Consider the following 57,671-nt stretch of genomic DNA (forward strand, 5'->3'; position numbering starts at 1 on the left):
TCACCGAGCAGGTCGAGCGCTACCGCACCCCGTACGGCTCGACGGTGAAGCTGGTCAACCGGATGACCGGCGAGGAACGCCACGTCGCCGTGCTCGCGGTCGGCCGGATGGAGCCGCTGGAGATCCCCGAGCGGCACGAGCCCTGGCTGCATTTCCACGAGCGGCTGCCGTGGCCGATGGAGCTGTCCACCCGGGTCGACATCCTCGGCCCCAACGACTCCTTCCGGAACCTCGAACACCGGCTCCGGATGATCCGCTCCCAGCAGCTCGACTACGCCGAGCACGGCATCGACGCCCCGCCGGAGCTGGAACGCCTGGCCAAGCGGGCGCTGGTGATCGGTGACGAGATGACCACCGGCCTGCCCGTGGACTCGGCCCGGGCACACGGCTGGCATCGGATCGCGGTCGGCGGCCGTACCCGGGAGGAGTGCCTGGAACGGGCCCGGCGGCTCATCCAGCTCTACTCCCGCGAGCTGCGGATCTCGCTCCAGCACCCGAAGAACCAGGACTGGCTGGCCCGCGAATTCATCCCCGGCGAGCCGATCGCCAACACCGGCTACGTCCGGCGGATGCCCGTCAACCTGCTCGCCGCCGCGCTCCCGCAGGCCGCGTCCACAGTCGGCGACCGGCGCGGCGACCTGATCGGGCGCACCGCCGGCACCTGCCGCCGGCCGGTCTTCCTCGACCTGCACTTCCCGATGGAGGTACGCGAGCGCTCCGGCCTCGCCGTCTTCGTCGCCGAACCGGGCGGTGGCAAGTCCACGCTGCTCGGCGCGCTCGGCTACCTGGCCGCGCGCCGCGGCGTGCAGGTGACGCTGCTCGACCCGTCCGGCCCGCTGGCCCGGCTCTGCGCCATGCCCGAACTGGCGCCGTACTCGCGGGTGCTCAACCTGACCGGCTCGGAGCAGGGCACGCTCGCGCCGTACGCGCTGATCCCGACGCCGCTGCGCAGCGAGTTCGGCGCCGGCCCGGCGGGCGACCGCGAGTTCGAGATCGCCGTGTCGAACGCCCGGGCCGAACGCCGGATGCTGGTGCAGGACATCTGCATGATGCTGGTGCCGCCGCAGGTGGCCCGGGAGGCGTCCACCGCCACGCTGTTCCGGCACGCCGTACGCCAGGTGCCCGCCGAGGAGACCTCCACGCTCGACGACGTGGTGACCTGCCTCCAGGGGCTCGACGACGACGCCGGGCGCGAACTGGCGCACCTGCTGCTCGACACCGCCGAGATGCCGCTGGCCATGCTCTTCTTCGGCCGGCCGCCGGAGGGGCTGCTCGGCGCCGACGCCGCGCTCACCGTCATCACCATGGCCGGCCTGCGGCTCCCCGACCTCAAGATCGAGCGGGAGTACTGGTCGGCCGAGGAGGCGCTCGCGCTGCCGATGCTGCACACCGCGCACCGGCTCGCCGTACGCCGCTGCTACGGCGGCTCGATGTCCTCCCGGAAGCTGGTCGGCCTCGACGAGGCGCACTTCATGGAGGGCTGGCGGTCCGGGCGCTCGTTCCTGGTCCGGCTCGCCCGCGACTCCCGCAAGTGGAACCTCGCCGCGCTCGTCGCCTCGCAGAACCCGAAGGACATCCTCGGCCTCGACGTGCAGAACCTCGTCTCCACCGTCTTCGTCGGCCGGATCGCCGAGGACAGCGAGATCGCCTCCGAGGCGCTGCGCCTGCTGCGGGTGCCTGTCGACGACGGTTACGAAGCGACACTCGCCTCGCTCTCCCAGGCGGACAGCGGATCGGCCAACCGGCTCGGTTTCCGTGAGTTCGTCATGCGCGACGTCGACGGGCGCGTGCAGAAGGTCCGGGTCGACGTGTCGTACGTCGATGGGCTGCTGGAGCACCTGGACACCACCCCCGCCGCGGTCGCCCAGGCCGCCGGGATACTGCCGACCGTCCTGGCTGATCTGGAGGCGTGACATGGCGAGGGCCCGGGCACGGATCGCGGCGCTCCTCCTCGCGCTCGGCGTACTCGCCGGGGCCACGATCTCCTGGCCGGTGATCGGGGCGGCCACACCCGCGTACGCCGCCGCGCCGGTCAGCCAGGCGCGCGCCGAGCTGTGCAGCACCAAGGAGTGGCAGGCCGACTTCCGGTCCTGCGTCGACAAGCTCAAGGCGGTCAGCGAGGACCAGGTCGAGTGCCGCAACGCGCCGGTGCCCGCCGCGCCGGACTCGGGCCTGGCCGGCTGGTTCGCGTCCCGGCCCGACTCGGCGAAGGAGCCCGGCCCGAAGGGCCTCTACAGCGACTACGGGTACGCCGGGTACAGCTACAACACGTACGACGTGGACGGCGGCTGCGCCTCCTCGGTGCTGCATCCGGACTACCGCTTCACCACGATGGTCGCCAACGGCGAGTTCATGTTCGCCAACGCGGTGATCGGTGCCTCGAACGCGCTGCGCGAGCGCGCCTGGGATCCACGCACGATGTGGAGCTGGGCCGATCCGCTGGTGGAGCAGGCCACGAAGGCCGTCTACCAGAAGGTGTTCAGCGTCTTCGGCATCATCACCGTCTGCGTGGTCGGCCTCTACCTGCTCTGGCGGTCCCGCCAGTCGGACATGAGCAACGCGATGACCACCGCGGGCTGGGCCCTGCTGGTGATGGTGGCGGTGACCGCGCTGGCCGCGTGGCCGGTCAAGTCCGCGAACATCGCCGACAACACGCTGATCAGCACGCTGGGCGTGGTGCACGACGCGGTCGGCCCATCCACCAAGGACACGCCGCCGGGCCAGTGTGACGACCCGAATCCGCAGGCGTGCAAGGATCACCGTCCTCCCGCCGTACGTGCCAGTGACACGGCGACCGAAACGATGCTCTACCGGAACTGGCTGCGCGGTGTGCTCGGCTCGGCGGACAGCGAGACCGCGAAGAAGTACGGCCAAGCGCTCTACGACGCGAAGTCGCTCACCTGGGACGAGGCGGCGTCGATCCGGTCCAACCCGGCCACCCGCGACGTGGTCATCAAGGCCAAGCAGCAGCAGTGGGCCAAGGTCGCCGAGCAGATCAAGACCGAGGACCCGGAGGCGTACGAGTACCTCCAGGGCACGCGAGACATGGACCGGATCGGTGCCGGGTTCATCGCCGTGCTGGCCTCGGTGCTGTTCGCCATGTTCGACCTCACCGCGTCGCTGCTGGTGCTGCTCGGCTTCCTGATCTTCCGCTGGGCGGTGATCGCCGCGCCGATCCTCGGCACCGTCGGCCTGATGCGCCCGGCCAGCGCCGGGCTCCGGCGGCTGGCGAACGCGGTGGTCGCCGCCGTCTTCAACATCGCCATCTTCGGCACCGGCGCGGCCATCTACCTCTTCGCCGTCGACCTGATCATGAACACTGCCACGCTGCCCGGCTGGCTCCAGGTGGTCCTGGTCTGGCTCTGCGGGGTCGTCGGCTGGTTGCTGCTGCGGCCGTACCGCCGGATCACCCAGCTCGGCGGCAAGGACAGCAGCGAGGCGGTCAGCTCGGCCGGCTCCTGGCACCGCCGGTTCTTCCGGGACATGCGGATCGCCGCGCGGCTGGACGTGGCCGAGCCCGGCGGCACCAACGAGCCGGCGATCGGCAAGCGCCGCACCGTCACGGCCGACCAGCGCAGTCTCCGGCCGGAGGCCCGGCACGAGGATCCGGCGCACAGCGCCACACCCGCCGAGCGGGAACGGCCGGACGGGCGGGAACGGCCGGAGGAGGTGCCCGCGAGCGGACGACCGGGTGAGCGTCCCGGCGGCACTCCCCGCCCCCGGCGCGCACCGTCGACCTGGACCGAGCCGGACGTGCCGGAGGAAACGCCCTCCTACGCCGTCTACCGGCCGGACTCGGCGGGCCGCGGCACCGCACCGGCCCGGCCGGCGCCGCGCATCCGCTCCGAGGCCCGGTGAGTCCGGTGCGGCGCGCGCTGGAGTTCCTCTTCACCCGGGTCCTCCGGTCCCGGATCGGTGTCGCCCTGATGATCGCCGTGCTGGTCTTCGGGGTGATCGGCGCGGCCCGCCTCGTCGCCGGCCCCGGCGATCCGGGTCTCGGCCTGACCAGCCGCCCCACCCAGCCGATCAGCACCGCGGATCCGGAGGCCGGTGACGACGGCGTGCTCGCCAGCCCGCCGACCGCCGTGGCCCCGAAGACCCGGCCGGGCGAGGACACGCCGGAGCAGGTCGCCGGGCGGTTCACCACCGCGTGGCTGAGCGGCCCGGGCAGCAGCGGCGACACGTGGCAGGCCCGCCTGCGGCCGCTCTCCACCCCGGCGCTGGCCGAGAAGATGACTGATGCCGACCCGGAGACCGTGCCCGCGCGGAGGACCACTGGCGCCCCGACACTCCGGCCCCGTACCGAGTCCTTCGTGGAGGCGGTGGTTCCGCTGGACAACGGCACGCTCCGGCTCGAACTCGTCGCACCGGACGGACGCTGGCTGGTGGACGCGATCGACTGGGAGCGGTCGTGACCGCCGGCCCGGCCGTCGCCGGACAGGTCCGCCGGAAGCTGCGCCTCGGCGTGGTCGCCACCGCCGTCACGAGCGTGCTCGCCCTGCTCTGCTGCGTCGGCGGCGCCGGCGCCTTCCTCCTCACCGAACTCGGGGGCGACGAGGACGACCCGAAGCTCGCGGCCCTGAACTGCGACCCCACCTACCAGGTGAACCTGACCGGCGACATGCCGCGCTTCGCCGAGTACGGCGAGCGCCAGCTGCGCAACGCCGCGGTCATCATCAAGGTCGGCCAGGACATGAAGCTCCCCGCGCGCGGCTGGGTGATCGCACTGGCCACCGCGATGCAGGAATCAGCGCTGCGCAACCTCGCCAACAGCACGGTGCCGACGTCGCTGGCGCTGCCGCACGAGGGGGTCGGCGCCGACCACGACTCGCTGGGCCTGTTCCAGCAGCGGCCCGGGTGGGGCAGCGTCGAGCAGCGGATGACGCCCTCGTACGCGGCCCGCAAGTTCTACCAGAAGATGGAGAAGGTGCCGAACTGGCAGCAGCGCCCGCTCACTGTGGTCGCCCAGAAAGTCCAGGTCAGCGCCTACCCCGACGCCTACGCCAAGCACGAGGAACTGGCCGGAGCCATCGTCGACGCGCTGGCCGGCGGCGCCGCCCGGACCGTGGAGATCGCCGGCAAGGCGGTGTGCGACGCCGCGGCCGGAGACCGGATCGCCGCCTCCGGCTGGACCGCGCCGCTGCCCGGCGGTGTGGTCTCCGGTTTCCGCACCACGGCCCGCCCCAGCCACCACGGCGTGGATCTGGCCGCCTCGAAGGGCACGCCGATCCACGCCGCCTCGGCGGGCCGGGTGCTGGTGGCCCGCTGCGACCCCGACCGCTCCGGGCGGCGGGACTGCGACCGGGACGGCTGGCCGGACAAGGGCGGCTGCGGATGGTTCGTGGACATCCTGCACGCCGGCGGATTCATCACCCGCTACTGCCACATGGTCGAGCGACCCCGCGTGGTGCCGGGTCAGGCAGTCGAGGCGGGCGAGGTCATCGGGATCTCCGGCAGCAGCGGCAACTCGTCCGGCCCGCACCTGCACTTCGAGGTGCACAAGAACGGCGACCGGTCCAGCAACGGGGCGGAGAACCCGGTGCCCTTCATGCGCAAGCGGGGCGCGCCCCTCGGCGAGACCGGGTGAGGCCGGGCGGATGAGCAACCCCCTGCCCGACCCGTTCGCCGACCGGCCCGACTGGGCGCCGCTGCCGCCCCGGCCGGTGGAGACCGTGCCCGCCACCGGCGGCACCGAGCTGCGCGGCCGCCGCGTCCTGGTCGGCTTGCCCGGCCTCGGCTGGCGTGGCGACCTGCGGGCCGACGAGCGGGTGGTGCAGGGCAGCCGCACCTACGTACCGGTGATCCCGGAACACGAGTGGTACCGGGCCGAGGCCGAGCAGGTGGAGGTGTTCGCCCCGCTGGTGCCTGTGGAACGGGTCTGGGTGGAGACCATCGGTGAGCGGCGGCCGGTGGCCGGGGCGAGCGCCCCGGGTCTCCGGCTGGTCTCGCTGGACGTGCCGGAACGCCGGCCACCCACCCCGGTGTTCGAGGCCGACGCGGTGACCGGGCGGCGCGTGGTGCACGTGGACAACGGCGTGGAACGACGCGACCTGCGTGCCGTCACCGAGACCTACTCCGGCGCGGACGGCGACATCTGCGTGCGGGTGGCCCCGGAACTGGAGTGGTACCGGTGGGCCTGGCGCGGCCAGGCGCCGACCACGTTGGAGGTGCCGGTACACCTGCTCTGGCTCGAGTAGGCCTCAGCCGACCTTACTCGCACCGCAGACGCGCCAGCCGTCCTTGTTGTCCGTCAAGTCGAATCGCCACGTTTCCCGACGGCTGCTTACCGATTGGCCATCCTTTGAGCTGGAGATGGCAAGTGTCGTGGTAACCGATTCGCCCGATCCACTATCGGCCTGAAGCAACGGGCCCCAGCTCACTTTGATCGAGACGCCGAAGTTGGCCTCGCGCTGCTCAAGCTCGGTCCTGAGATCACGCATGCCACCGATCCCGTCACTGTCATTACAAGTGAATTCCTGGGCCTTCGTGTCGTTCCGGTCGATAAGGTAGGCCCGGATGTAGTTGGCTACAACGACGTCGGGGGCGCTTCGGTCCGGGGCGGTCGCGCGGTCGTACAACACGAACCCGACCACTCCGCCGACAGTGCACAGCACCGCCAGCACCCCCGCGACGACAGCGAGCACTGTGCGCACCGGGCGCTTGGGGCGTACCGGAGCGGGAGCGGGCGCTGGGGGCGCCAACTGCTCCGGCGGGGTTCGCTGCGCCGGTACTCGGGACACCTGGGAACCGGCGGGGGGCTGCACTGATTCCACCTCCTGAGGCTATCGGCTGCGCCTCGCGTACCCAATGCCTGGAACCGGCGGATCGTGGCGAACCGCCGGGCGGACGCCGACCGGCGGCGGGGTGAGGCTGCTCACCGCCGACCAGCTCACCGCGCCGACCGACATCCCGGTGGACGGCCGCCGCCTGGGTTACCGTCACACCTCGGGGAGGACATGTCGGCCTCGGAAAGAGAGGTGGACGCGGTGGCGACTCCGAAGGCGCGCGCCGGCCGGGCCGCCGCGCTGCACCGCCGGGCCGAGGCCGCCGCGACGGCGGCGGCGGGCATCCTCGACGAGATCCGGCCCGCGCCTGCCGACCACCACCGGCAGTACGAGCTGGCCGAGCGCCTCCGCGCGGCGGCCGATCTGGCGGCGCCCGGTTGGGCCGGCGGGCCGCTGGAGACCCTGACCGCGGCGACGCCTCCCGGTGACGGCCTGCCACCGCTGGTCCGGGTCGGTACCGCGTCGCCGCTCGACGACGCCCGCTTCCCCGCGCTGGTGCCGTTGCTCGGCAGCGGCCATGTGAGCCTCGACGCCGACGCCTCGGACGCCCGGGTGGCCGGGCTGCTCCGCGCGCTGCTGCTGCGCGTCTTCGCTGCCACGCCGGCGGGAGCGCTGCTGGCCCGCGCGGTGGACGGCGGTTCCGGTGACACATTCGCCGGTTACGCGCCGCTCGCCGACGCCGGCCTGCTGCCCCCGCCCGCCACCGACCTCGCCGGGATGCGCGCGGTGCTGGCCGAGGCGGAGCAGTGGGTGGCCGCCGGGACGGCCCGGCAGCGCGGGCACGACCGGACGCTGCTGCTCGTGGTCGCCGCGCTGCCCGAGGGTACGACCACCGCCGACCTGGACCGGCTCGCCGGGCTGGCCGAGGGTGGGCCGCGCGCCGGGCTGCATCTGGTGCTGGCCGGCTGGCCGGACGGCAGCCCGCTGCCACGCGCGACAGCGGTCACTGTTCGCACCGCGTACGCGCTGGTCGGTGACCCGCCCGGCGCCGGCCTCAGCAGTCCGGGCGCCGAGCCGCCGGGCGGCTTGAACTCGCCCGTGTTCCTCGACGAGGATCCGCCCGCCGACCTGGTCGCCGCTGTCTGCGCGCGGTTGGCCCGGCAGATCGAGGACGGCTCCCGCCTCTCCCTGCGTGACCTGCTGCCTGCCGACGGGTTCTGGACGGCCGGCTCGGCCGACGGACTGAGCACCACTGTGGGTGACGCCGCCGGGCGCCCGGTCAGTCTGGGCTTCACCGAGCTGACGCCGCACTGGCTGGTCAGCGGCCGAGGTCAGGCGGGCCGGTCGGCGTTCCTGACCGACGCGTTGTTCGGCCTCGCCACCCGGTACGGCCCGGACGAGCTGGCGCTCTACCTGGCCGACCTGGCCGACGGTGAGTCGTTCGTGGAGTTCCTCCAGACCGAGCGGGACCGCTCCTGGGTGCCGCAGGTGCGTGCCGCCGGGATGGCCGCCGACCGGGAGTACGTGGCCGACCTGTTCGGCGAACTGGAGGCGGAGCTGCGCCGGCGCGAGGAGGCGTCCCGGCGGGCCGGTGGGCAGCGCTACGCCGAGCTGCGGCAGCACCAGCCGCTGCCCCGGATCGTCTGCGTGGTCGACAACTTCCCGCTGGCGCTGCGCGAGCGGGACCGGCTCGCCGCCGACCTGCTGGCCCGGCTGGACGCGCTCGCCCGCGCCGGCCGGTCGTACGGGATCCACCTGGTGCTGGCCGGCGAGGGTGACCTGGGCATCGGCGGTCCGCGTGACCCGCTGCTCGGCCAGTTCCCGGTGCGGGTGGCGCTGCCCGGCGGTTCGGCGGTGCTGGAACCGGCGAACGACTCGGCGGCCGGGCTGCCGGTGGGCAGCGCGGTGGTGAACACGGCGGGTGGCCTGGGCGGTCCGCGGGGCGCGACCCGGGGGCATGAGCGGATGATCCGTTTCCCGGATCCGTACGAGGATCCCGAGGTACTGACCGGCCTGCGGCGACGGCTGTGGGAGGCGCGGGGCGAGTCGGTGACGCCTCCGGTGGTCTTCGCCGGGTACGCCCGCCCGTTGCTCGCCAACGACCCGCGGCACCGGGCCGCGCTGGCCGGGCGGGCCCACGCGCCCGCCGCGTTGCTGGGCCGGGCGGTGGACGTGCGGCGGTCCACGGTGACGGTGCCGCTGGGGCCGGGCGCGGGGCGGAACCTGGCCGTCCTGGGGCGGGACGAGGAGGCCGAGCGCCTGCTGGTGACTGCGGTACGCAGCGCGGCTGCGGCGCATCCGGGCGCGGCCCGGTTCGTGCTGGCGCCGCTGGCGAACGGGTCGGCCGAGCCGGCCGGGGTGCTCGCCGCCGAGCTGGCCGGACGGCACCGGGTGGAGACCGTCGACGCGGCCGGGCTGCGGACCGCCATGGAGTCGGACGAGCCGGGCTACCTCGTGGTGTTCGGGCTGGACGTGCCGGACGCCGGCGAGCTGCCGCCGGACCTGCTGCGGACGCTGCTGCTGGAGGGCCCGCCGGCCGGGCGGCACCTGCTCGGCTGGTGGCGGACACCGGCTCCGCTGGCCGGGCTGCTCGGTCCGGAGGGCGAGGTGGACAAGCTCACCGCCGTGGCGGTCACCGACGTGCCGGGCGGCCGGCTGGAGCAGCTCTTCGACCGTCCGGTCTGGTGGCGGCCCCGGCCCTGTCGCGCGGTGCTCTGGGACGGCCCGGACGAGCAGGGCACCGTCTTCGTGCCGTTCGGCACGGCCGAGGTGGCGACCGCGCGGGTCGAGCCGGTCCCGCAGGTGACGGACCGCGCCGGGGAGGGGGCGGCATGAGTGAGACCGGCACGGCCGTACCGGGGCCCCGCTCGGGTGGGCCGACCACAGTGGCGGACCCCGCCGAGTCGGCCTGGGCGGAGTACGTCGCGGCCGCGCGGGCGCTCGACGGCGTACGCCGGGCGGCGGCCACCGCGGCCGGGGAGCAGGCGCGGTCGGTGGCCGCGGCCCGCGAGGAGCTGACCGCGGTACGCGAACGGCTGGCGCCGCAGCAGTCCCGGCTGCGTGATCTGGGCGTACCGGCGATGTCGCTGGTCCCGACGCCGCCGGAGGTGACCGAGGCGGCCCGGTCGATGGCGGGCGGACCGTCGGCGGTGCTGGCGGCGCTGCGCGCGGCCGGGGACTGGGCGGACGCCGCGGACGACACGCTGAGCGCTCGCGGCCTGCCGCGGCTGGCCCGGTGGCCGTCCCGGCCCCGCAACCTGCTGGTGTACGGACCACTGGCGCTCGTGGTGCCGCTGCTCCAGTTGCTGCTGTACGCGGTCGCCGGTCCGGGACCGGTGACAGTGCTGGCGCTCCTCGTGGGGCTGCCGCTGCCGGCTGTCGCGTTCATGCTGGGCTGGCTCGCGGTGGGGCGCGTCTTCCGCCCGCGGCCCACCGACCGGGTGGACCGGACACCCCGCTTCGGCGCCCTGGTCTGCCTGGTCCCGGCGGTGCTCACCGCCGCCGGACTGCTGCTCGCCATGCTGCCCGACTGACGACGGCCGCGCCTCCCGGGCGGGAGTACGCGGCCGTCGGTGCCGGTCGAGGGTCAGCGGGCCATGATCAGTGCCATCGCCTCGGCCCGCGACTTCGCGTCGTTCTGCAGGCCGCCGCGCACGGCGGACGTGATGGTCTTCGCGCCGGACTTCTGGATACCGCGCATCGCCATGCACATGTGCTCGCACTCCAGCACCACGATCACGCCGCGCGGGGCGAGGCTGGACATCAGCAGGTCGGCGATCTGCGAGGTGAGCCGCTCCTGCACCTGCGGCCGGCGGGCGAACACCTCGACCAGCCGGGCCAGCTTCGACAGGCCGGTGATCCGGCCGTCCGGGCCGGGGATGTAGCCGATGTGCGCGCTGCCCCGGAACGGCAGCAGGTGGTGCTCGCAGAGGCTCATCACGTCGATGTCCCGGACGAGCACCAGTTCCTCGTGGTTGGCCTCGAACGTGGTGCGGAGCACCTGGGCCGGATCGACGCGCAGGCCGGCGAAGAGTTCGGCGTACGCGCGGGCCACCCGGGCCGGCGTCTGCTGAAGGCCGTCGCGGTCCGGGTCCTCGCCGACAGCGATGAGGATCTCGCGGACCGCCTTCTCGATCCGGGCGAGGTCGACGCTGTCCTCCACCGGGCCACCGGTGAGCTTGCCGCTGATCAGGCGTGCGGCCACGTAGTCGAGCGCGTCGTCCCCGTCGGGCTCGGTCGCGGAGACGGCCGACTCCCTGTGGTGGGAGCCGGCCGTCGTCGGATCGCTGTTCAGTGCGTACCGTCCGAGTTGTTGCTGGAACCACCGATCGAGGCGGCGGCGTCGGCGCGGGCCTGCGCGGCCAGCGCCTCCTTCTCGGCTGGCGTGAGCACCGGCGGCTCGGTGGAGGGCTGACGCTTGCCGAAGCCGTGGTACGGCGCCATCGGCGGGCGCTTGACCACGCGCGCGCAGATCCGGGCCATGTCGGCGGTGGAGAGCGTCTCCTTCTCCATCAGCTCCAGGACCATGTTGTCCAGGACGTCCCGGTATTCCACCAGGATCTCCCAGGCCTCGTCGTGGGCCAGCTCGATCAGCGCACGCATCTCGCCGTCGATCTCGGCGGCCACCGCGTCGGAGTAGTCCCGCTCGTGGCCCATGTTGCGGCCGAGGAACGGCTCGTCGCCGCTGGTGCCGTACTTGATCGCACCGAGCTTGGAGCTCATGCCGTACTGCGTGATCATCGCGCGGGCCAGCTGCGTGGCCTTCTCGATGTCGTTGCCGGCGCCGGTGGTCGGCTCGTGGAAGACCAGTTCCTCGGCCGCCCGGCCACCCAGCGCGTACGCCAGGGTGTCGATCATCTCGGCCCGGGTCTGGGTGTACTTGTCCTCCGTGGGGAGCACGAGCGTGTGACCCAGCGAGCGACCCCGGGACAGGATGGTCACCTTGTGCACCGGCGCGGCGTGCGGCAGCGCCCAGGCGACCAGCGCGTGCCCACCCTCGTGGTACGCGGTGATCTTCTTCTCCTGGTCGCTCATCACCCGGGTCCGGCGCTGCGGGCCGGCGATCACCCGGTCGATCGACTCCTCCAGGGAGTCGTTGGTGATCGCCCGCTGCTCCTTACGAGCGGTGAGCAGCGCGGCCTCGTTGATCACGTTGGCCAGGTCGGCGCCGCTGAAGCCCGGGGTACGCCGGGCGACCGCGTCGAGGTCGACGTCGGGCGTGAACGGCTTGCCCTTGGCGTGCACCCGCAGGATGGCCTTGCGGCCCTCCATGTCGGGGGCGTCGACCGGGATCTGCCGATCGAACCGGCCCGGGCGCAGCAGCGCCGGGTCGAGGATGTCCGGCCGGTTGGTGGCGGCGATCAGGATGACCCCGCCCTTGGTGTCGAAGCCGTCCATCTCGACAAGCAGCTGGTTGAGCGTCTGCTCCCGCTCGTCGTGACCGCCGCCCATGCCGGCGCCACGGTGGCGGCCGACAGCGTCGATCTCGTCGACGAAGACGATCGCCGGGGCGTTCGACTTGGCCTGCTCGAACAGGTCGCGGACGCGGCTGGCGCCGACACCGACGAACATCTCGACGAAGTCGGAGCCGGAGATGGAGTAAAAGGGCACCCCGGCCTCGCCGGCGACCGCGCGGGCCAGCAGCGTCTTACCGGTACCGGGCGGGCCGAACAGCAGCACGCCCTTCGGGATCTTGGCGCCCAGGGCTTGGTATTTCGCCGGGTTCTGCAGGAAGTCCTTGATCTCGTGCAGTTCCTCGACGGCCTCGTCCGCACCCGCGACATCAGCGAAGGTGGTCTTCGGCGTGTCCTTGGTGATCATCTTCGCCTTGGACTTGCCGAAGTTGAGCACCCGGGAGCCGCCGCCCTGCATCTGCGACATGAAGAACAGCAGCAGGAGCACGAGCAGCGCGATGGGAAGCAGGTTGACCAGCAGGCTGACCCAGATGCTGTCCGACGACACCTTGGTGTCGACCGGGCCGGTGATGCGGTCCGCCGCCTCGGCCTCGCGTACCTGGTTCCAGACCTGGCCGCCGACCTCGTACGGGAACTGCGCCTCGATCTTGTCAGTGGTGGTGTCGCCGTCGAACTTGGCCTTGTCCTTCAGGTCGAGCTGGAGCGTCTGCTCCTTGTCCTGGAAGACGACCTTCTCGATGCCACCCTTGTTGAGCTGGTCGAGCGCGACGGACGTGTCCACCCGGTGGTAGCTGGGACCAGCGGTGAACAGTTGACTGAGCACAACGGCGCCGAGGATGACCAGGATGATCCAGACCACCGGTCGGCGGAAGAAACGCGTACGTTCCATGCTGTAGTCGGGTGCCGAGGCGCCCGCATCCTCCTGATCGACGTCCTGACCGTCTGAATGGTGTCGCCGCCTTGAGCGGCGGCCGGGGCCGCCGTGCGGGCCGGCCCGACCCCCGGGGCACGCAAACTGCCGCACCACGGTCATTCGACGGTACACCGTGCGCGCGAGGAGTGAGCTTGCGAGCCCCGCAGTCGCGCACATTCGGAACCTCGGCGCGCGCGACAAGTGAGCTTGCGAGCCCGGCACTTACGCGTAGGGCGAACCCGGGTTTGAGCCGGCGTGGCGGGGAGCTCCCACCCGGCCCGCCCACACCGCACGGTCACGCGGTTCGAGGGGCCGGGCGTGGAGGGTGCCTCCACGTCACCGGCTCCTACCGTAGACCGGAAGACTGAGAGCCCGCTGAATGTCAGCTGACGAAGGGCTCGGCAAAGCCTCAGGCCCGGGCGTACACCTCGGGCTTGAGCACCCCGACGTAGGGCACCTCGCGGTACCGCTCGCCGAAGTCGAGCCCGTAGCCCACGACGAACTCGGTGGGGATGTCGAACCCGACGTACTTGACCGGGACCTGCACCTTGACCGCGTCCGGCTTGCGGAACAGCGCGACCACCTCGACGCTCGCCGCGGAGCGCGACTCCAGGTAGCGCAGCAGCCAGGACAGCGTCAGACCGGAGTCGACGATGTCCTCGACGACCACCACGTGGCGGCCGGCGATGTCCCGGTCCAGATCCTTGAGGATGCGAACCACGCCGGACGAGGTGGTGCCCTGGCCGTAGGACGAGACGGCCATGAACTCCAGCTCGGCGGGCGGGCCCTGGCGGCCCAGCGCGCGGGCGAAGTCGGCCATGAACATGACCGCTCCCTTGAGCACACACACGAGCAGCAGGCCGTCCTCGACGTGGGCGTAGTCCGCCGAGACCTGCTTGGCCAGCTCCGCGGTCTTGTCGCGGATCTGCGCCTCCGAGATGATCACGTGGTCGATGTCGGCGTCGTACCAGGAGCCGTCAGCCATGCTCCTAGCCTGCCGTACGCCCCCGCGCCGCCGTCGGCGGGGCCGCCCCTTTTGGCGCGGTCCCGCCGGGGATTTTCGGCGCGAACTGAATAAATCACCTCAGCAGGTACGGGAGCGCCAGCGCTGCCCGTCGTCGCTCGGCTTCCAGTCGGCCGAGTCGCGGGTGTCGGCGGTGAACCCGAGGGCGCTGGCGCCGACGAGGAGGAGCAGGAAGAGCAGGAGCAGCAGAACGGTCATGGCGGCGCTCGCTTTCGCATGGTTGAGACTGTTTTCGCCGCCGGTGCGCACCGGACACCATTGATTCTGCGGGCCACCGACCGATCCGGACAGTGGCAGGAATGTCATCAGGCATCGATTTCCTGCCACCTGTCGGGTTACCCTCGTCACATGCTCCGCTCGGTCGCCGTCATCGCCATGGACCAGGTCGCCGCGTTCGAACTCGGCGTGCTCGCCGAGGTCTTCGGCACCGACCGCACCGCCGACGACTTCCCCGGATACCGGTTCGACGTCTGCACCGCCGACGGCGGCCCTGTCCGTAGCCGCTCCGGGTTCCTGCTCACCCCCACCGCCGACCTGGGCGCGGTCGAGGACGCCGACCTGGTGGCGGTGCCCGCGCACGCCGACGGCACCCCGGTACCCGAACCGGTGCTCACCGCGCTGCGCCGCGCCGCCGACCGGGGCGCCTGGCTGCTCAGCGTCTGCGCCGGCGCGTTCGTCCTCGGCGAGGCGGGCGTACTCGACGGGCGCGACTGCACCACCCACTGGCGGTACACCGACGAACTCCAGCGGCGCTTCCCGGCCGCCCGGGTCCAGTGCGACTCGCTCTACGTGCAGGACGACCGGCTGCTCACCAGCGCCGGCACCGCCGCCGGCATCGACGCCTGCCTGCATCTGGTACGCCAGGAGCACGGCTCGGCGGTGGCGACCCGGCTGGCCCGCCGGATGGTGGTGCCGCCGCACCGCGACGGCGGCCAGTCGCAGTACGTCGAGGCACCGATCCCCAAGGCACCGGAGGCGCCCACGCTGGAACCGGTGCTGGAGTGGCTGATGGGACACCTGCGCCGGCAGGTGACAGTGGACGAGCTTGCGGCACGCGCTGGGATGGCGCCCCGGACTTTCGCTCGCCGGTTCCGCGCCGAGACCGGCACCACCCCGCACGACTGGGTGACCAACCAGCGGGTGCTGCTGGCTCGGCACCTGCTGGAGGACACCTCGCTGAGCGTGGAGGGCGTGGCCGAGCAGGCCGGCTTCGGCGACGCGGCGGCGCTGCGGCACCACTTCACCCGCCGCGTGGGCACCACCCCGCTGGCCTACCGCACCACCTTCCGAGACCGCCAGACCACCTGACCCACCCCACGTCGCCACCCCCGCTTCGTCGATCATGAAGTTGACCGCGCTTTCCGCCCCCGTTTTCTCCCCGTCAACTTCATGATCGACGCCCCTGGCCGACCCCCGGAAGCGGTGATCAAGGAGTTTGCGGGCTGGGGAGGGCCGGAACGTGACCAAAAGTCCTTGATCAACCGGGCCGGGGGCGGGCAAGGGCGGGGCGGCCGCGCTGTCAGGGCAGGAGGTGGCCTGCCTGGCGGCGTACCTGGTGGTTGCCGGGTAGGTGCACCGGGCCCTGTCCGTGCCAGGCCGTGACCAGGGCGTCCAGCGCCACCACGTGACTGTGTGACAGGGCGGCCGGTGTCGCGCCCAGCTCGCGGGCCCAGGCGTGCAGCACCCGGGTACGGACGGCGGCCGGCAACCCGGCGAGCCCGGCGACGGACAGCCCACCGTCAGCGGTCCGGACGTCTGCGAGCGCGGTGTCGGCGAGCGCGTCGAGCGCGGCGTTGTCGGCGGCGAGCAGCCCGGCGGTACGGGCCAGGTTCGCCACCACCCCCGGCCCCAGCGCGTCGACGAGTGCGGGCAGCGCGTCGGACCGGACCCGGGCCCGGGCGTACGCGGGGTCGGCGTTGTGCGGGTCCGCCCACGGGTCGAGCCCGAGCGCGGCGCAGGCGGCCCGGGTGTCGGTGCGCGAAACGTCGAGCAGCGGGCGCAACAGGGGTACCCCGTCGACGTCGCGCCGCTCCGGCATGCCGGACAGCCCGCGCGGTCCGGCGCCCCGGGCCAGCGCCAGCAGGACGGTCTCGGCCTGGTCGTCGCGCGTGTGCCCGAGCAGCACCCCGGCCGCGTCGTAGCGGCGGGCGGCGGCGATCAGTGCCTCGTACCGGGCCTCGCGGGCAGCCGCCTCGGGTCCGCCGGGCCGGCCGTCCACGCGTACCGGAAGCACGTCGACCGGGTCGAGCCCGGCGGCGCGGGCCCAGCCGGCGACCGCCTCGGCCCGTTCCGCGGACCCGGCTTGCAGGCCGTGGTCGACTGTCACCAGGCCGGCCTGCCGTCCGAGCCGGGGGGCCACGAACGCGGTGGCGGCGGCGAGCGCGAGCGAGTCGGCGCCGCCGGAGCAGGCCACCAGCACCGGGCCGGTGCCGGGCAGACCGGTCAGCATCCGGCGGACGGCGAGCCGCACGGCGGCGACGACGGGAGCGGGCGACGGCGAGCGACGCGACCGAGCGCCGGAATCAGTCCACCCCGCGGAAGAAGCCGGACCGACCGGATCGGCCGGACCAGCCGAACCGGCCGGATCAGACGACGGGCGGGGTGGCACCGGCGGGACCGTGTACGCGGGACACCCAGGCGTCCGGGTCGCCCAGCTCGTCGAGGCGGGGCAGCGTCAGCGGGGACGAGAAGATCTTGTTGAAGCCCTGCATCCCCACCCGGTCGACGACGCCGTGCACGAACTTGCGGCCCTCGGCGTACTGGCGCATCTTGACCTCGATACCGAGCAGCCGCCGGATCGCCTTCTCCAGCGGGTTGCCGGACTCGCGGCGCCGGTTGAACGCCGCCCGGATCGACTCGACGCTGGGGATGACCTGCGGACCGACGCCGTCCATCACGAACTCGGCGTGGCCCTCCAGCAGCGTCATCAGCGCGGTCAGCCGGTCCAGTACGGCGCGCTGCGCCGGGGTCTGCACGATGTCCAGCACGCTGGCCCGGCTCTCCGGGTCCTTGACCGCGTCGGAGAGCGTCGCCACGCCGCGACGGAGCCGTTCCAGCAGGTGCTCGCCGCCCTGGGAGGCGTCCACGAACGCCTGCACCTCGCCGAGGAAGTACGCGCGCATCCACGGCACGGCGGTGAACTGGGTGCGGTGGGTGACCTCGTGCAGGCACACCCAGAGCCGGAAGTCGCGCGAGTCGGCGCCGAGCTTCCGCTCGACCTCGAGGATGTTCGGCGCCACCAGCAGCAGTTGGCCGGGGTCGCCGGCGAAGACCTCGTACTGGCCGAGCACGCGGCCGGAGAGGTACGCCAGCACGGTGCCGGCCTGCACACCTGTCACCCGGGAGCCGATCGCCTCGGTGAGCGCGCCCGGCCGCTTGTCGCCGGAGAGGCGCTCGACCAGCGGGGAGACGACCTCACGCAGCCCGGCGATGTTCGCCGCCGCCCAGTCCCGGCGGTCGACCACGCGTACCGGCGGGTGCGCGACCTGCGCACGCAGGCCGGTGTAGTCGGCGACGTGACCGGCCGCCTCGTCGGTCAGCCGGCGCAGGTCGCCGACCACGTCGGTGGCCGCGGCGTACGACACCCGGGGGCCCGACTTGCTCAGCGCCCCCGCTGTCGCGGCGGCCAGATCCCAGTCCACGAACTGCGCCATGAACCCACCGTACCCGCGCCCGAACACCCCCACCCGGGCTCGCGCCAGCCGATCGACGCCCGTCGGTCAGCGGCAGCCGCACCCGGCCAGCGCGGAGCTGATCCGGTCCAGCGCCGCCCGGGTCTCGTCCAGCGAGCCCTGGGTCCGGTCGGTGAGCACGGCGAACGTGAGCAGCCGGCCGTCGGCGGTGGTCACCGTGCCGGCGATCGCGTTGACGCCGCTCAGCGTGCCGGTCTTGGCCCGGACGACGCCCGCTCCGGCGCGGGTCGCCGCCGCCCGGTAGCGCTCGTCGAGCGTGCCGGACCAGCCGCCGACCGGCAGTCCGCCGAAGATCGCTGCCAGTTCGGGGTGGCTGCCGTTGCCGGCGAGCGTGATCAGGTCGGTGAGCAGCGAGGGGCTGATCCGGTTGGTGCGGGACAGCCCGCTGCCGTCGGCCAGGCTGATCTCGCCGGCGGGCAGACCCAGCTCGCCGAGCACCTGGTCGGTGGCGGCCGCGCCGCCGACGAACGAGCCGGGCTTGCCCTTGGCGAGCGCCACCTGGCGGGCCATCGCCTCGGCGATCACGTTGTCGCTGTCGCTGATCATGATGTCGACCAGCCGGATCATCGGCAGGGACTCGACAGTGCCCAGCTCGGCGCCGGGGGCCGTACCCGTGGCGCCGGACGCGGCCGGCGCGGTGCCCCGGCTCACCTGGGCGGCGCCGCCGGTCAGGCCGAGCAGCTTGGCGAACTGCCGGCCGGCGGTCAGGTCGGGCTGCGGCACCCGCTCGGCGGCGTGGTTGGTCTCCTCGGCGGTGCGCCGTGCCTCCGCCGCGTTCTTCCGGGCGCCGTCGGTCATCAGCGCGGTGATCGCCGCGCCGAAGCCGCCGGTGGGGATGTCGGCGTCCCAGCCGGGCTCGAAGACCGGGCCGCTGAACAGCGACGAGTCGACGATCACCTTGGTCGGCGCGGTGCCGCCGAGCGCGTCGCGCACCTGGGCGGCGAGGTCGTCCAGCCGGGCCGCGCCGGGGTAGAAGCCGTTCTTGTCCACGGCGAGCGTGGGGTCGCCGCCGCCAACCAGGACCACCTCGCCCGGGTTGGCGCCGGCCACGGCCCGGGTCGGGATCCGGTAGGCCGGGCCGCGCGCCGCGAGCACCGCCACGCCGGTCGCCAGCTTGGTCACCGAGGCGGGCACGGTGGGCGTGTCCTGGCCGCTGCCGTAGAGCGCCTGGCCGGTGCTCACGTCGGCCACCGACACGTGCACCCGGTCGCCGAGCGCGGCGGCGCGGACCAGCGGGTCGAGGGCGGTGCGGATGCCGGCCTCGGTGGGCAGCGGGGCGTTGCCGTCCGGCCCGGCCAGCACGGCCGGTGGCGTGGGCTCGGGCGGCGCGGCGACCGCCGTACCCGTGTTGTCGTCGTCGCCCAGCCACCCGGCGACCGGGCCGGGGCGCAGCACCGCGAGCCCGGCCACCGCCAAAGCCAGCACGAGCACGCAGGCGAGCGCCGCGACGAGCCGCAGGCGGCGTCGCGGCCGGCCCGGGGGCGGCCCGGAGGGCACGGGCGGCGCGGCGCCGATCGGCGGGACCGGCGGGCTGACCGGGATCGGGTCCGGCGCGCCGGGCCAGCTCACCGGCGCTGTCGGGTCCTGCGGCGGGCCGACGCGGGCCGAGCCGCTCGCCGGACCGGAGGCGTGGGGCGGTGGGGCGGAGCCGTGGTGCGGCGGGCCGACGCGGGCGGACCCGGTGGCCGGCGAGGGACGATGAGGCACGTTCGCCCCCGGGACGGACACCCGTCCGGTGGCCCCGCCGGAACCGGAACCGGCGGACCCGCGTCCGTCAACCCTCTCGGGGCGGTAGTGTGAATCTTCCCTCCCCACGGCCCCCTCCTCCCCGCTCGAAATCGCCTTGGGCGACACTACTTCGGTCCGAACACTATGCGGCGGCCGGAGCCGACGGGGGGCGTTCACCCCGCGCCGGGGGTGAGCCGCTGGTTGCCGTTAGCCAGCGTGGGCAAACGAGGGAGCGTGGAAGATGGATTTCGACGTCACGGTTGAGATCCCCAAGGGTCACCGGAACAAGTACGAGGTAGACCACGCGACCGGCCGCATCCGGCTGGACCGCACCCTCTTCACCTCCACGCAGTACCCGGCCGACTACGGGTTCATCGAGGGCACCCTGGGCGAGGACGGCGACCCGCTGGACGCGCTGGTGCTGGTGCCGGAGCCGACGTTCCCGGGCTGCCTGATCCGCTGCCGCACCATCGGCATGTTCCGGATGACGGACGAGAAGGGCGGCGACGACAAGGTCCTCTGCGTGCCCTACGAGGACCCGCGTCAGGAGCACCTGCGCGACATCCACCACCTGGGCGAGTTCGACCGGCTGGAGATCCAGCACTTCTTCGAGGTCTACAAGGACCTGGAGCCGGGCAAGTCGGTCGAGGGCGCGACCTGGGTGGGCCGGGTCGAGGCCGAGGCGGAGATCGCCGCGTCGTACCGGCGCGCCAAGGAGGCCGAGGAGCGCGGCGAGACGCTGCACTGACACTCACGCTTGGCGGAGGCCCGGGTCGCGCGTCGCGACCCGGGCCTCCGCGTGTTCAGGCGAGCAGGTCGCGGGCCCGGTCGTAGAGGTCGAGCACCGCGCAGGCCACCGGCACGACCGCGACCACGAGCGCGGTGTCGGTCAGGTCGGCCAGCCGGCCGAGGTACGGGGAGACCGGGCGCCGGGCGTACGTGGCCCCGGCGGTGACCGCCGTCAGCGCCAGGACCAGCCCGCCCACAGTCAGCGCGAGCCGCGCGCCCGGACCGGCCCGCTCCGCCAGCACCACGCCGAGCAGGGCGAACCCGGCCAGCCCGGCGACGATCGCGGGCACCCGGTGCCGTACCGCCACGAACAGCCGGGAGCGCAGCAGCAGCACCCCGCAGGCGACGGCGGCGAGCAGCAGCCCGGCGGTCCGGCCGACGGCGACGAGCACCGCGACCGCGCCCACGGCGAGCACCGCGTGGCCGAGCAGCATCCCGGTGAGCACCTCCTCGGCGCGCGCCACCGCCGCGTGTACCCGGCCCCGGTCCGGCAGGTCCCGGGTACCGGCCGGGCTGGGCAGGGTGAGCGGCGGCAGCGGCAGCTTGCCGACCCGGATCGCCAGCAGCGGCAGCCCGCCGAGCGCGAACACCAGCACGGCGAGCAGGACGGCGGCGGTGGCGTCCGGGTCGAGCAGCAGCCCGCCGAGCGCTGCCGCCACGCCCGCCAGGCCGACGGTCACCCCGGCCACGAAGACGCGGGACCGGCTGGCCACGCCGAGCAGGCCGAGCACCGCCACCAGCAGCAGCGCCACCGAGCCGACCAGCAGTTCCGGGGCGCCCACCCAGCGCAGGCCGGGGATCGGGCCGACCGGATCGCCGGAGGCGACAGCGAGCGCACCGGCCACCGCGGCCCAGGGCAACGCGTACCCGCCGAGCGTGGCGCCGACCGGGCCGTCGCCGTACGCCCGGGACGCCGCGGTGGCGGTGAGCACCAGGATCAGGGCGACCGCCGCGGCGACCGGCCAGCCGCGCGCGCCCGGACCGGCCGCGACCACGGCGACCAGGCCGACGGCCAGGGGTACGGCGGCACCGGCGAGCGCGGCGGCCCGGGTGGCCCGGCCGGACCAGGCGGCGCCCCGGCGCCGGGCGCCGTCCACGATGGCCTCGACCACGTCGTCGTATTCCAGCTCGGGCCACTGCGCCCGGGCCGGTACCAGGTGCAGCACCTCGCCGTCGCGCACTCCTTGCGGCAGCAGCGCCTGGGCGGTGGCGAGCACCGCCCCGTCGGTCCGGCGCAGCACCCACCCGCCGTGCCGTTCCCCGTCGTCGGCCAGCCCCTCACCGGCGTGCCGGAGCACCTCGGGCAGCAGCTCGGCCAGGGGTACCTGCTCCGGAAGGGCCACGTCGACCCGCCGCCTGGGCGCGCTGATCGTGACCCGGGCGAGCCCGCTTGTCATCGAGGCATCTCCATATCGAGCGGAGGGAGTGGGCTGACGGACGAGAGGACTTTACCTACGATGAGCCAGGCTCGGGTTACCCAGAGCCACTTCCGGGGAGGGTGAGTGTCCACTGTCGTCATCAAGCGGCCGCCACGCCGCCCGGCACCGGAGATCCCGGTCGGTGAGCTGCCCGTCGAGGCGCCGCCGGAGATCCCCGCCGCCGCCGGTGGGCGCTGGCAGCAGGCGCTGATGGTGCTGCCGATGCTCGGCGGGACGGTGGCCATGGCGATGATGTTCGGCCGCGGCGGCGGCGCCTACTCGTACGTGGTGGGCGGCATGTTCGGCCTCTCCTCGCTGGCGATGCTGGTAACCACCTGGGGCAGCGCCGGGCCGAAGAAGTCCGAGCTGATGGCCGCCCGCCGGGAGTACCTGCGTCACCTGGCCACGCTCCGGCGCCGGGTGCGGGAGACCGCCGGCGCGCAGCGGGCCGGGCTGTCCTACCGCCATCCCGAGCCGGCGCGGCTCTGGTCGACTGTCGACAGTCACCGGGTCTGGGAGCGCCGGCCGGGCGACCCGGACTTCGCCGTGGTCCGGGTCGGTGTGGGCCCGCAGACGCTCGCCACCCCGCTGGTCCCGCCGATTACCCGTCCGTTGGAGGAGCTGGAGCCGATGACGGCCGGGGCGCTGCGGCGCTTCCTGGACGCGTACTCGGTGGTGCCGGACCTGCCGGTGGCGCTGTCGCTGCGCAGTTTCGCCCGGGTCTTCGTGCGCGGCCCGGCCGGCCCGGTACGCGGCGCCGGCTCGCCCGCCGCGCAGGCGCTGGCCCGGGCGGTGCTCACCCAGCTCGCCGTCTTCCACGCGCCGGACGAGCTGCTGATCGCGGTCTGCGCCGGGCCGGAACGCCGCAACGCCTGGGAGTGGGTGAAGTGGCTGCCGCACGCCCACCATCCGGCCCGCACCGACGCGCTGGGCCCGGTGCGGCTGGTCACCAGCTCCGCCGCCGATCTGGAACGGCTGCTCGACGACGTACTCGGCGCCCGGTCCCGGTTCAGCCCGCACGGCACCGCCACCGACGGGCCGCACGTCGTGGTGGTGCTCGACGGCGGCGACCTGACCGGCGCGACCGACCTGGCCGGTGACGGCGGCATCGACGCGGTCACCGTGCTCGACCTGGACACTCCGCCGCCCCGGCTGCTCGACCGGTACGCGCTCCTGCTCGACCTGGTCGACGGCCGGCTGCACTCGCACTCCGCGGAGGGGCATGCCGAGGTGGGCGCCGCCGACGCGCTGGCGCCCGCCGACGCGGAGGCGGTGGCCCGGCGGCTCGCGCCGCTGCGGCTGGCCGGCACGGTACGCGGACCGGACGCGCCGCCCGGCGCCGAGCTGGGCCTGCCCGAGCTGCTGGGTCTCGGTGACCCGGAGAGCTTCACCGCCGAGCAGGGCTGGGCGCCCCGGGCCGCGCGGGACCGGCTGCGGGTGCCGATCGGGGTGGGCGCCGACGGCGGGGCGATCGACCTCGACCTGAAGGAGTCGGCGCAGGACGGCATGGGCCCGCACGGCCTGCTGATCGGCGCGACCGGCTCGGGCAAGTCGGAGCTGCTGCGCACGCTCGTGCTCGGGCTGGCCGCCACGCACAGCTCGGAGCAGCTCAACTTCGTGCTCGTCGACTTCAAGGGCGGTGCCACGTTCGCGCCGTTCGAGCGGCTGCCGCACACCGCCGCCGTGATCACCAACCTGGCCGACGCGCTCCCGCTCGTGGACCGGATGGTGGACGCGATAAACGGGGAGCTGATGCGCCGGCAGGAGCTGCTGCGCCGGGCCGGCAACTTCGCGAGCGTGCGCGACTACGAGCGTGCCCGGGCGGCCGGTTCGCCGCTGGCCCCGCTGCCGTCGCTGCTGCTGATCTGCGACGAGTTCTCCGAGCTGCTGTCCGCCAAGCCCGACTTCATCGACCTGTTCGTGCAGATCGGCCGGCTGGGCCGGTCGCTGGGTGTACACCTGCTGCTGGCGAGCCAGCGGCTTGAGGAGGGGCGGCTGCGCGGGCTGGACACGCACCTGTCGTACCGGATCGGGTTGCGGACGTTCTCGGCGCTGGAGTCCCGGACGGTGCTGGGCGTGCCGGACGCGCACGAGCTGCCGCGCAGCCCGGGGCACGGTTACCTGCGCTCGGGCACCGACCCGCTGGTCCGGTTCAAGGCCGCGTACGTCTCGGGCGCGGTCCGCCGGCGCGGCGGGGCGGCGGGCGCGTCCGGCGCCGGTGAGGCACGGGTGCTCGCGTTCTCCACCCACCTGGTCCCGGTGCCCGAGCCGCCCGCGCCCGTCGCACCGCCCGCCGAGGACGACAGCGGCGAGACGCTGCTGGACCTGCTCGTGGACCGGCTGGCCGGGCAGGGCCCGCCCGCGCACCAGGTGTGGCTGCCGCCGCTGGACGCCTCGCCCGCCCTGGACGAGCTGCTCGGCCCGGTCGGCGCCGACCCGGTACGCGGGATCATGGTGGCGAATCCGGAGCTGCACGGGGCGCTCCAGGTGCCGGTGGCGGTGGTGGACAAGCCGTTCGAGCAGCGGCGCGACCTGCTCTGGCTGGCGCTGGACGGCGCGGCCGGGCACGTCGCGGTGGTCGGCACCACCCGCAGTGGGCGGTCCAGTCTGCTGCGCACCCTGGTCTGCGCGCTCGCGCTCACCCACACCCCGGCCGAGGTGCAGGTCTACTGCCTCGACTTCGGCAGCGGGACGCTCGGCACGCTGCGCGACCTGCCGCACGTGGGGGGTGTCAGCGGGCGGACCGACGGCACGGCGGTGCGCCGTACCGTCGGCGAGGTCGCCGGTCTGCTGGCCGAGCGGGAGCGGCGTTTCGCCGAGGCCGGTGTGGAGTCGATGACCGCGTGGCGACGGCGGCGGGCGGCGGGCGCGCCGGACCCGTTCGGGGACGTGTTCCTGGTGGTGGACGGCTGGAACACGCTGCGCGGCGAGTACGAGGATCTGGAACCCCTGGTCACCGAGCTCGCCACCCGGGGCCTGGCGTACGGGGTGCACGTGGTGGCGAGCGCGCTGCGCTGGTCGGACTTCCGCCCGGCGATCCGCGACCTGTTCGGCTCCCGGCTGGAGTTGCGTCTCGGCGACCCGGCCGACTCGGTGGTGGTCAAGCGCGCGCTGGCGGCCACCGTGCCGGAGGAGCGGCCGGGGCGCGGCATCACGGCGGGCGGCCTGCACTTCCTCACCGCCGAACCCCGCGTCGAGGCGCTCGGCGCGGAGACCGCCGACCTGGTCAAGGCGGTCGCCGGCGCGTGGAGCGGCCCGCCCGCGCCCCGGGTGCGGCTGCTCCCGCCGGTGCTGCCGTACGCCGAGCTGGACCAGAACGCGACGAGCGGGCTGGCGTTCCCGATCGGCGTGGCCGAGGCGGACCTGTCCCAGGTGGTGCTGGACTTCGCCACCGAGCCGAACTTCGTGGTCTTCGGCGACGCCGAGTGCGGCAAGTCGTCGTTCCTGCGCGCGCTCGCCACCTCGATCGTCAACCGGTTCACCCCGGAGCAGGCCCGGGTGATGCTTGTGGACTACCGGCGCAGCCTGATGGGCGTGATCGAGACCCCGCACCTGATCGGGTACGGCACTGCCGCGCCGCACACCGCCGAGCTGATCGAGTCGGCCGCCGGCTATCTCCAGGGGCGGCAGCCGGGGCCGGAGGTGACCCCGGCGCAGTTGCGCAGCCGGTCATGGTGGAAGGGGCCGGAGCTGTTCGTGCTCGTGGACGACTACGACCTGGTGGCGGGCGGGCCGACGAACCCGTTGCGGGCGCTGGAGGACCACCTGCCGCACGCGCGGGACGTCGGGCTGCACCTGGTGCTGGCGCGGCGGACCGGCGGTGCCGGGCGGACCGCGTACGAGCCGATCGTGCAGCGGCTGCGCGAGCTGTCCACGGCCGGGCTGGTGATGTCGGGCGGTCCGGAGGAGGGCACGCTCGTCGGCCAGGTGAAGGCCGGGCCGCTGCCGCCGGGCCGGGCGCGTCTGGTCACCCGCCGGGAGGGGGTGCGCCTGGTGCAGTTGGCGTATCTCCCGCCCGGGTGATCAGGCTGGCCGAGTTGCCCCGTGACGGCCGGGGCAACCGGTAATCTCCGTGCAGCATGTGTCTGACGCGACCGAACGGCTGGGGAATGTGACAGGGGATCGGCAGGGACTGCCCGGTGGGCCGCCCCGGCGTCTCGCCGGACGCGCGCTGCTCGCCGCCGCCTCGGCACTGGTCACCGTGGCCGGTCCGCTGGCACCGCCGGCACACGCCGCGCCCGCCGCCTCGGCCGCCGTGGCGCGGCCCTGGTTGGCCCCCGACCGTCCGCTGCGCACCGACCAGGTACGCGACGAGCAGTGGCAGCTGGAGGAGCTGCGGGCGAAGACCGCGTGGCGCACGTCGACCGGGCGCGGAGTGGTGGTCGCGGTGATCGACTCCGGTGTGGACGGCTCCCACCCCGACCTGGCCGGTCAGGTGCTGCCCGGCCTGGATCTGGTGACGCCGGACGGCTCGGACGGCCCGGACCCGGTGGGGCACGGCACCACGGTGGCGGGGCTGATCGCCGGGCGGTCCGACGACGACCGGGGCGTGGCGGGGCTCGCGCCGGACGCCAAGATCCTCCCGGTCCGGGTCCTCGATGCCGAGAACCGCTACGACGACGCGCTGATCATCGCCAAGGCGGTGCGCTGGGCGGTCGACAACGGCGCCCAGGTGGTCAACCTGTCGCTCGGCGGCAGCAGCGACAACCCGGCCCTGGCCGCGGCGCTCGACTACGCGTTCGCCCGGGACGTGGTGGTGGTCGCCTGCACCGGCAATCTGGCCACCTCGACGACCACAGACGTCTGGTACCCGGCCCGGGAACCGGGCGTGCTCGCGGTCACCGGGCTGGAGCGGACCAGCGAGAACCTCTGGTCCGGCTCGATCACGGGTCACGAAACGGTCCTCAGCGCCCCGGCCACCGGGCTCTACGGCGCCCGCCCGGAGGGCTACTGGCGGGTGCAGGGGACGAGCTTCGCCGCGCCGCTCGTCGCCGCGACGGCGGCGCTGGTCCGCTCGCGATACCCGAAGATGTCGGCCGGGGACGTGGTCAACCGGCTGATCAGCACCGCCCGGGATCTGGGCCCGACCGGGCGGGACGACCGGTTCGGCTACGGCCTGGTCGACCCGGTGGCCGCGCTCACCGGCGACGTGCCGTCGGTGGTCCACAACCCGCTCGACGACAACGCCTCCCCCGGCGTGGTGGGCTTCGGGCCGGCACCAGGCGACGGGCCGGACACCCGGGCCGCCGCGGCGGGCCGCGGCGGCGACCCGCTCGGGCGTACGGCGGAGGGCTGGACCGCCCGGCCGGCCGGGCAGACGGACGTCTCCGCCCCGGAGCGGCTCTGGACCGGCCTGGCTCTGTTCGTCGCGCTCGTCACCGGTACCGCGCTGATGGTTCGCCGGTTCCGGCAGACCCGTCGCTGAACCGGTCTGACCCTGCCCTCCGGGGGGTAGGGGAATGCGCATGGACACCACCGGGGCGACGGTCACGCGCCGGTCGTGGCGGCACCGCCGCCTCGACCGCGATCACTCGCTGGGGCTGCGGCTCACCCTGACGGTGGTCGCGGCGTTCCTGGTGCTGGTGCCGTTCGCCCTGATCGCGCTGCTGGTGCTCGGCGCCTGGCCGCCCCTGCTGCGGTGGGACGCCTCCATCACCGACGCGTTTCACGGGTACGCGCAGGACCATCCCGCCTGGGTCGCGGTGATGACGGTCTGGACGCACGTGTTCGGGCCCGGCCCGCTGCGGGTGGCAGCGGTCGTGGTGGTGGTCTGGCTGGTCCGGCGCGGCGCGCCCCGGCTCGCGGTCTGGGTGGTGGTCACCATGGTCGCCGGCGGGCTGCTCGGCGCGCTTCTCAAGCTGCTCGTCGGCCGGGACCGGCCGGATCTGCTCGACCCGGTGGCCCGGGCCGCCGGCTACTCCTTCCCGTCCGGCCACGCGCTCAACGCCACGCTCGCGGCGGGTGTGCTGCTGCTGGTGTTCCTGCCGTTCGTGCGGGACAGCCGCCCGGGCCGGATCGCGCTGTGGACCGCCGCCCTGCTGGTGACGGTGGTGACCGGGCTCAGCCGGATCGCGCTCGGCGTGCACTGGACCAGCGACGTGGTGGGCGGCTGGGTGCTCGGGACCGCCGTGGTGGCCGCCACAGCGGCGGCGTTCGCCACCTGGCGCAGCGGGTCCGGGCGGCCGTCCGCGCGTCCGCTGCGCGAGGGGGTCGAGCCGGAGCTGGCCGACCAGCGGCCGGAGGGCGGCCGGGCGTAGCCGGGCGCGCATCCGGGTACAGGCGAGCCCATGCCCGATGTCGTGATCCGAGTCACCCGGCGTGTCCTGCTGCCGCTGGCCCTGCTCTTCGCGCTGATGGTGGGCCTGGGCCTGCTGGTGACCCGGGTACTGGCACGCACCTGGCCGTTCACCGTGGAGGACACCGTCAACCGGGAGCTGGCCGGCGACCGGACGCCGGGGTGGAACGACGTCTCGCTGGTGTTCAGCACGCTCGCCAGCACCCAGATGATCGTCGTGGTCACCGTGCTGGCGGCGCTGGTGCTGCGGCTGGTGCTGCACCGCTGGCGGGAGCCGCTGTTCCTGTGCGCGGCGGTGACCGCGCAGGCGCTGATCTTCCTGTTCACCACGATGGTCATCGACCGGAACCGCCCGGCCGTGGCGCACATGGACGCCTCGCCGCCCACGTCCAGCTTCCCGTCCGGGCACACCTCGGCGGCGACAGCGCTCTACGTCGGTCTCGCGGTGCTGCTGGCGCTGCGGGCGCGCAGCACCCCGGCCAAGGTCGGCTGGTGGACGCTGCTGGTGTTGGTACCGATCGGCGTGGCGCTCACCCGGATGTACCGGGGTATGCACCACCCCAGCGACGTGGTCGCCTCGTTCCTCAACGGCGGCGTCTGCGTGGCGATCATGGCCCGGGCGGTCCTCGACCGCACGCTCACCTGGGGTCGCGCCCATCTGCCGCTGTCCCGCACCGGTGACGAGGCGACACCGGCGGGAGCACCGGCGGGCGGCTGAGCGCCGCCGGCCGGCTCAGGTGCAGTCGCCGGTGTCCACTCCCCGGGTACGCTCCGCGCCCGCCAGCGCCACCGGACGCGCCTCGGCGGCGGTCACCGCGAAGCCGGTGTTCGGGTCGTCCGCCGCCGCCGCGAAGATCACGCCGAGCACCAGACCGTTCGAGGAGACCAGCGGGCCGCCGGAGTTGCCGCTGCGCACCAGCGCCCGGATGGTGTAGATCTCCCGGTTGACGTCACCGGCCGAGTAGATGTCCGGGCCGGTGATCCGGTCGACGTCGCGGATCCGGGCCGGGCGGGCGTCGTACGGGCCGTCGAGCGGGAAGCCGAGCACGATCGCGTCGGCGCCGGTGGCGGCCGGTCCGGCGGCGAAGCGCAGCGACGGCCCGGGCAGCCCGGGTACGTAGAGCACCGCCAGATCCCGGTCCGGGTCGTAGACGACGACCTCGCCGTCGTACCGCTCGCCGCGCAACTCCACAGCCACGGAGCGGGTGCCGGCCACCACGTGCGCGTTGGTCATCACCCGGTCGTCGGCGTACACGAAACCGGAGCCCTCGATGCGGCGCGAGCAGCTCGGCGCGGAGCCGAGCACCTTCACCACCGACCGCCTGCTGTTCTGTACCACCTGGGAGTTGGCCAGCGCCGGGTCGGGCGGTGCGACCTGCCGGGCCCGGGTCGGCGCGAGGTCGCCGAACACGTCCGGGAAGCCGTTGGTGTCGACCGTGTCGCGCAGCGCTGTGGACAAGTCCTGCGCCTTGTCCGGCAGCACCTGGTCGACGACGGTGAGCAGCGCGCTGTTGCGGACCGAGGAGGCCAGCCACGGCACCGAGGAGGAGCCGAGCGGCACGGCGACCAGCCACGCCACGAGCATGACCGCGATGACCGAGATGAACGCGCCGCCGACGTCGTCGATCTTCCGGCCGGCCGGGCCGGTGATGGCGGCCCGCAGGTTCGAGCCGAGCCAGCCGGCCAGCGCCTGCCCCAGCACCGCGAGCCCGAAGATCGCCACCAGGGAGATCAGCACGCGTGTGCCGCTCGCCGCGAACTGCTGCGCGATCAGCGGCCCGACCTGGAGGCCGAGCAGCGCTCCGAGGAAGAAGCCGGAGAACGACAGGGCCCCGATGACGAAACCCTGGCGGTATCCGCTGATCGCGAACACGAGCATGAGCAGGAGAAGGACGAGATCCACGGCGGACACGCCCCAAGGGTACGGGCCCGGGGCCCGTGCTCGGCTCAGCGCTCGCGGAACGTGACCCGAGGATGCGTACGGGTGATCACCGCACCGGGCTCTCGTCGGCCGCCTCGGTGCCCGCCGACGGAGCGGGCGTGGCGTCGACAGGCGGCAGGTCCACCACGCGCGAGTGCGGCCAGGGCCGGGACCAGCCGCCCATCTCCAGCAGCCGGTCGATCACGCCTGCGGTGAAGCCCCAGACGAGCATGCCGCGCGCGGAGAAGGCGGGACCGATCCAGCCGCTCGGGTGGCGTACCCGCATGCGGTTGTCCGGGTCGACCAGCTCGGTGACCGGCAGCCGGGCCACGTGGGCGACCTCGGCCGGCTCGCGCGGGTGCACCGGGTGCGGGTCGTGCCACCAGGCGAGCACCGGGGTGACCACGAAGTCGCTGACCGGGATCCAGAGCCGGGGCAGCTCGGCCAGTACGGTGACGCTACCCGGGTCGAGGCCGACCTCCTCGTTCGCCTCGCGCAACGCGGTGGCGCGGGCGTCGGCGTCCTCCGGGTCGGCCGCCCCGCCCGGGAAGGCCGGCTGTCCGGCGTGGTTGCGCAGCGTCGCGGCGCGCTGGAGGACGAGCACGTCCGGCCCGGCGCCGGGCTCCTCGCCGAGCAGCACCAGCACGGCGCTCTCCCGGCCGCCGCTCTCCGGCGTGACGATGCGGGTGAAGTCCTCTGCCCGCGCGCTGCCGAGCCGGCCCAGCAGCGGGTCGAACCACCCCGGCGGCCGTCGGGTCATACCCGCACCCCGAGGTGACGGTCGAGCAGCGCGGCGAGGCGGGCGTCGTCGAGCGCGCCGGTCGCGTCGGTGTGCCGGATCCGGCCGTCGGCGTCGACGAGCACTGTGAGCGGGAACGCGTTGCGTTCCAGCGCGCGCTGGAACGCGTCGCCCTGGTCGAGCAGCATCGGGAAGTCGACGCCGTAGTCCTCGCCGATGGACTGCGCGCCGCCGCGGCTGTCCCGGCTGTTCACGCCGATCACCTGGAACCGGCCGTCGGCCCGCTCGCTGAGCCGCTGGAACGCGGGCAGCTCCTTGCGGCACGGCGGGCACCAGGACGCCCACACGTTGATCACCGCCGGGCCCTTGACGTCGCGCAGGTTCACCGGCGCGCCGCCGGTGAAGCAGTTCAACGTCAGGTCGGGGAGCTGGTCCCCGGCCTTCCCGGCGGGCGTCGGGGACGCGGCGGCGGGCGCGACGGTCAGCGGGGCGCAGTCGGCGAACGGCGAGGGGCGCTCGGCCCGGGTCGCCGGCGCCGGACGTTCCGGCTCCTCGGTCGTGGCGGTGCAGCCCGCTGCTGCCAGCAGCAGCGGGACGAGAAGGTACGCGAACCGGCGCATCACGGCACGTCCGCCGCGGCCGCCTGCTGCGGCACCAGGTCGGGATCGAGGCCGACGGCCACCGCCAGGTCACGGGCCCGGGGGCCCTTGAGCAGCTTGGCCGCGGCGGCTGGCTCGGTCGGCCCGGTACCGTACGCGGGACACAGCTTCGCCAGCGTGCACGCGCCGCAGGCGGGCTTGCGGGCGTGGCAGACCCGGCGGCCGTGGAAGATCACCCGGTGCGACAGCATCGTCCAGTCGCGCTTCGGGTAGAGCGCGCCGATCGCGTGCTCGATCTTCACCGGGTCGGTCTCGGTGGTGAGCTGCCACCGCTGCACCAGCCGCTGGAAGTGCGTGTCGACGGTGATGCCGGGGACGCCGAAGGCGTTGCCGAGGATGACGTTCGCGGTCTTGCGGCCGATTCCCGGCAGGGTCACCAGGTCGTCGAGCCGCCCGGGCACCTCGCCGTCGTACCGCTCGCAGAGCGCCCGCCCCAGGTTGATCAGAGAGCTGGTCTTGTTGCGGTAGAACCCGGTGGGCCGGATCAGCTCCTCCAGCTCGGCGCGGTCCGCCGCGGCGTAGTCGGCTGCGGAGCGGTAGCGGGCGAACAGCTTCGGCGTGACCTCGTTGACCTTCTTGTCGGTGCACTGGGCGGACAGGATCGTCGCCACTGCGAGCTCCAGCGCGTTGGCGTGGTCGAGTTCACAGTGCGCGTCGGGGTGCGTCTCGGTCAGCACACGGCCGATGCGCCGGGCGCGGCGCGTACGACCGAGGTCGGTCTCGGGGGAACGCGTGGTCACGTCGGCCAGCCTACGTCGCGGGGCCGACGCTCCGGCGGCTCGGCGCGGCGGGCGTGCGCTCAGCCACCCGCCGGTGCGGTGATCTTGCCGGTCCCGTCGAGCTTCGCGCCGGTGTCCGGGAAGTCGGACCGGTTCAGGTCACGGACCAGTCCGAGGCCGCGGTTCTGCCGGTCCACCGACGGACGGCCCACGCCGTTCATCACCGTGGAGGTGAACGTGCCGCCGGCGAACTTCCCCTCGGCGGTGAGCGACACCTTGAGCACGCCGCCCCAGCCGAGCCGGCCCGAGCTGTTCAGCGACTTCCCGCCGCCGGCGAAGTTGCCCAGGCTGTACGCGATCAGCCGCCCCTTGTAGAACTCCATCCCGCGCAGCACGTGCGGGCCGTGCCCGATGACCAGGTCGGCGCCGGCGTCGATGACGGTGCGGGAGAAGCGGATCGGGTCGCCGCGGTTCTCGCCGAAGAACATCTCGGTGCCCGGCTTGACCCGGGTCTTGTCCGCCCCCTCGGCGCCCATGTGCACCTGCACCACCACGATCTGGGCCTGCTCCTTGGCCATCTCGACCACCTGCTTGGCGGCGTTCAGGTCGACCAGGCTGTTGGACCAGGGGTACGACGAGAAGCCCACCACGGCGACCTTGATGCCCTTGACGTCCACCACGGTGATCTCGCCCGGCGCGCCGGTGTGCTTGAGCCCGTGCGCCTCCAGCGCCGACTGGGTGTTCTCGTAGCCCTGCCGGCCGTAGTCGTAGCCGTGGTTGTTGGCCTGGTTGAGCAGCTGGAACCCGGCCGAGCGCAGGTGCGCGGCGTAGCCGGGCGGCGCGCGGAACTGGTAGCAGTTCTTCGGCTCCGGGCCGCACTTGCCGGCGCCGGTGTCGTCGGTGAGCGGCTCCTCCAGGTTGCCCATCACCAGGTCACCCTTGAGCGCCGACTTCACGTCGTCGAAGAAGCCCTTGCCGCCGTTCGGGGGCAGCCGGTCCGGAGCGTTGCCCATGATCACGTCACCGGTCGCGGTGAGCGAGATCGACGGCTCCTTCGACGCGTCCGGCGCGGCCGGCTGGTCACCCGTCTCGGGCCCGGCCGAGCCGGTCGACCCACCGCCCTGTCCCGCCTGCCACCGGGGGTCGCCGCCGGACCCGCCGGCGTCGCCGCCGCAGCCGGCGACGAACAGGACGGCGACGAGCGCGGCGAACGCGGCCAGGCGCCGGCCGAGCACCGCGCGACGCGGGCCGGGCACGGCGGCTGGCGGTCCGGCGACGGCGGCGCCGAGGGTACGGGGCACAGAGCGGGCGGAAGCGTACATCGTCGGCGACGCTACCGTCCCCGGAACGCCGCGACGAGGGCCGATCGGTCGGAAAACCCGGCGTGTCGCACGTGCCGGGCCCACGTCAGCACGCCCGCCGGTCGGACCAGGGCACTACGGTCCCGGCGCCGCCCGAGCGGACGGCGGCGTGCACGGCCCGGGCCAGCGGTGCGCCCCAGGCCGACCGGGGACCGCCGTACGGGGCCGGATCGCCGTCGGCCGGGCAGAGCACGGTCACCGCGTCGGTGGGGGTGCCGGTGGCGGGCAGCCCGAGTTCCCAGATCGCCTGCGCCTTCGCCTCGGTGGCGGTGGCCACGGCGTTGACCAGGGCGGCGTCGCCGAGCCGCACCGGGACGTACACGACGATGTTGACGGTGCCGACGTGCTGCGCGGGCCGGGCCGGCTCGCTCGCGGCCGACGGCGCCGGCTCGGGCGCGGCGGCCCAGACCGGCGTGCCCAGGCCGACAGTCGCCCAGACCCGGACGCCGCCGTCGGTGCGGCGGACCACCTCGCTCACGTCCACGCCGGTCAGCAGCCCGACCCCGGGCCCGTCCAGGTCGAGGCCGTGCGCCAGCTCGGCCAGGTGCGCGGCGGGGTCGTCCCGGTCGTACGACATGGGGACCGTCGCGTTCAGCACCCACCAGCGGACGCCGATCCCCCCGCCCAGCGGCGCGGAGCCGACCGCGAGCAGCGGCGACTCGGCCCGCCAGGCCAGCAGCGGGATGTCCCAGCCGGATTCGGACCGGCTGGTCAGGAACGGCTCACACAGCACGCCGGTCACCCTACGATCACAGGTGGGAACGGGTGGCGCCGGCCCGGGCCGGGGGCGGGATCTTAGCCGCTCCCCAGGTCGGGTGGGTTACGCCCAACGATCAAGATTCCAGGGGTGCACCTCTGATTCCTGCTCATGTGCGCCTAGACTGGCGGCGCGCGAGGGATCAGCGGACGGCGGACCCGGCCGACGGACGGCACGCGCAGGCGGAGGTGCGCGATGGACGAGGTACTGGCCCGCAGCGGGATCTTCCAGGGTGTCGACCCGGAGGCTGCCGAGGCGCTCGCCAAGGAGATGGAGACGATCGAGGTCCGCAAGGGCGAGATCGTGTTCAACGAGGGCGAGCCTGGCGACAGTCTCTACATCCTCCTGTCCGGCAAGATCAAGGTGGGTCGCCGCGCGGCGGACGGCCGGCAGAACCTGATCGCCGTGATGGGCCCGTCGGACATGGTGGGTGAGCTGTCGCTCTTCGACCCCGGTCCGCGTACGGCGACGGCCACGGCGGTCACCGACACCCGCCTGGTCCGGCTGCGCAAGCAGGCGCTGCGGCCGTGGCTGAACAACCGGCCCGAGATCGCCGAGCAGCTGCTGCGGGTGCTCGCCCGCCGGCTGCGCCGGACCAACGACTCGCTCGCCGACCTGATCTTCACCGACGTGCCCGGCCGGGTCGCCAAGAACCTGCTCCAGATGGCCGGCCGGTTCGGCACCCGCGACGGCGGCGTGCTGCGCGTGACGCACGACCTCACCCAGGAGGAGATCGCCCAGCTCGTCGGCGCCTCCCGGGAGACCGTCAACAAGGCGCTGGCCGACTTCGCCTCGCGCGGCTGGCTGCGGCTGGACGGCAAGAGCATCATCATCCTCGACCCGGAGCGCCTGGCCCGCCGCGCGCGGGTCTGATCCTCCGTACCGGCTTCCCGGCCCGGCCCGCCACCGCGCGGAGCCGGGCCGATGCCGTCTCCGCGCCGGCCGGGCCGATGCGTCTTCCGCGCAAGCCGGACCGGCCGGTGCCGTCTCTGCCCGCCGCAGAATCGCTTGGTGCTCCCGGGCCGGTGCCGCCAGGCTGGGACGATGCCCGATCGCGTCGCCGTCCTCTCCGACATCCACGGTGTGCTGCCCGCGCTGGAAGCAGTGCTGGCCGAGCCGGACGTGGCAGCCGCCGACCTGATCGTCCTCACCGGTGACCTGGCGGCCGGTCCGCAGCCGGTCGAGGTGCTGGACCGGCTGGCCGCGCTCGGTGACCGGGCCTGCTGGGTCGGCGGGAACGCCGACCGGGAGCTGGTGCAGGCGCGGGCCGGCGAGTCCTCCCCGATCGCCGTCTCGAACTGGGCCGCCGGGCAGCTCCGCGGCGACCAGGTGGCCCGGCTGGCCGCGCTGCCGCCGTCCGTCACGCTGCCGGTCACCGGCCTGGGTGACGTGCTGTTCTGCCACGCCACCCCGCGCGACGACGAGGAGGTCGTGCTCGTCGACTCGCGGCTGGACCGCTGGGCCGAGGTCTTCGCCGGCCTGCCGGCCGAGGTCGGCACGGTGGTCTGCGGGCACACCCACATGCCGTTCACCCGGCTGGTCGACCGTCGCCTGGTGGTGAACCCGGGCAGCGTCGGCATGCCGTACGGGGGCACGGGCGCCTGGTGGGCGCTGCTCGGCCCGGGCGTGCAGTTGCGCCGGACCCGCTTCGACGTGGACGCCGCCTGCGCCCGGGTCGCCGCCGAGTCCACGTTCCCTGATGCGGCGGCCTGGGCCGACGAGTACGTCCGCTCCCGCCACTCCGACGCCGACGCGCTCACTGTCTTCGCTCCGCGCGACGGCCGCTGAGGCGTCAACAAGGGGCCCTTCCTCTACCGCAGGCGTCAACAAGGGCCCCCTCCTTCAAAAAAAGTCAGGCTTGACTGTTTGTTTTGGGCGGGGCACGCTGTCTGCGTGTCGAGCCGAGTTCCACAGCAGGAGCGCAGCCGTGCCACCCAGGCCCGGCTGCTGGAGGCGACTGTCGAGTGCCTGGTGGAGCACGGCTGGTCCGGCACCACGACGACTGTGGTGGCGGCCCACGCCGGCGTCTCCCGGGGCGCCCAGCTGCACCACTACCCCACCAAGGCCGCGCTGGTGACCGCCGCCGTCACGCACCTGACCGAGCGCCGGGCGGCCGAGCTGCGCGCCGAGGCGGCGCACCTGCCGGTCGGCCCGAAGCGGCTCGACGGCGTGGTCGACCTGCTCGCCGCCTCGTTCACCGGCCCGCTGTTCGTGGCCGCGCTGGAGCTGTGGGTGGCCGCGCGTACCGACGCCGAGCTGCGGGCCGCGCTGGTGCCGCTGGAGGCGCGGATCGGCCGCGAGATGCACCGGCTCACCGTCGAGCTGCTCGGTGTGGACGAGCGCAAGCCGGGCGTACGCGAGTCGGTGCAGGCGACCCTCGACCTGCTCCGCGGCCTCGGCGTGGCCAACCTGCTCAGCGACGACTCGCCCCGCCGCGCCGCCCTGCTGCACACCTGGAAACGCCAGCTCGCCGCGCTGCTCACCCCCGAGAGCGAGCGGCACTGATCCCCTGACGCCCCACCCCGCCCGGAGGCACCATGGTCGACCTGACAGCCCTGCTCGCGGATCTGGCCGCCGAGTCCGAACAGCTCGACGCGCTCGTCGCGGACCTGCCGCCGGAAGGATGGGAGCAGCCGACACCGGCCCCGGGCTGGACCGTCGCACACCAGGTCGCGCACCTGGCCTGGACCGACCACGTCGCCTACCTGGCGGCCACCGACGAGTCCGCGTTCTTCGCCTCGGTGATGGCCGCGCCGGACCCGTCGCGCCTGGTCGAGGACGGCGCCGAGTCCTTCCTCGCGCCCCCGGGCGCGCTGCTGGCCCGCTGGCGCGCCGGCCGGTCGGCGCTCGCCGGGGCGCTCGCCGCCGTCCCGGCCGGGCAGAAGATCCCCTGGTACGGCACCAGCATGTCGCCCACGTCGATGGTGACCGCACGGCTCATGGAGACGTGGGCGCACGGCGAGGACGTGGCAGACGCGCTGGGCGTCAGCCGTGCCCCGACCGCGCGCCTACGGCACATCGCGCACCTCGGCTTCCGTACCCTCGGGCACGGCTTCTCGGCCCACGGCCGCGAGGTGCCCACGGCGCCGGTGCGGGTCGAGCTGACCGCGCCCGCGGACGGTGAGGTGTGGGAGTTCGGGCCGGCCGACGCGGCCGACCGGGTGACCGGCCCGGCGCTCGACTTCTGCCTGCTCGTCACGCAGCGCCGGCACCGCGCGGACCTGACCCTGACCGCCACCGGGCCGGTGGCCGACGAGTGGCTGGACGTGGCCCAGGCGTTCGCCGGGCCGCCCGGCGGCAAGCGCGAGCCGGCGAACGGAACCTCCTCATGAGCGTGCTGCGGATCGGGAACGCGTCGGGCTTCTACGGCGACCGCTTCGCCGCCTGGCGGGAGATGCTCGACGGCGGCGAGCTGGACGTGCTGACCGGTGACTACCTGGCCGAGCTGACCATGCTCATCCTCGGCCGGGACCGGATGCGCGACCCGTCGCTCGGCTACGCCAAGACGTTCCTGCGCCAGGCGGAGGGCGTGCTCGGCACCGCGCTGGAGCGCGGCGTCACGCTGGTCACCAACGCGGGCGGCCTCAACCCGGCGGGGCTGGCCGACGCGATCCGGTCGCTCGGCGACCGGCTCGGCCTCCAGGTCCGGGTCGGGTGCGTCGAGGGCGACGCGATCCAGCGGCCGGACGCGCTGACCGCGAACGCCTACCTGGGCGCGTTCGGGATCGCGGCCTGCCTCGACGCGGGCGCGGACGTGGTGGTCACCGGGCGGGTCACCGACGCCTCGCTGGCTGTCGGCCCGGCGGTCGCCCGCTTCGGGTGGACCCGCGACGACCTCGACGCGCTGGCCGGCGCGACTGTGGCCGGGCACCTGATCGAGTGCGGCGCGCAGGTCACCGGCGGCAACTTCAGCTTCTTCACCGAACTGCCGGACGGCGGGCACCGGCCCGGCTTCCCGATCGCGGAGCTGCACGCGGACGGCTCGTCGGTGCTCACCAAGCACGCCGGCACCGGCGGCGCGGTGACGGTCGAGACGGTCACCGCCCAACTGCTGTACGAGGTGGGCGGGCCGGACTACCTCGGGCCGGACGTGGTGACGCGGCTGGACACGGTACGGCTGGAGCAGGAAGGCCCGGACCGGGTACGCGTCTCCGGGGTGCGCGGCACGCCGCCGCCGGACACGCTCAAGGTGGGCGTCAACAACCTGGGCGGCTTCCGCAACTCGATGACGTTCGTGCTGTGCGGGCTGGACATCCCGGCCAAGGCGGCGCTGGTCCGGGGCCAGATCGAGGAGTCGGTCGGCACGGAGGGGCTGGAGTTCACGCTGGCCCGCACCGACCACCCGGACACCGGCGACACCGAGGCGGCGAGTGCGCTGCTGCACGTACACCTGCGCGACGGCGACAAGTCGCGGGCCGGGCGGGCGTTCTCGGCGGCGGCGGTGGAGCTGGCGCTGGCCTCCTACCCGGGCTGCACACTGACCACGCTGCCCGGCGACGCGACGCCGTACGGGGTGTTCACCGCCGACACGATCGCGCAGGACGCTGTCGAGCACGTCGCGGTGCTGCCCTCCGGCGAGCGGGTACCGATCGCGCCGCCGACGGTCACGGCGGCACCGGTCGAAGCGCCGGCACGGGAGGTCGGTGCCGTACCGGCTCCGGCCGCCACCCGGCGCGGGCCGCTCGGTGAGCTGGTCGGGGCGCGGTCGGGCGACAAGGGTGGCGACGCCAACCTGGGCGTCTGGGCCCGTACCGACGCGACCTGGCCCTGGCTGCGCGACTGGCTGACCGTGGAGCGGCTCGCCGAGCTGCTGCCGGAGACGGCGGCGCTCACCGTCGAGCGGTACGAGCTGCCGAACCTGCGCGCTGTCAACTTCGTGATCCGCGGACTGCTCGGGCAGGGCGTGGCCGCGTCCACCCGGTTCGACCCCCAGGCCAAGGCACTCGGCGAGCTGCTGCGCTCGCGAGTGGTCGACCTACCGACGGAGGTTCCGGCATGACCATCGTGGACACACCGGAACGCCGGCAACTGCGCGAGCTGACCCGCTCGTTCGTGACCCGGGAGGTGCTGCCGCACCTGTCCGACTGGGAGCGGGCGGGCGAGGTGCCCCGGTCGCTGCACGAGACCGCCGCGAAGATCGGCCTGCTCGGCATCGGCTTCCCGGAGTCGGTCGGCGGCAGCGGTGGTGACCTGCTCGACTCGATGGTGGTCACCGAGGAGATCATCCGCTCGGGTGGGTCGTCCGGGCTGGTCGCCGCGCTGTTCACGCACGGGATCGCGCTGCCGCACATGGTCGAGACCCAGGACGAAGGGCTGATCGAGAGGTACGTCCGGCCCGCGCTGGCCGGGACGATGATCGGCGCGCTGGCGATCACCGAGCCGGACGGCGGCTCGGACGTGGCGGGCATCCGCACCTGCGCGGTCCGCGACGGCGACCACTACGTCGTCAACGGCTCCAAGACGTACATCACCAGCGGGGTCCGCGCCGACTTCGTCACCACTGCGGTCTGCACCGAGTTCCCCGGCTCGGGCTCGGTCAGCCTGCTCGTCATCGACAAGGGCACGCCCGGGTTCACAGTGGGGCGGCGGCTGGAGAAGCTCGGCTGGCACTGCTCGGACACCGCCGAGCTGTCCTTCGTCGACGTGCGGGTGCCGGTGACGAACCGCGTCGGCCCGGAGGACACCGGGTTCCTCGCCATCATGCAGCAGTTCGCCAACGAGCGGCTCTCGCTCGCCACGCAGGCGTACGCGACCGCGCAGCGCTGCGTGGACCTGGCCGTGCGGTGGTGCCGGGACCGCCAGACGTTCGGCCGGCCGCTCGTCGGGCGCCAGGTGGTCCGGCACAAGCTGGCCGAGATGCACAGCCGCACCGACGCGGCGCGGGCGTACGTGCACGACGTCGCCGAGCGGGTGGCCGCCGGGCAGCCGGTGGTGACCGAGGTGGCGATGGCGAAGAACGTGGCGGTGGCCACCTGCGACTGGGTGGTCGACGCGGCGCTGCAACTGCACGGCGGCTTCGGCTACATGCGCGACGCCGAGGTGGAGCGGCACTACCGGGACGCCCGTCTGCTCGGCATCGGCGGCGGCACCACCGAGATCATGAACGAGATCATCGCGAAGGGCATGGGCCTATGAGCACGACTGTCCTGCAGAGCACCATCGACCCGTCCGCGCCCGCCTTCACCGCCAACCGGGAGGCGCTGCTGGAACGCCTGGCCGAGCTGGACGCGGCGCTCGACCAGGCCCGGGGCGGTGGCGGCGAGAAGTACGTGACCCGGCACCACAATCGCGGCAAGCTGCTCCCCCGGGAGCGGATCGAACTGCTGCTCGACCCGGACAGCCCGTTCCTGGAGCTGTCGTCGGTGGCCGCGTACGGCACCGACTTCCCGGTCGGCGCCAGCACCGTGACCGGCATCGGCGTGGTCGAGGGCGTCGAGTGCCTGATCGTGGCGAACGACCCGACGGTACGCGGCGGCGCGATCAACCCGTGGTCGCTGGCGAAGACCCGGCGGGCGGGTGAGATCGCGGCGGCCAACCGGCTGCCGATGGTGAACCTGGTCGAGTCGGCCGGCGCGGACCTGCCCACGCAGGCGGAGATCTTCATTCCCGGCGGCCGGGTGTTCCGTGACCTGACCCGGTTGTCCGCGCAGCGGATCCCGACCGTGAGCGTGGTCTTCGGCAACGCCACCGCCGGCGGCGCGTACGTGCCGGGCATGTCGGACTTCACCATCATGATCCGGGACCGCTCGCAGGTCTACCTGGCCGGGCCGCCGCTGGTGAAGATGGCCACCGGCGAGGTCACCGACGACGAGTCGCTCGGCGGCGCGGCGATGCACGCCACCACGTCCGGCCTGGCCGACTTCCTCGCCGAGGACGAGCGCGACGGCATCCGGCTGGCCCGGCAGTGCGTGCGCCGGCTCAACTGGCGCAAGCACGGCCCGCCGCCGCGCAACCCCCACCCGCTGCCACCCCGGCACGACCCGGAGGAGCTGCTCGGCATCGCCAGCGCCGACCTGAAGGTGCCGTTCGACCCGCGCGAGGTGCTGGCCCGGGTGCTCGACGACAGCGCGTTCGACGAGTTCAAGCCCGGCTACGGCACCGCGCTGGTGACCGGCTGGGGCGAGCTGCACGGCTACCCGGTCGGTGTGCTCGCGAACGCCCGGGGCGTGCTGTTCAGCCAGGAGGCGCAGAAGGCGGCCCAGTTCATCCAGCTCGCCAACGCGGCGGACACACCGCTGGTCTTCCTGCAGAACACCACTGGCTACATGGTCGGCACCGAGTACGAGCAGCGCGGCATCATCAAGCACGGCGCCATGATGATCAACGCGGTGTCGAACTCGACGGTGCCGCACCTGACGGTCAACCTGGGCGCCTCCTACGGCGCCGGCAACTACGGCATGTGCGGCCGGGCGTACGAGCCTCGGTTCCTGTTCACCTGGCCGAACGCGAAGTCGGCGGTGATGGGCCCGGCACAGCTCGCCGGCGTGCTGTCCATCGTGGCCCGGCAGGCCGCCGCCGCCCGGGGGCGCGAGTACGACGAGGACACCGACGCCGCCATGCGGATGATGGTCGAGCAGCAGATCGAGTCGCAGTCCGGGGCGCTGTTCCTGTCCGGGCGGCTCTACGACGACGGGGTGATCGACCCCCGGGACACCCGTACCGTCCTCGGGCTGTGCCTGTCGGCGATCCACAACGGACCGGTGAAGGGCGCCGACGGTTTCGGCGTCTTCCGGATGTAGGGGGCGTACTCAATTGATCACGAAGCTTCTGGTCGCCAACCGGGGCGAGATCGCCCGCCGGGTCTTCGCCACCTGCCGCGCCCTCGGCGTGGCCACCGTCGCCGTGCACTCCGACGCGGACGCCGACGCGCCGTTCGTGGCAGACGCCGACCAGGCCGTCCGGCTGCCGGGTAACACGCCGGCCGAGACGTACCTGCGCATCGACGCCATCCTCGACGCGGCCCGGCGCTCCGGCGCGGACGCCGTCCACCCCGGCTACGGGTTCCTGGCCGAGAACGCCGAGTTCGCCGCGGCGGTGACCGACGCGGGCCTGACCTGGGTCGGGCCGTCGGCGAAGGCGATCGCCGCGATGGGCGACAAGATGGCCGCCAAGGCGCTGCTCGCCGACGCGGGCGTGCCGATGCTGCCCACCTGGACCGACCCGGCCGAGGTCACCGCCTTCCCGGTGCTGGTCAAGGCCGCCGCCGGTGGCGGCGGCCGGGGCATGCGGATCGTCCGCGACGCGGCCGGGCTGGCCGAGGCCGTCGCTGGCGCGCGCCGCGAGGCGGCGGCGGCGTTCGGCGACGGCACGGTCTTCATCGAGCGGTACGTGGAACGCGGCCGCCACGTCGAGGTACAGATCTTCGGCGACACCCACGGCACCGTCGTGGCCCTCGGGGTCCGCGACTGCTCCATCCAGCGCCGCCACCAGAAGATCGTCGAGGAGGCGCCGGGTGTGCTGCCCGACGACGTGCGGGCGGCACTGCACGAGGCGGCGGTGGCGGCCGGGCGGGCCGTCGACTACGTCGGCGCGGGAACAGTGGAGTTCCTGCTCGCGCCGGACGGCCAGGTGCACTTCCTGGAGATGAACACCCGCCTCCAGGTGGAACACCCGGTCACCGAGCTGACCACCGGGCTGGACCTGGTACGGCTGCAACTGCTCGTCGCCGAGGGCGAGCCGCTGCCGGTCACCACCACGCCGCCGGCCGACGGTCACGCCATCGAGGTACGGCTGTGCGCCGAGGACCCGGCTCAGGGTTTCCGTCCGGCCACCGGCACGCTGCACCGGTTCGCGATCCCCGGGGTGGCAGCCGAGTTCGGCCCGGCCCGGGGACTGCGCCTTGACTCGGGTGTGGTGGACGGCTCGACGGTGAGCGTGCACTACGACTCGATGCTGGCGAAGCTCGTCGCCTGGGCGCCCACCCGCACCGAGGCGGCCCGCGCGCTCGCCGGCGCGCTGGCCCGCGCCGAACTGCACGGCGTGGCCACCAACCGGGATCTGCTGGTCCGTGTGCTGCGCAGCCCGGAGTTCGCCGCGGTGGACGTGGACACCGGCTTCCTGGACCGGCACCCGGAGGTGTTCGCGCCGCTGCTGCCGGCCGAGCAGCTTCCGGTCGCGGCGCTGGCCGCCGCGCTGTCCGGGGCGGCCGCGCGCCGGGCCGCCGCACCGGTGCTGGCCGGGCTGCCCTCGGGCTGGCGCAACGTGCCGTCCTTCCCGCAGGTCACCCGGTTCACCGGCCCGGGCGACGAGGAGATCGAGGTCCGGTACCGCCTCGACCGCACCGGCGGGCTCGCCGAATGGTCGGTGTCGTCGTCCGACACCACGCCGGCCGTGACTGTCGTCGACGCCACCCCGGACCGGGTGGTGCTCGACGTCGACGGGGTGCGGCGGGCCTTCCGCGTACACCTGGCGGGGTCGTCGGTCTTCGTGGACGGCCCGGACGGGGCGGCGAGCCTCACCGAGCTGCCCCGCCTGCCCCTGCCCACCGCGGAGCTGGCGGCCGGGTCGCTGCTCGCGCCGCTGCCCGGCGCGGTGACCCGGGTACACGTCGAGGTCGGTCAGCGGGTCGCCGCCGGTGACCTGCTGCTGACGCTGGAAGCGATGAAGCTCGAACATCCCGTGCTCGCCCCCGCCGACGGCGTGGTGACGGAGCTGCCGGTGCCGGCCGGCGGCCAGGTCGAGACGGGTGCCGTACTTGCCGTGGTGGACCCCGAGGAGGACCCGCAGTGAACTTCGACCTGACCCCCGAGCAGGACCAGCTCCGCGACGCCGTCCGGGCGTTGGGCCGCAAGTACGGCCACTCCTACTTCGTCGAGAAGGCCAGGTCCGGCGAACACACCACCGAGCTGTGGCACGAGGCCGGACGGCTGGGCTATCTGGGCGTGAACATCCCCACCGAGTACGGCGGCGGGGGCGGCGGCATCACCGAGCTGGCGCTGGTGTGCGAGGAGCTGGCCGCGACCGGCTGCCCGCTGCTGCTCCTGGTGGTCTCCCCCGCCATCGCCGCCACGATCATCAACAGGCACGGTACGGAGGAGCAGCGCAAGAAGCACCTCCCCGGTCTCGCCGACGGCTCCCAGAAGATCGTGTTCGCGATCACCGAGCCGGACGCCGGATCGAACTTCCACCGCCTCGCCACAGTGGCCCGGCGCGACGGCGACGACTGGTTGCTCAGCGGCCGGAAGATCTACATCTCCGGCGTCGACGAGGCGGGGCACGTGCTCGTGGTCGCCCGCACCGAGGACGCATCCACCGGGAAGTTGAAGCCGGCGCTGTTCATCGTGCCGACCGACGCGCCCGGCCTGGAGAAGTCCAAGCTGGACATGGAGATCCTGTCCCCGGAGAACCAGTTCCTGCTCTTCCTCGACGACGTCCGGCTGCCCGCCGACGCGCTCGTCGGTGAGTCGCTCGACGCCGGGCTGCCCGCGTTGTTCGCCGGGCTCAACCCGGAGCGCATCACTGTGGCCGCGATGGGCGCCGGCACCGGCCGCTACGCGATCGAGAGGGCCAGCGACTACACGTCCACCCGCAAGGTGTGGGGCGGACGTTCGATCGGCTCGCACCAGGGCGTCTCGCACCCGCTGGCGCACGCCGCCGTGCAGGTCGAGCTGGCCCGGCTGATGATCCACAAGGCGGCCACGCTCTACGACGCGGGCCGCGACCTGGAGGCCGGCATCTCCGGCAACATGGCCAAGTACGCGGCCGGCGAGGCCGCCGCGCTCGCCGTCGACACCGCCGTCCAGGCGCTCGGCGGGGCCGGCATGACCACCGAGTACGGCGTGGCGACGCTGCTCGGCGCGGTACGCGCGGGCCGGATCGCCCCGGTCAGCCGGGAGATGATCCTCAACTTCGTCGCCCAGCACGTCCTCGGCCAGGACAAGTCCTACTGACCCGCGCCGCCCCGCTCGCTCCGGCCGGTGGGTGGAACGCCATGGGTGCCTCCGGCCCCGTTTGACACCCATGGCGTTCCACCCCGCCGGGGACGCGGCGGTCAGTCGACGGTGCGGCAGGCGGCGTCGATGCGGTGGACCGGGCGGACCCGCCGGCCCAGCCCTTCCAGCAGCGAGTCCTCCACGTGGAAGTCGCGCACCCGCAGCTGCCGCCGGGGCAGTTCCTCCTCACTCGGGCAGAGCACCTGGGCGCGTACCTGGTCGACCGGCACGTACCGCACGCCACCGCGCTCCTGGAGCAGCACCACGTCCACGTCGTCGACCGTGACCACGTGGCCGCGGACGTCCTCGGTGACGCCCGGCGACGACTCCACTGTGGTCACCGTGAGCGGCAGCACCGGCGTGCTGATCACCGGCAGCGCGGCCCAGACCAGCATGGCCAGCACCGCCGCCTCGGTGATCGACGCGAGCGGCCGGACCACCGCCGCCGGCAGCGGACCCGTCACGAACAGGGCCAGCACCGGGGGTACGACGAGCAGCGCCACCGCGAACCCCTCCCCCTGCCGGACGGCGTCGAGCAGCGTGGGCCCGAGCAGCCAGAGGTAGCCGGCGAAACCGGCGGCGAGCAGCAGCAGCCGGGGCACGCGCTGCTCGTGCAGCCGCTGGGGGGTGAGCTGGAACGCGGCCACGAACGCCGGCAGCAGCAACGGCAGGTAGAGCAGCGGCCAGGTGATGAGTGCGAGCAAGAAGCTGGCCACGGCGAACCAGGCGGGTGTGCCGTCCACCCATCGGGCGAAGAGCGGACGGCGGATCCCCGGCGGCATCCGGTCCACGCTGACCCGCAGCACGGCGCCCAGCGCGAACACCGCGACGAGCGCTGTGGAGAGCAGGGCGGCGGCCGTGGTGAGGAAGCCGGCCAGCAGGTTCACCGTGCCGACGTTCGCCACCAGCAACAGCGTGGTCTGCAACTCGCCGCCCGCCTCGACGCCGAGGCGCAGCACCGAGAAGACGGCGGGCACCCCGACCACGGCGGTCCAGAACGACTGGCTGGCCCGGGCGCGGCGCTCGGCCGGGTCGGCGGGCGGCGGTGCGGGCCGGTCCGGCGCCGCGGTGTCGGGCAGCGTCGCCGGCGCGGTCATCGCCGGGGTGCCTTGTCGTCGAAGTCGACGAGCTTCGGCACGTTCAGCGGCTGCGGCTGGGACTTGTCCGCCTTCAGCCACGGGCCGAGGGTGCGGTTGTACGCGGTGAGCCAGGGACTGCTGATCCCGTCCCGCCCCTCCAGATAGCTCTTGTGCAGGAAGAACGCGACGAGGTCACGCAGCGCGGGGTCGCCGATCGGCACCCCGATGCCGAGCAGTTCGCTGGTGCCGAACGGCATGTCGACGATCTCGAACTCGGTCGGGTACTGGGAGAGGAAGCCGGCCAGGATGGTCTCGTCGGAGCTGACCGCGTCGTAGCGCCCCGCCCGGATGCCCCGGACGCAGTCGCCGACCTCCTTCACCACGTACGCCCGTACCTGGTGCTTCTCCAGCTCCGCCTCGGTGGTCGAGCCGCCGCTGGTGCAGATCTTCAGCTCCGGCCGGCGCAGGTCCTCGATGGTGCGGACGCGGTCGCGCAGCCGCTTCGGAACCATCACCTCCTGCGTGGTGACGAAGTACGGCCCGGCGAAGCTGACCAGCTTCTCCCGCTCCTCGGTCATGGAGAAGCTGGACACCACCAGGTCGACGGTGCCGCCCTGGAGGGCGGGGATGCGGTCCTCGGTGGCGAGCGACACCCATTCGATCCGCTGGTCGCCCTCGAAGCCGAGCGACGCGGCGATGTAGCGGGCGATCTCGACGTCGAAGCCGACGTGCGCGCCGTTGCGCAGCTCGCCCATCAGCGGCTCGGTGGTGGCGACGCCTATCTTGATCTTCGCCTGACCGTCGATGTGCGACTCGCGCAGCTTGTCGAGGACCGACGGCAGTGGCGGCTCACGGCGGTTGTCGCAGCCGGCCGCGGCGGCCAGCGTCAGTGTCAGCGCCACCGCCAGGGTGGTGGCGAGGGAACGGAACCGGTGGCGGGCAGAAACCTCGGGCATCGGGCGACCTCGATCACATACGCGGCGACTGAGCACTCAGGGTAGCGGCAGATGCACAGTCGGCTACGCGCCCGCGGCCCGGGGTACGGCGGGCGCCCGATCACCCGCCGTACCCCGGGGGTCCGTCAGCGGACGGTGAGCGTGCCGACCGCCGGACGCGGCGTCGCCACCGGCGGCAGCCGCTTCGGCTCGCCCCGGCTCGGCTCGCCCGCCCGGGCCAGCTCGCTCTTCGACGCGTCCGCCCGGCCGGCCGCCGTGTCCTCCTGGAACGGCTGCGCGTCACCGACGCAGAGCGTGCCCTTGGCCGGCAGCTTGCCGGTGAGCAGGTAGGCGTCGATCCGGCCGTTCACGCACGCCGAGGTGCCGTACGCGGTGTGGCCCCAGCTGTCGCTGCTCAGCAGGCGGCTGTTCGGCAGCAGCCCGGCCGAGCTGACCGCCCCCTGGTAGTTGGTCGCCGGGTCCCAGTAGTTGCCGACCACCAGCACCGGAGCGGCGGTGACCCGGTTGAACGGCCCGGTCCAGGCGTCCTCGTCCCGCACCGTCCAGGTGTTGCGGGCACAGGGCGAGGTGCCCCAGGCCCACGCGCGCCCGAAGTACGGCGCCCGCTTGTCCTCCTTCGCCGACAGCGCCGGCCAGGCGTCGGCGCTCTTCGGGTGGTACGCGTCGGTGCAGTCGACGGTCAGGAACGTCTCCAGCCCGTTGTCGTACGGGAAGTCGTACCCCCGCTGTTGCCGTGCCTGCGCGGCGCGGGCCGCGAGCGCCGTGCGGGCCGACGCGGTGGCGGCCTTGCCGGCGGCCGGGTCGGTCAGGGCCAGGAGCTGGACGGTGATGTCGACAACCGACTGCCAGCCGTACGGGTCGTAGAGCGCGCCGAGCGTGGCGCCGACGAAGTCGGCGTAGCTGACGGTGAAGGAGCCGAAGTCCGGGTCCTCGATCACCACGGGCTTCTTGCGGAGCCGCTTGGCCACCGTGTCGTACACGGCCAGCGGGTTGCCTGCGGCGGCGAGCTCGCACTGCTCGGCGCCGGCCTTGCCGCACCGGACGAGGATCTCCCGCAGCGCCCGGTACGCGCCGTCGGCGCTGCGCAGCCGCGTCTCCTGGAGCTGGTTGCGGGCGCCGCCCTGACCGACCCAGGCGTTCGGGTCGAGCACACCGTCGACGACGAGCGCGCGGAAGCGGTCCGGGAACATGTTGGCGTAGTACTGGCCCAGCGCGGTGCCGTAGCTGAAGCCGAGGTAGGTGAGCTTCTTGTCGCCGACGGCGCGGCGCAGCACGTCCATGTCGCGGGCCACCTCGGCGGTGGAGGCCGCGCCGGTGAGCGGCTTGCCGGTGGTGGAGCACGCCTTGCCGACCGCCTTGGACGCGGCGACGTACGCCTTCTCCTCCGCCTTGGTCCACGGGAACGCGACGTTCAGCCCGGCGTACGCCCGGGTCTGGTCCTTCACCGAGCGGAAGCACTTGATGTTCTCGCTGGCCTCGACGCCGCGCGGGTCGACGCCGACGATGTCGAAGCGGTCGAGCAGGTCGTCGCCGAGGAAGTAGGGCGCGGCGAGCGCGATGCTCGTGCCGGAGCCGCCCGGGCCACCCGGGTTGAGGAAGAGGCTGCCGACCTTGCGCTGCTGGTCGCGGGCCTTGACCCGGAGCAGTGCGACCTCGGTGGTGGCGCCCTTCGGGTTGTCGTAGTCCAGCGGGAGCCGGACCGTGGCGCACTCGGCGTAGTCGTAGCAGGCGTACCAGTCGAGCTTCGGCGTCGGCACGCGGTCCACCCGGCGCGCCTCGGCGGCGGTGGTCCTGTCGTGCGCGGGTGGTTGCGGAGTCGCCGCCGCGGCGGGCGCGACGGCCGGTCCGGCGAGGAGGACGCCGGCGATCCCGGTTGCGGCCAGGGATCGGATTGCACGGGGCATGAGGCTGCCTTCCGTCGGGGAACAGTTCCGTCGAGGAGACCTCGACCCCCGTCACTGTAGGGATCGACGCCCACGTTAGTGGCCCCCAAACGTGGATCGATACGGCAAACAACCAGATGATGTAACGATTTTTTCTCGATCGTCGCTACCTGCGACTCCGAAGTGGAGCGTCGGTGACGGGAAGCCGTCTCATCCCGCCGGTTGACAGGTGGACGCGCTGGGCCATGCTTGTCGGGTGAGATCGTTCCCGAAGCCCGATGCGCGGGCGAAGGCCGTCGTCGCGTCCCTGGCGACGGTGGCGGCGGTGGTGACCCTCGCCGTGTGGCGTCCGCCCGGCATCCTGTCGGTCGTGCTGGCCCTGGCCTGCGTCCTGCTCGCCATGATCACGGGAGTGACGATCACCGCCGCGCGTCAGCCCGGCGGCACCGGCGGTCCCGGCCCACAGGCCGAGACCTGGCCGGTCCCCCACCAGGGGTACGGAGTGGACGCCGACACGCTGGAGGCGATCGACCCGCGGGCGGTGCGGAACCTGCGCACCCCGGCTGGTCAGCCGATCGACGCGGACACGCTGGAGACGCTCGACCCGCGCGTGGTACGCGGCATGCGCGCGCCGACAGCGGTGGACGCCGACACGCTGGAGACGCTCGACCCGCGGGCGGTGCGGCAGGGCCGGACCGTGAACGGGCTCAGCGACCGGTGAGCGTGGGGCCGGCGAGCGCGTTGACGCCCCGGCCGGCCAGACAGCGGTAGGTGCGGTCCGACTCGGCCTCCGGCGGCAGCACCTCCAGGTTCCACCCGCTCGCCGACTTGCCGCCGCTGACCAGCCGGAACGTGTCGGCGTTGCACACCTTGCCGACGGCCGGGTCGGCCGCGACCGTCTCGTGGCGTGCCCCGGCGAGACCGGCCGGCAGGTCGCCGGCGGCGTAGGTCTCCCACGTGTGCTGGCCGTCGCACGGCACCCGGCTCGCCTCGGCCCGGTCGCGGCGCAGCCGTACCGGACCGAAGCACTCCAGTTCCGTCGCGCAGCGCGCCCCCGCGGGCAACCGCACGTCGGCGGACGCACAGCCGGGCACCGGCGCCACCCCGGCCACCCCGCTGGTCGCCGGCGTCGGCAGGGCGGCCGGCACGTGGCCGCCGGCGACCCAGCCACCGCCGGCCGAGGCCGCAAGCGCCAGCACGCCGGCGCCGCCGAGGAACCAGCGCTTGGGCCAGCGCCGGCCTCGCGAGGCCACCGTCGGGTGGTCGTCGTCCGCGGGCGGTCGCGGGTTCGGCCCTCCGGTGCGGTGGAACCGGTCGCCGGTGCCGCCGTCGTACGGGCCGCCGGTCGCCGGGGCGCCGTCGAGCGGCAGCGAGGCGAGCAGGCCGCGCAGCTCGACCGCCGACGGCCGCGCGCCCGGGTCGTTCGACATGCCCAACCGGAGTACGTCGATCAGCTCGCCTGGTACGCCGGGCAGGCCCGGGATCGGCTGCTGGAACATCTCCAGCACGGTCACCAGGCTCGGGTTCCGTTCGGAGTGCCAGCGCGGCGGACGGCCGTACATCAGCGCGTAGAGCGTGGCGCACAGCGAGTAGACGTCGACGGCGGGCGTGGGCGGGCTGTGGTTGAACGTCTCCGGCGGCGCGTACGCCGGGGTGAGCGCCTCCAGCATCACCGAGGAGTCGCGGAACTCGGCGAGCACCGCCAGGCCGAAGTCGGCCAGGACCGCCGAGTTGAACTCGGAGTGCAGGATGTTCGCCGGCTTGACGTCGCGGTGCAGGACGCCCGCCGCGTGCGAGTGGGCCAGTGCGTCGGCGATCTTCACGCCGAGGTCGCGGGTCTCCGCCGGGCCCAGCGGTGAGGTACGCATCCGCTCGGCGTACGAGCCGTCGCACAGCTCCATGATGAGGTAGGGGTGCTGGTCGACGGTGACCCCGACGTCGAACAGGTCGACCACGTGCGGGTGCGACGACATCCGCCCGGCGGCACGGGCCTCGCGCAGGAAGCGGGCCTGGTCGCGTTCGCTGTCCAGCGTGCGGTTCTCGATCTTGACCGCGACCTCGCGTCCCACCGAGATCTGGGTGGCCCGGTAGATGGTGGCGTAGCCGCCTCGGGCGAACACCTGCAGATCGGTCAGACCGGGCACGATGGGCAGCCGCAGGGCGCCGGGCGGGGTCTCGGTCACGACTCGAAAATACCCAACGATCCGGACCCGTCAGCGCGCCGCGTCGGTGGCCGGCGCCGGCGTCGGCGCGGACACGGCAGTGGCGGGAGCCGCCCGGCGGGCGTCCCACCACAGGCCGGCCGCCGTGGCGAGCGCGCCCAGCCCCTCCCACGCGGCGACCGCGAAGAAGCGGTCCGGCGCGACGTCGGAGAGCACCGCGATGGTGAACACGGTGAAGGTGACCAGGCGGAACCACACGGTGAACCGGTAGAACGGCCGCCACTCGGTGGCGACGGCGAGCAGGTAGTAGACCCCCATGTTGAACGAGGCCATCGAGGACGCGGTGAGAAACGTGCCGGTGTAGTCGCCCGGAGCGCGCTCGGCCGGCACCTCGAAGCCGAGCAGGCGCAGCTGCGTCTCCGGCCAGATCAGACCGAGCGCGCCGAGCAGCAGCGCGAGGAGCCCGAAGACCGCGATCGTCCAGCCGGCGCCCGAGCGCGGCAGCCTCATCGTTCCTCCCCAGCGTGATCTGCCGGTGACGCAGGCGCGCACCGGGAGGCGACAGTCGATCCACGACTGTGGCCGCCCCACGCTAACCGGCTCCACCGACGAACACATCCCCGGAACCGTCAGAACCCGGGCGATCAGCCGCCGGAGAGACGCACCCGCAACGCGTCCGCGACGATCCGCTCACTGCGCTGCTCGGTGGCGTACGCGAGGCGTACCGCCTCCTCCGCGTGCGTCAGCGCCTCGGCCCGGCGACCGCATGCGTCCAGCGCCTCGGCCAGCACCAGCAGCGCCACCACCTGGCTGCGGACGTCCTCCGCCGGGGCGGTGATCGACCGCTGCGCCCAGTCGAGCGCCTGTTCGCGCTGGCCGTGGGCGAGCAGCGCGGCGGCGTACCGGGCCATCGTCTGCCGCCGGGAGAACAGCAGCGAGGGCGCGTTCGCCGCGCCGGTGGCGACCGGGGCGAGCAGCCCCACGGCGGTGCCCGGATCACCCGCCGCGAGGCGGGCCATGGCGAGCAGCACCCGGGGCGCGACCTGGGCCGGCGCCTGCGGGTTGTGCGGCTCCACCCGGGTCAGCACCGACCGCGCCTCCCGCTCGGCGGTCTCGTGGTCGCCCATGTCCAGCGCCACGAAGCCGCGCAGCGTGCCGGCCATACCGGTGAGCAGCGGGTGGGTGGTGCGGTCGGCGTACTCCAGCGCGTCGGTGAACAGGTCGGCCGCGTGTTCCGGCTCGCCCAGCCCGCGCGCCACCACCCCGCGCACCACGAGCGCGAAGCCCTGCCCCCAGTCGTCGCCCACCTCGGCGAAGTCCCGGTACGCGCGCCGCGCCGCCCGGTCCGCCTCGGCCAGGTCGCCCAGCTCGGCGGTGGCGTACGCCTCGACCGCGCGCAGCGTCCCCACCGCCCACGCCTCGCCGACCCGCTCCCCGAACGGCAGGAACACCCGCGCCATCCGGCACGCCTCCCGCAGCCGGCCGGCCAGCAACCGGGCGAAGGCGGTGGTGCCGCGCAGCCAGGCCCGCCCGTACGGGTCCTTCAGCTCGGCGAAGAGCCGGGCGGCCCGGCCGAGCACCGCGTCGGTGCCGGCGAAGTCGCCCCGGGTGGTGGTCACCCAGGCCAGGTTCTGCAACGACCACGCCTGCCCGCGCGGATCCCGGGCGGCGAGACTGACCTGGTAGGACGCGGCCAGCCGGCTGCTCGCCTGCCCGAGCCGGCCGGCGATGAAGTCAGCCATGCCGAGCCGCCGCATCGCCGAGGCCCGCAGCGTGGGCAGGTCGGCGTCGGTCGCCACCTGCAACGCCTCCTGCCAGTTGCACTCGGCCCGCTCGGCGTCGCCGAGTGTCTGCTGGGCCTGCCCGGCGAGCAGCAGCGCGGCGGTACGGGTGGCCGGGTCGCCGGTGTTCGCGGCGATCTTCTCGGCGAACGCCAGCGCGTCGGCCGGGCGACCGACCTGGAGCAGCGCCCGGGCGTGCACCACCCGGTCGGCCGCCGGCACCCCGTCGCGGGCCAGCTCGGCCGCGCGCTCGGCGTACTCGACGGCGAGCGCCGGCTCCCCCGACCGCAGCGACCGGCGGGCGGCCCGGCCCAGCGCGGCCACGCCCAGCGGGGTGACCGCCCGGGCCGGCGCGTCCGGGCGCAGCTTGACCGCGTCGGCGAGCGCTGTCGCCCGCTCCACGTGCTCGGCGACGAAGTCGTCCCGGGCAGCCTCGGTGAACGCGCCCCCCGGTGCGCCGCCGGTCTCGTCGACGCTCTCCGGCGCGGCCCAGCGGGCCAGCGCCGCGTGCCGCTCGGCCAGCTCGGCCTTGCTCACCCCGGCGTACGCGGCCTCCCGCATCAGCGGGGTGGCGAAGGCGAACCCGCTGCGGGTGCGGTGCAGCATGCGCCGTTGCAGCAGCTCCTCCACGGCCCGGTCCAGCTCGACGGCGGCCACCGCGGCGGGCCGCCCGTCCTGCCCGACCCGCTGCTCCCGCAACGCCTCCAGCGCGCCCGCCGGCACGGTGTCGCCCACCACTGCGGCGTCCCGCAGCGCCGAGCGGGCGTTCGGCGGCAGCGCGTCGATACGCGCGGCCAGCACCGCGGCCAGGTCCCGGGAGAGCAGCCGGCTGCCGAGCGAGCCGGGGGCGAGCCGCCAGCCGACGTCGGTGCCCCGCCCCGGCCCGGCGGTGAGCGCACCGCGCTCCATCAGCAGCGTGACCAGCTCGGCCAGGTAGAACGGATTGCCCTGCGCGGTGGCGAGCAGCCGGTCCGTGTCGGTCTGGGGCATGCGGCCACCGGACAAATAGCTGGTGAGCAGCCGGGACGCATCAGCGCCGCGCAGCGGCGGCAGCGCGTGCACCTCGGCGTCCGCGACGCGGGTCAGCGCGCCGGCGGTCCGTACCAGCTCGGGACGGCCGAGCAGCAGCACCAGCACCGGCCCGCTGAGCCGGTTGAGGGTCAGCGCCAGCGCCTTGAGCGTCTCGGCGGTGGCGTCGTGCAGGTCGTCCACCACGATCACCAGCGGCGCCTCACCGGCAAGCGCGCTGAGCAGGTCCGCCACCGCTGTCGGCACCGCTTCGTCGTCCGGCGGGGGTCCGGCCGCGTTCCACTCGCCGTTCTCGGTGGCGGGCGGGAGTTCGGCGTACCCGAGCAGGGCCAGGAGCTGGTCCACGGCGATCGGCGGCGGGTCGCCGGGGAGCCGGGACAGGCGCTGGCCGAGGCGGCGCAGCCGCTCCTCGACGGCCGGCCGGGTGACGGCGGTGGCCGCGTCGCCGGGCAGGCCGACGGCAGCCCGGACCAGGTCGGCCAGTGGCGCCAGCCGGCGACGCTCGCCGAACGCCGCGCACCGCACCGAGAGCACCCGGGCGCCGGTGTGCGCCGCGTACCGCCCGGCGCCGACGTCGTAGCCGGCGGCGAGGCGTTCCACCTCGGCCGCGAACCGGGACTTGCCGATCCCCGCCTCGGCGGTCATCAGCAGCACCCGGGGCTCACCCCGGTCGATCACCTCGGCGAGCCGGCCGGCCACCCGGCCGATCTCGGTCTCCCGGCCCACGAACGGCGCCTCGTCACCGAGGCCGGACCGGGTGCCGGGCGCGTCGAGCAGGCCCAGCAGCTCGTACGCCTCGACCGGTTCCCGCTTGCCCTTGAGCCGCAGCGGGCGCAGCGCCCGCCAGGAGGCGACGTGCCGGGTGGCGGCGGAGGTGCGCGCCCCGGCGTAGACCGCGCCGACCGCGGCGGCGTCGGCCAGCCGGGCGGCGGTGTTCACCGTGTCACCGATGACCGTGTACTCGATCGCCGCCTGGATGCCCGCGATCACGTCCCCGGTGTTGAGGCCGACGCGCAGGCCCAGCGGCGCGCCGCCGCCGCGCTCGTCGTCGAGCACCCGCCGCACCGCGCGCTGCATGGACAGCGCGGCGCGGACCGCCCGCTCGGCGTCGTCCTCGTGCGCCACAGGCGCGCCGAAGACCGCCATGATCCCGTCGCCGGTGAGCTTGTCGACGTGTCCGCCGAACGTCTTGACCGCGCCCGCGAGGGCGGCCAGCACCCGGTCGGTGACCGCGCCGACCCGCTCCGGGTCCAGGTCCTCCGACCAGGAGGTGAAGTCGGACAGGTCGCCGAAGAGCACAGTCACCACGCGGCGCTCGGCGGCGGGCAGTGTGGCGGCAGCCGGAAGCGCCGCCCCGCAGTTGTGGCAGAACCGCGCCCCGGGCACGGCGACGGTTCCGCACACCGGGCAGGTCACGGCTGCTCCACTCCGAGGTGTTCGAGCTGGGCCCGGACCGACCACTCGGCGGCCCACCACAGCGACCTGTCGACATCGGCGTAGACCACGGCGACCACCTCGGCCGCGGTGGTGGCGCCCGCGGCGACGGCGGCGCGCACCTGGTCCAGCCGGGCCCGCCGGTGGGCCAGGTAGAAGTCGGCCGCCACACCGCAGTCGGCGAGCGCCGGGCCGTGGCCCGGCAGCGCCGGAATCCCCCGGTACGTGGAGAGCAGCTCCAGGCTCGACAGGTAGTCGCCGAGGTGCCCGTCCGGGTGGGCGACCACTGTGGTGCCCCGGCCGAGGATGGTGTCACCGGTCAGCACCACGTGCTCGCCGTCGTACGCGGCGACCAGGCAGACCGAGTCGGCGGTGTGCCCGGGGGTGGGCAGCAGCCGCAGGTCGAGCCCCACGTCGATGGTGGTGCCGGCGGTGAGCGGCTCACCTCCGGCCGTGTGCGCGGGGTCGGCGGCGAGCACCGGTACGCCGTCGAGCAGCTCACGCAACCGGGGCGCGCCCTCGGTGTGGTCGGCGTGCCCGTGCGTGATCAGCACGCATCCGATGCGTCCCTGCGCCGCGATCGCTGCGAGGTGCCCCTCGTCGGCGGGCCCCGGGTCGACCACGACGGCGGGCGCGTCCGGCCCGGCCCGCAGCACCCAGGTGTTGGTCCCGTCGAGCGTCATCGGCCCCGGGTTCGGCGCACGCAGCAACGTCACCCACCCCGGCAGCCCGTCCGCAAGCGCCCCCGCCGCACCGGCCATACGCCCACCCATGGCTGCGATCGTACGACTCCGCCCGCCGCTCCCCGCGATCTTGCAGTTCCGGCCCGAGCTTTGTCCCCGTCTGGGGCTTCTGCCGGGGCCACAACCGCAAGATCGCGGGTGCGGGCGGGCGCGTCACGCGACCTCGACGATGACCTCTACCTCTACCGGGGCGTCGAGGGGGAGCTCGGCCACGCCCACGGCGCTGCGGGCGTGGCGGCCGGCCTCGCCGAACACGGCGCCGAACAGGTCGGAGGCACCGTTGATCACGCCGGGCTGGCCGGTGAAACCGGGTGCGCTGGCCACGAAGCCGGTCAGCTTCACGACCTTCACCACGTTCTCCAGCCCGACCAGCGCGTCGATCGCGGCGAGCGCGTTCAGCGCGCACCGCTCCGCCAGGTCCTTCGCCTGCTCGGCCGAGACGCCGTTGCCGACCTTGCCGGTGGCGAGCAGCTTGCCCTCGGCCATCGGCAGCTGGCCGGACACGTAGACGTGCTGCCCGGACTGGACGGCCGGCACGTAGCTGGCCACCGGCGGCACCACCTCGGGCAGTTCGAGGCCGAGCTCGGCGAGCTTCGCGTGGGGTCCGTTGCTCATGGAGGTCAGCCCTTCGGACGCTTCAGGTACGCGACGAGCTGCTCCGGGTTCGGGCCGGGGACCACGGAGACCAGTTCCCAGCCGTCCTCGCCCCAGTTGTCGAGGATCTGCTTGGTCGCATGGACCAGCAGCGGCACCGTGGCGTATTCCCACTTCTGCATCGGAGGAGGGCTCCCTTGCCTGACTTGGACTTCGGTCAGGCACAGCCTACGGTCCGCCGCGGTCACCAGGACGCGGGACGCGGCTCCGGCGCCGGTGGCGGCTCGCCGCACGGGCCCTCGTGCTCGAAGCGCTGCGGGCACCGGCTGCGGTCGGGCAGCAGCAGGTCGCAGAAGACCCGGTGCCTGTTGTTCTGGTCGTCGGCGGTGGAGACGGTGGTCTCGCCCGCGTCCAGCTCCACCAGGAAGCCCAGCGAGGTGGCGACGGTGCCGGCGAGCGCGGTGGCCGCCTCCAGGTCGGGCACCCGGACCTGGAGGTGGATGACGTAACCGGGCTCGTCCTCGTCCCGCCCCTTCCCACCGGAGCGGGGCAGCGTCCGGACCGCCTCGACCGGCGGGCCGTAGGAGCGCTCGTTGAACGGCGCGCCCGGCACCTCGGCCTCACCCGGCCGTCCGGCCCGGTCACCGGGGAACTGGGCTCGGGGACTGTTCTCCGCGTCGCGCATCCGTCGCCTCCGGGCGTCGTACCTGTTCACCAACACCGCCATCCGGCTCGGAGCCGTCCCCGGCCCGGCTCTCCGCGTCGGGGACGAACGTAGATCCTGCGACAAGTCCCGGCAACGGGACGCGCACGCTTCGTCACGTCCAGTCACATTTGCGACACAAGGCTGGTCGGGAAGGCGGTAGCCGTGTCCGCCCGGCGGAGCGCGTACGCGGGGCTGGCAAGCGCACCGCCGACCGATACC

The 57,671-nt window shown here is 73.9% G+C and carries 48 protein-coding genes (1 of these 48 cut by a window edge); 23 read left to right on the top strand and 25 right to left on the bottom strand.

Going from position 1 to position 57,671, the window contains the following annotated elements; all coding sequences use genetic code 11:
• The 5 genes in view from CLT75_RS22545 to CLT75_RS22565 are tightly spaced (at most 10 nt apart) and all read left to right on the top strand, a layout consistent with a single transcriptional unit that may run on beyond the window.
• A protein-coding gene (locus CLT75_RS22545) for an ATP-binding protein (RefSeq protein WP_135242349.1) crosses the window boundary here: on the top strand, positions 1–1,913 show its 3' portion. 1,462 nt of this gene lie to the left of the window's left edge; 1,913 of the gene's 3,375 nt are visible here — the last part of the coding sequence; its start codon lies beyond the left edge, outside the window; its stop codon occupies positions 1,911–1,913.
• 1 nt (position 1,914) lies between these two features.
• Entirely contained in the window at positions 1,915–3,858 is a 1,944-nt protein-coding gene (locus CLT75_RS22550) for an MFS transporter (protein ID WP_135242350.1), read from the top strand.
• Complete coding sequence (locus tag CLT75_RS22555; protein ID WP_135242351.1) at positions 3,855–4,415, top strand: hypothetical protein; 561 nt, start codon at positions 3,855–3,857, stop codon at positions 4,413–4,415. Before CLT75_RS22550 ends, CLT75_RS22555 begins: the two co-directional genes overlap by 4 nt.
• Entirely contained in the window at positions 4,412–5,587 is a 1,176-nt protein-coding gene (locus tag CLT75_RS22560; RefSeq protein WP_135242352.1) for a M23 family metallopeptidase, read from the top strand. Before CLT75_RS22555 ends, CLT75_RS22560 begins: the two co-directional genes overlap by 4 nt.
• Positions 5,588–5,597: 10 nt before the next feature.
• On the top strand, positions 5,598–6,197 hold the full coding sequence (locus CLT75_RS22565) for a hypothetical protein (RefSeq protein WP_123110626.1): 600 nt from the start codon (positions 5,598–5,600) through the stop codon (positions 6,195–6,197).
• A gap of 3 nt (positions 6,198–6,200) precedes the next feature.
• On the opposite strand, the gene CLT75_RS22570 is transcribed toward CLT75_RS22565, so the two are convergent.
• The gene (locus CLT75_RS22570; protein ID WP_135244096.1) at positions 6,201–6,764 is read right to left on the bottom strand and encodes a hypothetical protein; all 564 of its coding nucleotides are present in this window, start codon (positions 6,762–6,764) and stop codon (positions 6,201–6,203) included.
• Positions 6,765–6,977: 213 nt separating this feature from the next.
• Here CLT75_RS22570 and CLT75_RS22575 point away from each other — a divergent pair, with 213 nt between their 5' ends.
• Together CLT75_RS22575 and CLT75_RS22580 are read left to right on the top strand one after the other, a co-directional pair.
• Positions 6,978–9,560, top strand: a complete 2,583-nt coding sequence (locus CLT75_RS22575; RefSeq protein ID WP_209310479.1) for an FtsK/SpoIIIE domain-containing protein — start codon at positions 6,978–6,980, stop codon at positions 9,558–9,560.
• Positions 9,557–10,258 carry a hypothetical protein gene (locus CLT75_RS22580; protein WP_135242354.1) on the top strand — a complete coding sequence of 234 codons (702 nt, stop codon included), beginning with the start codon at positions 9,557–9,559 and terminating at the stop codon, positions 10,256–10,258. The genes CLT75_RS22575 and CLT75_RS22580 overlap by 4 nt, the downstream gene beginning before the upstream one ends.
• A gap of 53 nt (positions 10,259–10,311) precedes the next feature.
• Here CLT75_RS22580 and folE read toward each other — a convergent pair whose 3' ends face one another.
• From folE to CLT75_RS32745, 4 genes are all read right to left on the bottom strand, one after another.
• Complete coding sequence (folE, locus tag CLT75_RS22585; RefSeq protein WP_013288986.1) at positions 10,312–10,929, bottom strand: GTP cyclohydrolase I FolE; 618 nt, start codon at positions 10,927–10,929, stop codon at positions 10,312–10,314.
• 86 nt (positions 10,930–11,015) lie between these two features.
• Positions 11,016–13,028: an ATP-dependent zinc metalloprotease FtsH gene (gene ftsH / locus CLT75_RS22590; RefSeq protein WP_135242355.1), complete on the bottom strand. Its 2,013-nt coding sequence runs from the start codon at positions 13,026–13,028 to the stop codon at positions 11,016–11,018.
• Between the two features lie 433 nt (positions 13,029–13,461).
• A complete protein-coding gene (gene hpt / locus CLT75_RS22595) occupies positions 13,462–14,037 on the bottom strand; it encodes a hypoxanthine phosphoribosyltransferase (protein ID WP_013288988.1) in 576 nt (191 codons plus the stop codon).
• A gap of 99 nt (positions 14,038–14,136) precedes the next feature.
• Complete coding sequence (locus CLT75_RS32745; RefSeq protein WP_167796943.1) at positions 14,137–14,274, bottom strand: hypothetical protein; 138 nt, start codon at positions 14,272–14,274, stop codon at positions 14,137–14,139.
• A gap of 150 nt (positions 14,275–14,424) precedes the next feature.
• Here CLT75_RS32745 and CLT75_RS22600 point away from each other — a divergent pair, with 150 nt between their 5' ends.
• Positions 14,425–15,384: a helix-turn-helix domain-containing protein gene (locus tag CLT75_RS22600; RefSeq protein ID WP_135242356.1), complete on the top strand. Its 960-nt coding sequence runs from the start codon at positions 14,425–14,427 to the stop codon at positions 15,382–15,384.
• Positions 15,385–15,595: 211 nt separating this feature from the next.
• On the opposite strand, the gene tilS is transcribed toward CLT75_RS22600, so the two are convergent.
• The 3 genes from tilS to dacB form a co-directional block, all read right to left on the bottom strand.
• Positions 15,596–16,525, bottom strand: coding sequence for a tRNA lysidine(34) synthetase TilS (gene tilS, locus CLT75_RS22605; protein WP_209310480.1), 930 nt, complete (start codon positions 16,523–16,525; stop codon positions 15,596–15,598).
• Positions 16,526–16,661: 136 nt separating this feature from the next.
• On the bottom strand, positions 16,662–17,729 hold the full coding sequence (locus CLT75_RS22610) for a zinc-dependent metalloprotease (protein ID WP_135242358.1): 1,068 nt from the start codon (positions 17,727–17,729) through the stop codon (positions 16,662–16,664).
• 66 nt (positions 17,730–17,795) lie between these two features.
• Positions 17,796–19,265 (bottom strand): D-alanyl-D-alanine carboxypeptidase/D-alanyl-D-alanine endopeptidase, encoded by a 1,470-nt coding sequence (gene dacB / locus CLT75_RS22615; protein ID WP_209310481.1) that lies wholly within the window; start codon positions 19,263–19,265, stop codon positions 17,796–17,798.
• Between the two features lie 472 nt (positions 19,266–19,737).
• On the opposite strand from dacB, the gene CLT75_RS22620 reads away from it, so the two are divergent.
• Complete coding sequence (locus tag CLT75_RS22620) at positions 19,738–20,244, top strand: inorganic diphosphatase (protein ID WP_013288994.1); 507 nt, start codon at positions 19,738–19,740, stop codon at positions 20,242–20,244.
• A 55-nt stretch (positions 20,245–20,299) separates the two neighbouring features.
• On the opposite strand, the gene eccD is transcribed toward CLT75_RS22620, so the two are convergent.
• Positions 20,300–21,682: a type VII secretion integral membrane protein EccD gene (eccD, locus tag CLT75_RS22625; protein ID WP_135242360.1), complete on the bottom strand. Its 1,383-nt coding sequence runs from the start codon at positions 21,680–21,682 to the stop codon at positions 20,300–20,302.
• Between the two features lie 105 nt (positions 21,683–21,787).
• On the opposite strand from eccD, the gene eccCa reads away from it, so the two are divergent.
• The 4 genes from eccCa to CLT75_RS22645 all read left to right on the top strand — a co-directional run bounded on the left by eccCa (position 21,788) and on the right by CLT75_RS22645 (position 28,716).
• Positions 21,788–25,726, top strand: coding sequence for a type VII secretion protein EccCa (gene eccCa, locus CLT75_RS22630; RefSeq protein WP_135242361.1), 3,939 nt, complete (start codon positions 21,788–21,790; stop codon positions 25,724–25,726).
• Positions 25,727–25,835: 109 nt separating this feature from the next.
• Positions 25,836–27,128, top strand: coding sequence for a type VII secretion-associated serine protease mycosin (mycP, locus tag CLT75_RS22635; protein WP_135244097.1), 1,293 nt, complete (start codon positions 25,836–25,838; stop codon positions 27,126–27,128).
• 40 nt (positions 27,129–27,168) lie between these two features.
• On the top strand, positions 27,169–27,960 hold the full coding sequence (locus CLT75_RS22640) for a phosphatase PAP2 family protein (protein ID WP_135242362.1): 792 nt from the start codon (positions 27,169–27,171) through the stop codon (positions 27,958–27,960).
• Positions 27,961–27,990: 30 nt separating this feature from the next.
• Entirely contained in the window at positions 27,991–28,716 is a 726-nt protein-coding gene (locus tag CLT75_RS22645) for a phosphatase PAP2 family protein (RefSeq protein WP_135242363.1), read from the top strand.
• Between the two features lie 15 nt (positions 28,717–28,731).
• Here the strand turns inward: CLT75_RS22645 and CLT75_RS22650 are convergent, their stop codons facing one another.
• The 6 genes from CLT75_RS22650 to CLT75_RS22675 all read right to left on the bottom strand — a co-directional run bounded on the left by CLT75_RS22650 (position 28,732) and on the right by CLT75_RS22675 (position 34,130).
• Positions 28,732–29,910, bottom strand: coding sequence for a MarP family serine protease (locus CLT75_RS22650; RefSeq protein ID WP_135242364.1), 1,179 nt, complete (start codon positions 29,908–29,910; stop codon positions 28,732–28,734).
• A gap of 76 nt (positions 29,911–29,986) precedes the next feature.
• Positions 29,987–30,679, bottom strand: a complete 693-nt coding sequence (locus CLT75_RS22655; RefSeq protein ID WP_135242365.1) for an NUDIX hydrolase — start codon at positions 30,677–30,679, stop codon at positions 29,987–29,989.
• On the bottom strand, positions 30,676–31,278 hold the full coding sequence (locus tag CLT75_RS22660) for a TlpA disulfide reductase family protein (RefSeq protein WP_135242366.1): 603 nt from the start codon (positions 31,276–31,278) through the stop codon (positions 30,676–30,678). The genes CLT75_RS22655 and CLT75_RS22660 overlap by 4 nt, the downstream gene beginning before the upstream one ends.
• Complete coding sequence (nth, locus tag CLT75_RS22665; RefSeq protein WP_135242367.1) at positions 31,278–32,057, bottom strand: endonuclease III; 780 nt, start codon at positions 32,055–32,057, stop codon at positions 31,278–31,280. Before nth ends, CLT75_RS22660 begins: the two co-directional genes overlap by 1 nt.
• A 59-nt stretch (positions 32,058–32,116) precedes the next feature.
• Positions 32,117–33,337 (bottom strand): CapA family protein, encoded by a 1,221-nt coding sequence (locus CLT75_RS22670; protein ID WP_486485247.1) that lies wholly within the window; start codon positions 33,335–33,337, stop codon positions 32,117–32,119.
• A 106-nt stretch (positions 33,338–33,443) separates the two neighbouring features.
• Positions 33,444–34,130: an adenosylcobinamide amidohydrolase gene (locus CLT75_RS22675; RefSeq protein WP_135244099.1), complete on the bottom strand. Its 687-nt coding sequence runs from the start codon at positions 34,128–34,130 to the stop codon at positions 33,444–33,446.
• Positions 34,131–34,349: 219 nt separating this feature from the next.
• Here CLT75_RS22675 and CLT75_RS22680 point away from each other — a divergent pair, with 219 nt between their 5' ends.
• From CLT75_RS22680 to CLT75_RS22720, 9 genes are all read left to right on the top strand, one after another.
• Positions 34,350–35,027 carry a Crp/Fnr family transcriptional regulator gene (locus CLT75_RS22680; protein WP_007466162.1) on the top strand — a complete coding sequence of 226 codons (678 nt, stop codon included), beginning with the start codon at positions 34,350–34,352 and terminating at the stop codon, positions 35,025–35,027.
• A 171-nt stretch (positions 35,028–35,198) separates the two neighbouring features.
• Complete coding sequence (locus CLT75_RS22685; RefSeq protein ID WP_135242368.1) at positions 35,199–35,942, top strand: metallophosphoesterase family protein; 744 nt, start codon at positions 35,199–35,201, stop codon at positions 35,940–35,942.
• A 105-nt stretch (positions 35,943–36,047) separates the two neighbouring features.
• Positions 36,048–36,659: a TetR/AcrR family transcriptional regulator gene (locus CLT75_RS22690; RefSeq protein ID WP_013289007.1), complete on the top strand. Its 612-nt coding sequence runs from the start codon at positions 36,048–36,050 to the stop codon at positions 36,657–36,659.
• Positions 36,660–36,691: 32 nt separating this feature from the next.
• Positions 36,692–37,486 (top strand): TIGR03084 family metal-binding protein, encoded by a 795-nt coding sequence (locus CLT75_RS22695; RefSeq protein ID WP_135242369.1) that lies wholly within the window; start codon positions 36,692–36,694, stop codon positions 37,484–37,486.
• Entirely contained in the window at positions 37,483–39,153 is a 1,671-nt protein-coding gene (locus tag CLT75_RS22700; protein ID WP_135242370.1) for an acyclic terpene utilization AtuA family protein, read from the top strand. Before CLT75_RS22695 ends, CLT75_RS22700 begins: the two co-directional genes overlap by 4 nt.
• Positions 39,150–40,289, top strand: a complete 1,140-nt coding sequence (locus CLT75_RS22705) for an acyl-CoA dehydrogenase family protein (protein WP_135242371.1) — start codon at positions 39,150–39,152, stop codon at positions 40,287–40,289. Before CLT75_RS22700 ends, CLT75_RS22705 begins: the two co-directional genes overlap by 4 nt.
• A complete protein-coding gene (locus CLT75_RS22710) occupies positions 40,286–41,893 on the top strand; it encodes a carboxyl transferase domain-containing protein (RefSeq protein ID WP_135242372.1) in 1,608 nt (535 codons plus the stop codon). Before CLT75_RS22705 ends, CLT75_RS22710 begins: the two co-directional genes overlap by 4 nt.
• Positions 41,894–41,906: 13 nt before the next feature.
• Entirely contained in the window at positions 41,907–43,883 is a 1,977-nt protein-coding gene (locus CLT75_RS22715) for an ATP-binding protein (protein ID WP_135242373.1), read from the top strand.
• Entirely contained in the window at positions 43,880–45,043 is a 1,164-nt protein-coding gene (locus tag CLT75_RS22720; RefSeq protein ID WP_135242374.1) for an acyl-CoA dehydrogenase family protein, read from the top strand. Before CLT75_RS22715 ends, CLT75_RS22720 begins: the two co-directional genes overlap by 4 nt.
• Before the next feature lie 101 nt (positions 45,044–45,144).
• On the opposite strand, the gene CLT75_RS22725 is transcribed toward CLT75_RS22720, so the two are convergent.
• From CLT75_RS22725 to CLT75_RS22735, 3 genes are all read right to left on the bottom strand, one after another.
• Entirely contained in the window at positions 45,145–46,182 is a 1,038-nt protein-coding gene (locus CLT75_RS22725; RefSeq protein WP_135242375.1) for a hypothetical protein, read from the bottom strand.
• Positions 46,179–47,120, bottom strand: coding sequence for a transporter substrate-binding domain-containing protein (locus tag CLT75_RS22730; protein WP_135242376.1), 942 nt, complete (start codon positions 47,118–47,120; stop codon positions 46,179–46,181). The genes CLT75_RS22725 and CLT75_RS22730 overlap by 4 nt, the downstream gene beginning before the upstream one ends.
• Before the next feature lie 125 nt (positions 47,121–47,245).
• Positions 47,246–49,024 carry an alpha/beta hydrolase gene (locus CLT75_RS22735; protein WP_135242377.1) on the bottom strand — a complete coding sequence of 593 codons (1,779 nt, stop codon included), beginning with the start codon at positions 49,022–49,024 and terminating at the stop codon, positions 47,246–47,248.
• Positions 49,025–49,259: 235 nt separating this feature from the next.
• Here CLT75_RS22735 and CLT75_RS22740 point away from each other — a divergent pair, with 235 nt between their 5' ends.
• The gene (locus CLT75_RS22740) at positions 49,260–49,724 is read left to right on the top strand and encodes a hypothetical protein (RefSeq protein ID WP_135242378.1); all 465 of its coding nucleotides are present in this window, start codon (positions 49,260–49,262) and stop codon (positions 49,722–49,724) included.
• Here CLT75_RS22740 and CLT75_RS22745 read toward each other — a convergent pair.
• The 7 genes from CLT75_RS22745 to CLT75_RS22775 all read right to left on the bottom strand — a co-directional run bounded on the left by CLT75_RS22745 (position 49,711) and on the right by CLT75_RS22775 (position 57,431).
• A complete protein-coding gene (locus CLT75_RS22745; RefSeq protein WP_135242379.1) occupies positions 49,711–51,186 on the bottom strand; it encodes a serine/threonine-protein kinase in 1,476 nt (491 codons plus the stop codon). The two genes, CLT75_RS22740 and CLT75_RS22745, sit on opposite strands and share 14 nt — an antisense overlap.
• A 30-nt stretch (positions 51,187–51,216) precedes the next feature.
• Positions 51,217–51,675: a hypothetical protein gene (locus CLT75_RS22750; protein ID WP_135242380.1), complete on the bottom strand. Its 459-nt coding sequence runs from the start codon at positions 51,673–51,675 to the stop codon at positions 51,217–51,219.
• 134 nt (positions 51,676–51,809) lie between these two features.
• Complete coding sequence (locus CLT75_RS22755; RefSeq protein WP_135242381.1) at positions 51,810–55,391, bottom strand: adenylate/guanylate cyclase domain-containing protein; 3,582 nt, start codon at positions 55,389–55,391, stop codon at positions 51,810–51,812.
• Complete coding sequence (locus tag CLT75_RS22760; RefSeq protein ID WP_486485248.1) at positions 55,388–56,182, bottom strand: MBL fold metallo-hydrolase; 795 nt, start codon at positions 56,180–56,182, stop codon at positions 55,388–55,390. The genes CLT75_RS22755 and CLT75_RS22760 overlap by 4 nt, the downstream gene beginning before the upstream one ends.
• Positions 56,183–56,305: 123 nt before the next feature.
• Positions 56,306–56,767 (bottom strand): RidA family protein, encoded by a 462-nt coding sequence (locus CLT75_RS22765; protein WP_135242382.1) that lies wholly within the window; start codon positions 56,765–56,767, stop codon positions 56,306–56,308.
• A gap of 5 nt (positions 56,768–56,772) precedes the next feature.
• Positions 56,773–56,928, bottom strand: a complete 156-nt coding sequence (sp36, locus tag CLT75_RS22770) for a Sp36 family protein (protein WP_013289021.1) — start codon at positions 56,926–56,928, stop codon at positions 56,773–56,775.
• Between the two features lie 62 nt (positions 56,929–56,990).
• Entirely contained in the window at positions 56,991–57,431 is a 441-nt protein-coding gene (locus CLT75_RS22775) for a hypothetical protein (RefSeq protein ID WP_135242383.1), read from the bottom strand.
• Positions 57,432–57,671 lie beyond the last annotated feature (240 nt).

Source organism: Micromonospora sp. CNZ285, from assembly GCF_004637285.1.

Bases quoted from the DNA above. Each gene is read 5' to 3' on its own strand.
- CLT75_RS22685 (WP_135242368.1), top strand. From the start codon at position 35,199: ATGCCCGATCGCGTCGCCGTCCTCTCCGACATCCACGGTGTGCTGCCC.
- ftsH (WP_135242355.1), bottom strand. From the start codon at position 13,028: ATGGAACGTACGCGTTTCTTCCGCCGACCGGTGGTCTGGATCATCCTG.
- CLT75_RS22655 (WP_135242365.1), bottom strand. From the start codon at position 30,679: ATGACCCGACGGCCGCCGGGGTGGTTCGACCCGCTGCTGGGCCGGCTC.
- CLT75_RS22765 (WP_135242382.1), bottom strand. From the start codon at position 56,767: ATGAGCAACGGACCCCACGCGAAGCTCGCCGAGCTCGGCCTCGAACTG.
- CLT75_RS22580 (WP_135242354.1), top strand. From the start codon at position 9,557: ATGAGTGAGACCGGCACGGCCGTACCGGGGCCCCGCTCGGGTGGGCCG.
- CLT75_RS22710 (WP_135242372.1), top strand. From the start codon at position 40,286: ATGAGCACGACTGTCCTGCAGAGCACCATCGACCCGTCCGCGCCCGCC.
- CLT75_RS22565 (WP_123110626.1), top strand. From the start codon at position 5,598: ATGAGCAACCCCCTGCCCGACCCGTTCGCCGACCGGCCCGACTGGGCG.
- sp36 (WP_013289021.1), bottom strand. From the start codon at position 56,928: ATGCAGAAGTGGGAATACGCCACGGTGCCGCTGCTGGTCCATGCGACC.
- CLT75_RS22735 (WP_135242377.1), bottom strand. From the start codon at position 49,024: ATGCCCCGTGCAATCCGATCCCTGGCCGCAACCGGGATCGCCGGCGTC.
- CLT75_RS22730 (WP_135242376.1), bottom strand. From the start codon at position 47,120: ATGCCCGAGGTTTCTGCCCGCCACCGGTTCCGTTCCCTCGCCACCACC.
- CLT75_RS22550 (WP_135242350.1), top strand. From the start codon at position 1,915: ATGGCGAGGGCCCGGGCACGGATCGCGGCGCTCCTCCTCGCGCTCGGC.
- CLT75_RS22660 (WP_135242366.1), bottom strand. From the start codon at position 31,278: ATGCGCCGGTTCGCGTACCTTCTCGTCCCGCTGCTGCTGGCAGCAGCG.
- CLT75_RS22645 (WP_135242363.1), top strand. From the start codon at position 27,991: ATGCCCGATGTCGTGATCCGAGTCACCCGGCGTGTCCTGCTGCCGCTG.
- CLT75_RS22680 (WP_007466162.1), top strand. From the start codon at position 34,350: ATGGACGAGGTACTGGCCCGCAGCGGGATCTTCCAGGGTGTCGACCCG.
- CLT75_RS22620 (WP_013288994.1), top strand. From the start codon at position 19,738: ATGGATTTCGACGTCACGGTTGAGATCCCCAAGGGTCACCGGAACAAG.
- CLT75_RS22760 (WP_486485248.1), bottom strand. From the start codon at position 56,182: ATGGGTGGGCGTATGGCCGGTGCGGCGGGGGCGCTTGCGGACGGGCTG.
- tilS (WP_209310480.1), bottom strand. From the start codon at position 16,525: ATGCTGACCGGTCTGCCCGGCACCGGCCCGGTGCTGGTGGCCTGCTCC.
- CLT75_RS22725 (WP_135242375.1), bottom strand. From the start codon at position 46,182: ATGACCGCGCCGGCGACGCTGCCCGACACCGCGGCGCCGGACCGGCCC.
- eccD (WP_135242360.1), bottom strand. From the start codon at position 21,682: ATGACAAGCGGGCTCGCCCGGGTCACGATCAGCGCGCCCAGGCGGCGG.
- CLT75_RS22600 (WP_135242356.1), top strand. From the start codon at position 14,425: ATGCTCCGCTCGGTCGCCGTCATCGCCATGGACCAGGTCGCCGCGTTC.
- hpt (WP_013288988.1), bottom strand. From the start codon at position 14,037: ATGGCTGACGGCTCCTGGTACGACGCCGACATCGACCACGTGATCATC.
- CLT75_RS22750 (WP_135242380.1), bottom strand. From the start codon at position 51,675: ATGAGGCTGCCGCGCTCGGGCGCCGGCTGGACGATCGCGGTCTTCGGG.
- CLT75_RS22640 (WP_135242362.1), top strand. From the start codon at position 27,169: ATGGACACCACCGGGGCGACGGTCACGCGCCGGTCGTGGCGGCACCGC.
- CLT75_RS22610 (WP_135242358.1), bottom strand. From the start codon at position 17,729: ATGGCGCAGTTCGTGGACTGGGATCTGGCCGCCGCGACAGCGGGGGCG.
- CLT75_RS22700 (WP_135242370.1), top strand. From the start codon at position 37,483: ATGAGCGTGCTGCGGATCGGGAACGCGTCGGGCTTCTACGGCGACCGC.
- CLT75_RS22705 (WP_135242371.1), top strand. From the start codon at position 39,150: ATGACCATCGTGGACACACCGGAACGCCGGCAACTGCGCGAGCTGACC.
- CLT75_RS32745 (WP_167796943.1), bottom strand. From the start codon at position 14,274: ATGACCGTTCTGCTGCTCCTGCTCTTCCTGCTCCTCCTCGTCGGCGCC.
- CLT75_RS22695 (WP_135242369.1), top strand. From the start codon at position 36,692: ATGGTCGACCTGACAGCCCTGCTCGCGGATCTGGCCGCCGAGTCCGAA.
- CLT75_RS22775 (WP_135242383.1), bottom strand. From the start codon at position 57,431: ATGCGCGACGCGGAGAACAGTCCCCGAGCCCAGTTCCCCGGTGACCGG.